The organism is Methylobacterium sp. C33D, assembly GCF_053345825.1.
This window is the reverse complement of sequence record NZ_JBKFAV010000046.1, coordinates 1-47,824: the sequence shown is the minus strand read 5'-3', so window position 1 is coordinate 47,824 and position 47,824 is coordinate 1. Positions and strand designations below refer to the sequence as shown.

The 47,824-nt window shown below is 70.9% G+C and carries 50 protein-coding genes, 1 tRNA gene and 1 pseudogene; 20 read left to right on the top strand and 32 right to left on the bottom strand.

Annotated features, from left to right (window positions below; all coding sequences use genetic code 11):
* Positions 1 to 160 (bottom strand): annotated as a pseudogene (locus tag ACLBXO_RS27245) (flagellin); the annotation flags it as partial.
* 357 nt (positions 161 to 517) lie between these two features.
* Here ACLBXO_RS27245 and ACLBXO_RS27240 point away from each other — a divergent pair.
* Positions 518 to 1,087, top strand: coding sequence for a glycosyltransferase family 2 protein (locus tag ACLBXO_RS27240; RefSeq protein WP_331317733.1), 570 nt, complete (start codon positions 518 to 520; stop codon positions 1,085 to 1,087).
* 49 nt (positions 1,088 to 1,136) lie between these two features.
* Entirely contained in the window at positions 1,137 to 1,934 is a 798-nt protein-coding gene (locus tag ACLBXO_RS27235; protein ID WP_447687358.1) for a glycosyltransferase family 2 protein, read from the top strand.
* 54 nt (positions 1,935 to 1,988) lie between these two features.
* On the opposite strand, the gene ACLBXO_RS27230 is transcribed toward ACLBXO_RS27235, so the two are convergent.
* The 3 genes from ACLBXO_RS27230 to ACLBXO_RS27220 all read right to left on the bottom strand — a co-directional run bounded on the left by ACLBXO_RS27230 (position 1,989) and on the right by ACLBXO_RS27220 (position 5,980).
* Positions 1,989 to 3,200: a hypothetical protein gene (locus tag ACLBXO_RS27230; protein ID WP_331317735.1), complete on the bottom strand. Its 1,212-nt coding sequence runs from the start codon at positions 3,198 to 3,200 to the stop codon at positions 1,989 to 1,991.
* A 148-nt stretch (positions 3,201 to 3,348) separates the two neighbouring features.
* Positions 3,349 to 5,667, bottom strand: coding sequence for a Tex family protein (locus tag ACLBXO_RS27225; RefSeq protein ID WP_447687357.1), 2,319 nt, complete (start codon positions 5,665 to 5,667; stop codon positions 3,349 to 3,351).
* A gap of 76 nt (positions 5,668 to 5,743) precedes the next feature.
* Complete coding sequence (locus tag ACLBXO_RS27220; protein ID WP_331317739.1) at positions 5,744 to 5,980, bottom strand: hypothetical protein; 237 nt, start codon at positions 5,978 to 5,980, stop codon at positions 5,744 to 5,746.
* Positions 5,981 to 6,419: 439 nt separating this feature from the next.
* Between ACLBXO_RS27220 and ACLBXO_RS27215 the strand changes: the two genes are divergently transcribed.
* Complete coding sequence (locus tag ACLBXO_RS27215) at positions 6,420 to 6,620, top strand: hypothetical protein (protein ID WP_331317740.1); 201 nt, start codon at positions 6,420 to 6,422, stop codon at positions 6,618 to 6,620.
* Between the two features lie 23 nt (positions 6,621 to 6,643).
* On the opposite strand, the gene ACLBXO_RS27210 is transcribed toward ACLBXO_RS27215, so the two are convergent.
* The 3 genes from ACLBXO_RS27210 to ACLBXO_RS27200 form a co-directional block, all read right to left on the bottom strand.
* Positions 6,644 to 6,811: a hypothetical protein gene (locus ACLBXO_RS27210; RefSeq protein ID WP_012319939.1), complete on the bottom strand. Its 168-nt coding sequence runs from the start codon at positions 6,809 to 6,811 to the stop codon at positions 6,644 to 6,646.
* 186 nt (positions 6,812 to 6,997) lie between these two features.
* Positions 6,998 to 9,157, bottom strand: coding sequence for a glucans biosynthesis glucosyltransferase MdoH (gene mdoH, locus ACLBXO_RS27205; RefSeq protein ID WP_447687356.1), 2,160 nt, complete (start codon positions 9,155 to 9,157; stop codon positions 6,998 to 7,000).
* A gap of 52 nt (positions 9,158 to 9,209) precedes the next feature.
* A complete protein-coding gene (locus ACLBXO_RS27200) occupies positions 9,210 to 10,778 on the bottom strand; it encodes a glucan biosynthesis protein D (protein WP_447687355.1) in 1,569 nt (522 codons plus the stop codon).
* Between the two features lie 167 nt (positions 10,779 to 10,945).
* Here ACLBXO_RS27200 and ACLBXO_RS27195 point away from each other — a divergent pair, with 167 nt between their 5' ends.
* The 3 genes from ACLBXO_RS27195 to ACLBXO_RS27185 all read left to right on the top strand — a co-directional run bounded on the left by ACLBXO_RS27195 (position 10,946) and on the right by ACLBXO_RS27185 (position 12,483).
* The gene (locus tag ACLBXO_RS27195) at positions 10,946 to 11,542 is read left to right on the top strand and encodes a ribosome hibernation promotion factor (protein WP_331317743.1); all 597 of its coding nucleotides are present in this window, start codon (positions 10,946 to 10,948) and stop codon (positions 11,540 to 11,542) included.
* Positions 11,543 to 11,686: 144 nt separating this feature from the next.
* Entirely contained in the window at positions 11,687 to 12,154 is a 468-nt protein-coding gene (gene ptsN, locus ACLBXO_RS27190; protein WP_331317744.1) for a PTS IIA-like nitrogen regulatory protein PtsN, read from the top strand.
* Positions 12,154 to 12,483, top strand: coding sequence for a hypothetical protein (locus ACLBXO_RS27185; RefSeq protein ID WP_331317747.1), 330 nt, complete (start codon positions 12,154 to 12,156; stop codon positions 12,481 to 12,483). Before ptsN ends, ACLBXO_RS27185 begins: the two co-directional genes overlap by 1 nt.
* A gap of 40 nt (positions 12,484 to 12,523) precedes the next feature.
* On the opposite strand, the gene ACLBXO_RS27180 is transcribed toward ACLBXO_RS27185, so the two are convergent.
* The 3 genes from ACLBXO_RS27180 to ftsE all read right to left on the bottom strand — a co-directional run bounded on the left by ACLBXO_RS27180 (position 12,524) and on the right by ftsE (position 15,110).
* A complete protein-coding gene (locus tag ACLBXO_RS27180; protein ID WP_447687354.1) occupies positions 12,524 to 13,300 on the bottom strand; it encodes a YdcF family protein in 777 nt (258 codons plus the stop codon).
* Positions 13,301 to 13,452: 152 nt separating this feature from the next.
* Positions 13,453 to 14,421 carry a cell division protein FtsX gene (locus ACLBXO_RS27175; protein ID WP_331317750.1) on the bottom strand — a complete coding sequence of 323 codons (969 nt, stop codon included), beginning with the start codon at positions 14,419 to 14,421 and terminating at the stop codon, positions 13,453 to 13,455.
* Positions 14,418 to 15,110 carry a cell division ATP-binding protein FtsE gene (gene ftsE, locus ACLBXO_RS27170; protein WP_331317752.1) on the bottom strand — a complete coding sequence of 231 codons (693 nt, stop codon included), beginning with the start codon at positions 15,108 to 15,110 and terminating at the stop codon, positions 14,418 to 14,420. Before ftsE ends, ACLBXO_RS27175 begins: the two co-directional genes overlap by 4 nt.
* Before the next feature lie 181 nt (positions 15,111 to 15,291).
* Between ftsE and ACLBXO_RS27165 the strand changes: the two genes are divergently transcribed.
* Positions 15,292 to 16,083, top strand: coding sequence for a zinc-ribbon domain-containing protein (locus tag ACLBXO_RS27165; RefSeq protein WP_447687359.1), 792 nt, complete (start codon positions 15,292 to 15,294; stop codon positions 16,081 to 16,083).
* A 122-nt stretch (positions 16,084 to 16,205) separates the two neighbouring features.
* A complete protein-coding gene (locus ACLBXO_RS27160; protein WP_447687353.1) occupies positions 16,206 to 17,147 on the top strand; it encodes a helix-turn-helix domain-containing protein in 942 nt (313 codons plus the stop codon).
* Between the two features lie 3 nt (positions 17,148 to 17,150).
* On the opposite strand, the gene ACLBXO_RS27155 is transcribed toward ACLBXO_RS27160, so the two are convergent.
* The 3 genes from ACLBXO_RS27155 to ACLBXO_RS27145 form a co-directional block, all read right to left on the bottom strand.
* On the bottom strand, positions 17,151 to 18,332 hold the full coding sequence (locus tag ACLBXO_RS27155) for a glycosyltransferase (protein WP_447687352.1): 1,182 nt from the start codon (positions 18,330 to 18,332) through the stop codon (positions 17,151 to 17,153).
* A 94-nt stretch (positions 18,333 to 18,426) separates the two neighbouring features.
* Entirely contained in the window at positions 18,427 to 18,834 is a 408-nt protein-coding gene (locus tag ACLBXO_RS27150; RefSeq protein WP_331317755.1) for a thioredoxin family protein, read from the bottom strand.
* A gap of 125 nt (positions 18,835 to 18,959) precedes the next feature.
* A complete protein-coding gene (locus ACLBXO_RS27145; RefSeq protein ID WP_447687351.1) occupies positions 18,960 to 19,274 on the bottom strand; it encodes a hypothetical protein in 315 nt (104 codons plus the stop codon).
* 222 nt (positions 19,275 to 19,496) lie between these two features.
* On the opposite strand from ACLBXO_RS27145, the gene ACLBXO_RS27140 reads away from it, so the two are divergent.
* Positions 19,497 to 20,165, top strand: coding sequence for a TetR/AcrR family transcriptional regulator (locus ACLBXO_RS27140; RefSeq protein ID WP_447687350.1), 669 nt, complete (start codon positions 19,497 to 19,499; stop codon positions 20,163 to 20,165).
* 57 nt (positions 20,166 to 20,222) lie between these two features.
* Complete coding sequence (locus ACLBXO_RS27135; protein WP_331317759.1) at positions 20,223 to 20,684, top strand: DUF2852 domain-containing protein; 462 nt, start codon at positions 20,223 to 20,225, stop codon at positions 20,682 to 20,684.
* Positions 20,685 to 20,738: 54 nt separating this feature from the next.
* Here ACLBXO_RS27135 and ACLBXO_RS27130 read toward each other — a convergent pair whose 3' ends face one another.
* The gene (locus ACLBXO_RS27130; protein ID WP_447687349.1) at positions 20,739 to 22,430 is read right to left on the bottom strand and encodes a methyl-accepting chemotaxis protein; all 1,692 of its coding nucleotides are present in this window, start codon (positions 22,428 to 22,430) and stop codon (positions 20,739 to 20,741) included.
* A 473-nt stretch (positions 22,431 to 22,903) separates the two neighbouring features.
* Between ACLBXO_RS27130 and upp the strand changes: the two genes are divergently transcribed.
* Positions 22,904 to 23,539 (top strand): uracil phosphoribosyltransferase, encoded by a 636-nt coding sequence (gene upp / locus ACLBXO_RS27125; RefSeq protein ID WP_331317761.1) that lies wholly within the window; start codon positions 22,904 to 22,906, stop codon positions 23,537 to 23,539.
* A 9-nt stretch (positions 23,540 to 23,548) separates the two neighbouring features.
* On the opposite strand, the gene ACLBXO_RS27120 is transcribed toward upp, so the two are convergent.
* From ACLBXO_RS27120 to kaiC, 4 genes are read right to left on the bottom strand one after another with little or no spacing between them, the layout of a single operon-like run.
* Complete coding sequence (locus ACLBXO_RS27120; RefSeq protein ID WP_447687348.1) at positions 23,549 to 25,306, bottom strand: ATP-binding protein; 1,758 nt, start codon at positions 25,304 to 25,306, stop codon at positions 23,549 to 23,551.
* Complete coding sequence (locus tag ACLBXO_RS27115) at positions 25,306 to 25,578, bottom strand: circadian clock KaiB family protein (RefSeq protein WP_447687347.1); 273 nt, start codon at positions 25,576 to 25,578, stop codon at positions 25,306 to 25,308. The genes ACLBXO_RS27120 and ACLBXO_RS27115 overlap by 1 nt, the downstream gene beginning before the upstream one ends.
* Positions 25,579 to 25,619: 41 nt before the next feature.
* Positions 25,620 to 25,961, bottom strand: a complete 342-nt coding sequence (locus ACLBXO_RS27110) for a circadian clock KaiB family protein (protein WP_331317765.1) — start codon at positions 25,959 to 25,961, stop codon at positions 25,620 to 25,622.
* Positions 25,958 to 27,646, bottom strand: coding sequence for a circadian clock protein KaiC (gene kaiC, locus ACLBXO_RS27105; protein ID WP_447687346.1), 1,689 nt, complete (start codon positions 27,644 to 27,646; stop codon positions 25,958 to 25,960). Before kaiC ends, ACLBXO_RS27110 begins: the two co-directional genes overlap by 4 nt.
* Before the next feature lie 242 nt (positions 27,647 to 27,888).
* Here kaiC and ACLBXO_RS27100 point away from each other — a divergent pair, with 242 nt between their 5' ends.
* From ACLBXO_RS27100 to ACLBXO_RS27085, 4 genes are all read left to right on the top strand, one after another.
* Complete coding sequence (locus ACLBXO_RS27100; RefSeq protein WP_447687345.1) at positions 27,889 to 28,527, top strand: DUF938 domain-containing protein; 639 nt, start codon at positions 27,889 to 27,891, stop codon at positions 28,525 to 28,527.
* Between the two features lie 119 nt (positions 28,528 to 28,646).
* Entirely contained in the window at positions 28,647 to 29,888 is a 1,242-nt protein-coding gene (locus tag ACLBXO_RS27095; RefSeq protein WP_447687344.1) for an ABC transporter substrate-binding protein, read from the top strand.
* 123 nt (positions 29,889 to 30,011) lie between these two features.
* Positions 30,012 to 31,025: an NAD(P)H-quinone oxidoreductase gene (locus ACLBXO_RS27090; protein ID WP_447687343.1), complete on the top strand. Its 1,014-nt coding sequence runs from the start codon at positions 30,012 to 30,014 to the stop codon at positions 31,023 to 31,025.
* 115 nt (positions 31,026 to 31,140) lie between these two features.
* Positions 31,141 to 31,443, top strand: coding sequence for a hypothetical protein (locus tag ACLBXO_RS27085; RefSeq protein WP_331317771.1), 303 nt, complete (start codon positions 31,141 to 31,143; stop codon positions 31,441 to 31,443).
* Positions 31,444 to 31,500: 57 nt separating this feature from the next.
* Here ACLBXO_RS27085 and ACLBXO_RS27080 read toward each other — a convergent pair whose 3' ends face one another.
* From ACLBXO_RS27080 to ACLBXO_RS27035, 10 genes are all read right to left on the bottom strand, one after another.
* Entirely contained in the window at positions 31,501 to 32,382 is an 882-nt protein-coding gene (locus ACLBXO_RS27080; protein ID WP_026604743.1) for a 3-hydroxybutyryl-CoA dehydrogenase, read from the bottom strand.
* 183 nt (positions 32,383 to 32,565) lie between these two features.
* Complete coding sequence (locus tag ACLBXO_RS27075; RefSeq protein WP_447687342.1) at positions 32,566 to 33,519, bottom strand: electron transfer flavoprotein subunit alpha/FixB family protein; 954 nt, start codon at positions 33,517 to 33,519, stop codon at positions 32,566 to 32,568.
* 65 nt (positions 33,520 to 33,584) lie between these two features.
* Positions 33,585 to 34,334 (bottom strand): electron transfer flavoprotein subunit beta/FixA family protein, encoded by a 750-nt coding sequence (locus ACLBXO_RS27070; protein ID WP_056528346.1) that lies wholly within the window; start codon positions 34,332 to 34,334, stop codon positions 33,585 to 33,587.
* A gap of 168 nt (positions 34,335 to 34,502) precedes the next feature.
* Positions 34,503 to 35,075, bottom strand: coding sequence for a cob(I)yrinic acid a,c-diamide adenosyltransferase (locus tag ACLBXO_RS27065; RefSeq protein ID WP_447687341.1), 573 nt, complete (start codon positions 35,073 to 35,075; stop codon positions 34,503 to 34,505).
* Positions 35,076 to 35,088: 13 nt separating this feature from the next.
* Positions 35,089 to 35,718 carry an acyloxyacyl hydrolase gene (locus tag ACLBXO_RS27060; protein WP_331317777.1) on the bottom strand — a complete coding sequence of 210 codons (630 nt, stop codon included), beginning with the start codon at positions 35,716 to 35,718 and terminating at the stop codon, positions 35,089 to 35,091.
* A gap of 137 nt (positions 35,719 to 35,855) precedes the next feature.
* Positions 35,856 to 36,041: a twin transmembrane helix small protein gene (locus ACLBXO_RS27055; protein ID WP_012319908.1), complete on the bottom strand. Its 186-nt coding sequence runs from the start codon at positions 36,039 to 36,041 to the stop codon at positions 35,856 to 35,858.
* 68 nt (positions 36,042 to 36,109) lie between these two features.
* A complete protein-coding gene (locus ACLBXO_RS27050; RefSeq protein ID WP_447687340.1) occupies positions 36,110 to 38,734 on the bottom strand; it encodes a TIGR02302 family protein in 2,625 nt (874 codons plus the stop codon).
* Between the two features lie 136 nt (positions 38,735 to 38,870).
* The gene (locus ACLBXO_RS27045) at positions 38,871 to 40,079 is read right to left on the bottom strand and encodes a polyhydroxyalkanoate depolymerase (RefSeq protein WP_447687339.1); all 1,209 of its coding nucleotides are present in this window, start codon (positions 40,077 to 40,079) and stop codon (positions 38,871 to 38,873) included.
* A gap of 235 nt (positions 40,080 to 40,314) precedes the next feature.
* A complete protein-coding gene (locus tag ACLBXO_RS27040; protein WP_447687338.1) occupies positions 40,315 to 40,560 on the bottom strand; it encodes a hypothetical protein in 246 nt (81 codons plus the stop codon).
* A gap of 173 nt (positions 40,561 to 40,733) precedes the next feature.
* The gene (locus ACLBXO_RS27035; RefSeq protein WP_331317786.1) at positions 40,734 to 40,943 is read right to left on the bottom strand and encodes a hypothetical protein; all 210 of its coding nucleotides are present in this window, start codon (positions 40,941 to 40,943) and stop codon (positions 40,734 to 40,736) included.
* Between the two features lie 376 nt (positions 40,944 to 41,319).
* Between ACLBXO_RS27035 and ACLBXO_RS27030 the strand changes: the two genes are divergently transcribed.
* The 3 genes from ACLBXO_RS27030 (at position 41,320) to ACLBXO_RS27020 (ending at position 42,334) form a co-directional block, all read left to right on the top strand.
* Complete coding sequence (locus ACLBXO_RS27030; protein WP_331317788.1) at positions 41,320 to 41,973, top strand: Maf-like protein; 654 nt, start codon at positions 41,320 to 41,322, stop codon at positions 41,971 to 41,973.
* Positions 41,970 to 42,155: a DNA gyrase inhibitor YacG gene (locus tag ACLBXO_RS27025; protein WP_331317790.1), complete on the top strand. Its 186-nt coding sequence runs from the start codon at positions 41,970 to 41,972 to the stop codon at positions 42,153 to 42,155. Before ACLBXO_RS27030 ends, ACLBXO_RS27025 begins: the two co-directional genes overlap by 4 nt.
* 103 nt (positions 42,156 to 42,258) lie before the next feature.
* A tRNA-Phe gene (locus tag ACLBXO_RS27020) sits at positions 42,259 to 42,334 on the top strand.
* A gap of 80 nt (positions 42,335 to 42,414) precedes the next feature.
* Here ACLBXO_RS27020 and ACLBXO_RS27015 read toward each other — a convergent pair.
* A complete protein-coding gene (locus tag ACLBXO_RS27015) occupies positions 42,415 to 43,167 on the bottom strand; it encodes a Crp/Fnr family transcriptional regulator (protein WP_331317791.1) in 753 nt (250 codons plus the stop codon).
* Positions 43,168 to 43,379: 212 nt separating this feature from the next.
* Between ACLBXO_RS27015 and ACLBXO_RS27010 the strand changes: the two genes are divergently transcribed.
* On the top strand, positions 43,380 to 44,357 hold the full coding sequence (locus tag ACLBXO_RS27010; RefSeq protein ID WP_331317792.1) for a phosphoribosylaminoimidazolesuccinocarboxamide synthase: 978 nt from the start codon (positions 43,380 to 43,382) through the stop codon (positions 44,355 to 44,357).
* Positions 44,358 to 44,410: 53 nt separating this feature from the next.
* Here ACLBXO_RS27010 and ACLBXO_RS27005 read toward each other — a convergent pair whose 3' ends face one another.
* The 3 genes from ACLBXO_RS27005 to ACLBXO_RS26995 all read right to left on the bottom strand — a co-directional run bounded on the left by ACLBXO_RS27005 (position 44,411) and on the right by ACLBXO_RS26995 (position 47,404).
* Positions 44,411 to 44,698 carry a DUF2312 domain-containing protein gene (locus ACLBXO_RS27005; protein WP_447687337.1) on the bottom strand — a complete coding sequence of 96 codons (288 nt, stop codon included), beginning with the start codon at positions 44,696 to 44,698 and terminating at the stop codon, positions 44,411 to 44,413.
* Between the two features lie 55 nt (positions 44,699 to 44,753).
* The gene (locus ACLBXO_RS27000; protein ID WP_447687336.1) at positions 44,754 to 45,956 is read right to left on the bottom strand and encodes an alpha/beta hydrolase; all 1,203 of its coding nucleotides are present in this window, start codon (positions 45,954 to 45,956) and stop codon (positions 44,754 to 44,756) included.
* Between the two features lie 83 nt (positions 45,957 to 46,039).
* On the bottom strand, positions 46,040 to 47,404 hold the full coding sequence (locus tag ACLBXO_RS26995; RefSeq protein ID WP_447687335.1) for an MFS family transporter: 1,365 nt from the start codon (positions 47,402 to 47,404) through the stop codon (positions 46,040 to 46,042).
* 238 nt (positions 47,405 to 47,642) lie between these two features.
* Between ACLBXO_RS26995 and ACLBXO_RS26990 the strand changes: the two genes are divergently transcribed.
* On the top strand, positions 47,643 to 47,824 hold a 182-nt coding region (locus ACLBXO_RS26990), incomplete at its 3' end, for a hypothetical protein (protein WP_447687334.1).

Here is a 47,824-nt window from a genome sequence, read left to right as displayed (position 1 = left end):
CGAGGGCCTGGGAGGTGAAGAAGTTGGTCGGGTTGTCGAGGGCGGAATTGACCGTCTTGCCGGTCGCGAGCCGGTTCTGGGTGGTCGCCATCAGCTGGGCGGTATCCTGCAGCGAGAGCAGGTTCTGACGCGTGGCGGCCGACAGGGTGATGGAGGACATGGGTCAGATCTTTCTGATTTGATGCACCCGTTTCTCGGGTGCGCCAGTAATCGTCCCCCAGGTCTTTCGTAGAGGTTAAATCGATCGCGGACTCCGCCCGCGCTCGCAAAGAGCATTAATGAACCGTCTGCCAAATGCGATAAGTATTTATAGATCGACGGGGGCGTTCAAGGTCCATTAACCATCCGCGGCCATACCTTGCGGCGCAGGCCAATTCTGTCACGCCTGTCCGCGGGGAGCCGATGCGGCCGGCACGGAGAGGACGGGGCGCACCTTGCAGGGAGCTCAGCTGTGATCGCTCAAGCGTCTGGTGATGTCGGCGACGCCGCGCCTTCCGCGGCGACGAAATTTCCCCACGTGGCCATCGCGATCCCCTGCGGGACCATGGTCCACGCGGACTTCGCCGTCAGCCTCGGATCGATGATGCACTCGCTCGGCGAGATGCCGATGTCGATCGTCGTCGGGAAATCGTCGATCGTCGCCGATGCCCGCAACCTGGGCCTCGAATTCGCCCAGAAGTACGGGGCGGAGTACGTCCTGTTCATCGACAGCGACATGACCTTCCCGAAGGAGGCCCTCCTCAAGCTCCTCGTGCGGCAGGTCGACATCATCGGCGCGACCTATTCTCGGCGGACTGCCCCGTTCCACTTCCTCGGCGACATCCTGCCGGAGCAGCCGGCCGACGCGCCGAAGGGCCTGCTGGAGATGGCGCGGATCCCGACCGGCTTCCTGCTGATCAAGTCGACGGTCTTCGACAAGCTGAAGAAGCCCTATTTCCGCTTCCGCGTCGACGAGGAGGCCGGCGTGAACATCGGTGAGGACTTCGACTTCAGCGACCGCGTCCGCGCCGCCGGCTTCCGCATCTGGTGCGACCCGTATCTCAGCAAGGAGCTCGGCCATATCGGCGAGCAGTCCTTCAAGCTCTGACTGCGTCCCGCGCCCCGGCGCGCGACGCCCGACACGGTGAGGCGTGGGAATGAGGATCGCGATCATCACGCCATCGAGGCTCAAGCCCTCGACCCTGGCCGGCAAGGACGGCCAGTACTTCCTGGAACACGCGATCGAGAGCGCAAACGCTCAGGAACTGGACCGGCCGGCGACGATCCACTTCTTCGTCGGGATCGATCCCGGGATCGAGGTCCCGGCGCGGCTCCTCGCGCACCCGCAGGTCACCTTCGCGCGCGGCGAGCACCGCGGCCAGATCCCCGCACTGAATGCGGCGATCCGCGCCGTCGACGACAGCTGGGACCTCGTCGGCTTCCTCGAGGACGACGATCACTGGCTGCCGCCCTATCTGGGCTTCGCGCTCCGGGCGCTCGAGAGCTACGATTTCGTCTCCTCGACCCAGCTCGAGACCGACGAGGCCGGCGAGGTTGTGCGGATCAACGACTTCGCGACGCCGTCGGGCTGGCTCATGCGGCGTACAACCTTCGCGCAGGTCGGCGCGATCAGCCCGGCCTCGAAGTGGCACTACGACAACGAGTGGCTCGGCCGCCTCGCCGAGACCGGCCTGCGCCGCGCCCACCTCGTCGAGGCAACCGCGCCCGTCACGCTGCAGGACGCGGTCCAGGTCCGCCCGTGGCTCGCCAACGTCCTGCGCAACGGCGGCCCCAACGTGCAGCTCGTTCGGCACGGCTACGTCCTGCCGCTGGTGTGCCGCCTCGTGCATCCGGGCTCCGGGACCTCGGATGTCGGCCAGGGCGGCACCTCCAAGGCCGAGAGCAACGCCGAGTACCAGCGGCTGGTCGACCGCTTCGGCCGCATTCCCTGGTGAGGGGCCGGGTGCAGCACCCGGCGCCCGCAGGCGGATGGTGTGGGGGCGGGCGCCTCAGGCGGAAGGCCCCTGAGCCCGCCCGCGCAGGGCCTCCTGGAACGCCGCGAAGACCCGGCGCATCTGCGGCGCCTTGTAGGGAAACAGGTCCACCGGATCCATGTCGTGGACGACCATCCCGGTATCGGCCTCGAAGATCAGCAGCCGGCCGTCCGCGCTCTCGGCGCAGTCGATGATCAGGTAATCGAGGCCGATCCTGCGGTGGATCTCGGCGAAGGCGGCGCGGTGGCGCTCGGCGAAGTCGGTGTCGAACGTGGCCATCGCGGTGGCCTCCACCTGCCGCTTCACCGGATCCTCCAGCATGCCGGCATTGAGGTAGTGGATCATCCAGTGGTCGCGGATGGCCATGTGGCACAGGAACGGCACGCCGTCGATCAGGACGACGCGGAGCTTCCGGAACAGGCCGTCGGGACCGCGGTAGTCACAGTACTGCGTGACGTAGAACGCCTCGGCGGCCGTGTGCGCGAGGTAGAGCTGCAGATCTTCCGCCCGATCGATCTTCTGCAGATCGTTGCCGGCATGCGTGTCCAGGGGCCGGACGAGGAGCGGGTAGGTCGGGCCCTCCGTCTGGCGGGACACCGCCGCGATCAGGACGGACCGGCTCACGCGGACCACGTCGGGCGCCAGGATCCCCCCCGCGCCGCGGAGCGCGTCCGCGATCCCGTGGCGGGAGGTCTTGAGGACGTGGCGCGGGTGATTGACGATCGGCCGCGTCCAGTGGTCCGCCGCCGCCGCGAGGGCTTCCAGGAGCGGCTCGGCGGTCCGCGAATAGGCGATGCCCGTGACGATCACGTCGTGCGCCGGCAGATCGCGCGGCAGCGGCTCTCCGGGCCGGAGGTAGAGGTAGGTGAGGCCGAAATCGCCGTCGTTCAGCAGGAAGTCGATCGGCGTGTTGGCCATCAGATCGCCGGCCGTGACCAGGACGAGGACGCGGATTCGCGCCGGATCCGGGTTCGAGCGCAGCGAGAAGAGGCGCTGCCCGTCCAGGACCTCGTTCTGGAGTGCGAGGCCTTCCGTGAAGCGGTGCTTCAGCAGCAGGATCGTCGCCATATCGAGCGCCGTCCCCGCGTCGAGAGCGCTGTCGCCGCCCTCCGCGAGGATCTCGGCGGCCAGGGCGGCCATGTCGGCGCCCTCGAAGGCCGCCCGGATGAGGCGTGCCGGGCCGATCATCGGGTTCGGGTTGTCGATCCCCGCAACGTGCGCTTGCATCAGAGCCTCCGAGCCGTGGGACCGCCCCGGCGATCCCGGCAGCGCGATCAGGTGTTTGGAATCGCGCTCCGCGGCACGACACCCGCATTCAAACCCCACGGAGGTTTACGAAGCGCTAACCATGTTGGCGGGCGCGGCGACGCGATGCTCAACCGCGCCGGGGCGCGGCGCCCGCACGCCGGAGCGCCTCGGCCAGGGCCCCGCCCGCCGCGGGTTCCGGGCTCGGAGTCGGACGGCTCCGCGGCGCATCCTGCCGCGGCTCGTTCGTCCGACGGACCGGCTGCGCGGGCTCGACGGGATCGTCGAGGCGCATCGACAGGGCGATGCGCTTGCGCGGGACGTCGACGTTGAGGACCAGCACCCGGACGACCTCACCGAGCCGCACCACCTCGGTGGGCGACGCGATCCGCCGCCGGGCCATCGCCGAGATGTGGACGAGTCCGTCCTGATGGACGCCGATGTCCACGAAGGCCCCGAAGGCGGCGACGTTGGTGACCACGCCCTCCAGCTGCATGCCGGGCTTGAGGTCCCCGATCGTCTCGACGCCCTCCTTGAAGTGCGCGGTCTTGAATCCCGGCCGCGGGTCGCGCCCCGGCTTCTCGAGCTCCGCGATGATGTCGCGCACGGTCGGCAGGCCGAAGCGCGCGTCGACGAACGGCTCCGGCGCGAGGCGGCCGAGGAGCGCGCCGTTGCCGAGAAGGACGTGGATGTCGCTCTTCGTCGCCTGGAGGATGCGGCGGACCACCGGGTAGGCTTCCGGGTGGACGCCCGACCCGTCGAGCGGGTCGTCGCCGCCCTGGATACGGAGGAAGCCGGCGGCCAGCTCGAAGGTCTTCGGGCCCAGACCCGGAACCTTCTTGAGCGCCGCGCGCGTCCGGAACGGACCCTGTGCGTCGCGATGGGCCACGATCCGCGCCGCCATCGCGCCGCCGAGGCCGGAGACCTGCGCCAGCAGGGCCGGGGAGGCCGTGTTGACGTCCACTCCGACGGCGTTGACCGCGTCCTCCACCACCGCCGAGAGCGACCGCGACAGCTTCGCCTCGCTCACGTCATGCTGGTACTGACCGACGCCGATCGACTTGGGATCGATCTTGACCAATTCCGCCAGGGGATCCTGGAGGCGGCGCGCGATCGACGCGGCGCCGCGATGGGACACGTCGAGGTCGGGCAATTCCTTGGCGGCGATCTCGGAGGCCGAGTAGACCGAGGCGCCGGCCTCGGAGACCATGACCTTCGCGAGAGGCAGGTCCGGGTTGGCCGCGATGATCTCCGCGGCGAGACGCTCGGTCTCGCGGGACGCGGTGCCGTTGCCGATGGCGAGAAGCTCGACGCCGTGCAGGCGGCACAGCCGGCCGAGCGTCGCGACGGCCTCGCGCCAGCGCCGCTGCGGCTCGTGCGGGTAGGTCGTCTCCACCGCGACGACCCGCCCGGTTCGATCCACCACCGCGACCTTCACGCCGTTCCGATAGCCCGGGTCCAGGCCCATCGTCGCCCGCCCGCCCGCCGGGGCGGCGAGCAGCAGATCCTTGAGGTTGCCGGCGAAGACCGTCACGGCCTCGTCCTCGGCGCGCTCGAAGAGTCGGCCGCGCAGATCCTGCTTGATCTCGGTCCGGATCTTCGTCCGCCAGGCCGCGCGGACCGTGTCGAGGAGCCACGCATCGCCGGCCCGCCCGCGCGCGGCGATCTCGAAGCGGCGGCAGATCGCCGTCTCGAAGGGCCCGGGGAGGCCGGGCGCCGACTCCTCGCCTTCCGCGGCGAAGGCGACGTCGAGCACCTCTTCCCGCTCGCCACGGAAGATCGCCAGGATCCGGTGCGAGGGCATGCGCTCCAGCCGCTCGGTCCAGTCGAAGTAGTCCGCGAACTTTGCCCCCTCGTTCGCCTTGCCCTTGCGAACCTGCGCGACGAGCTGGCCGGTCCGCCAGTAATCCGCCCTCAGGCGCCCGACGAGGTCGGCGTCCTCGGCGAAGCGCTCGATCAGGATGGCCCGGGCACCCTCCAGCGCCGCCTCGACGTCCGGCACGCCGCGCGCGCCCGACACGTGAGCGGCTGCGACCGACTCGGGCGCGCGGTCGGGTCGGGTCAGCAGGGCCTGAGCCAGCGGTTCGAGGCCGGCTTCGCGGGCGGTTTGCGCCTTCGAGCGCCGCTTGGGCCGGAAGGGCAGGTACAGGTCTTCCAGCCGCGCCTTCGTGTCGGCGGCGTCGAGGGCCGCCGCCAGGGACGGGGACATCTTTCCCTGCGCCGTGACGCTCGCGACGATCGCGGCGCGCCGCTCGCTGAGGTCGCGCAGGTAGGACAGTCGCTCCTCCAGCCTGCGCAGCTGCGTGTCGTCGAGGCCGCCCGTAGTCTCCTTCCGATAGCGCGCGATGAACGGCACGGTCGCGCCGCCGTCGAGGAGCGCGACCGCGGCGGCAACCTGCGCCTCCCCGACACCAAGTTCCTCGGCGATCAGAGCGTTCACGGCTTTCATGGCTTCTCCGACTGGGGTCGCGGCGACGGACAGGTCGCCGACGTGGAGCGCCAAGCCGTCGGAAACAAGGCGATGGTCAGGCGCCCGGTCGCGCCTCCGCCTCCGCCTTCGCGGCCCGGGCGCAGTCCAGGATGCGGTGCCGGGCGACCGGATCCTCGATCGCGAACCACAGGTTCAGCAATTCCTCGGTCATCGAGAGGTCATCGTGCTGGCCGGACTCGAAAAAAACGTCGACCGAACAACCGAGAGTCTCGGCCAGATCGCCGAGGATGCGGCGCGACCGCTCGTTCGGAACCCTGTTCTCGTTCACCATCGCGTCGATCCGCCTCGCAGCGCCTACAGGTGCTGCCGCAAGAATGCCCTCGCTCCCGCCCGCAACGGCCTAGAGCATCGAGATCCAGACAATCCAGTCAAGTCCGGGCGTCGCCGTGGCGATGGGGCGTCAGGCAACCGAGTGCGCATCCCAGTCTCGCGTGCCAGTCTCGCGCGGAGGTCGCAGTCACCGGGGATCGCGGGCTGGCCGCCGGCTTCGCCTGGCACGGATCTCGCACAACCGTCTGTGGATCAGATCGCGAAGGATAGCTGGCACGATACTGAACAACCGACCTTCCGGCGATCCGTCCGCGAGGACGAAAGTCTTCGCGCGGCGCGGCGAGCGAACAGCACGCCTCGACGACCGAAACGCGACGTCATCGGGATGTCACCCGCTCGTGGAATTCTTCCTCTCGCATGTCCCGGAAAGGGAGGCGCCTGTGCAGTTCGAGATCCGAGAGCGCAGCCGGTCGCTCTGGTCCTGGGTTCTCGTCAACGAGACAGACGAGCCCGTCATCGAATCGCGACGCTGCTTCCCGTCCCGAGCCCAGGCCACGGCTGCGGCCCTGGCCTTCTCGCAGCTCGTCGCCCGCGCCGGGCGGAGCTTGGGCGGTGGCCCGCGCCAGGTCGGCTTTCTCTGACGCCGCCGCCGGACGCGCGGAAGTCAGGTCGTCCGGATCCGGTGGCGCACGAGGCTGACGACGCTCGTCGCGGCGATGACGCAGCCCACCCCCATCGCGCCGAGGCAGCTGATGGTGCGTATCGGTTCGCCGCGGGCCAGGACGATGGCCACCGCGAGCGGCAGGAGCAGGAACACGAACAGCAGGGTCATGACCGGATCCGAGTGACGATGTTCGAGTCTAGGATCCGAATGGTTAATCACTTCTCACGGTTCGGTCCTGTCGGCCGACACGATGGCCCTTACGATCGTCGCGGACCGACACTTCTCTGCGAGCGGCACCGAGCGTTCCAGGCGCTCGCGCCGGCTGCGGACGCGCCGCGGGCTGCCGTACCGGGATCAGCGTCCGCTCTCGTCGAGGCGGACGAGCCTGTCCACCAGGGCCCGATCGTGCAGGAGCGCCATCCGCTCCTTCGGCGAGAGCCAAGCCTGGGCCTCCGCGACCGTCTCGGCCTCGCAGATCTTGGCGGTGGCGAGCGTCTGAGCGGGATCGATCGCGCCCCGGGGCCGCCGCTGTCCCACGGGAAGCATGCGGGTGTGGGCGCGCGCGAGTTCGGGATCGCCGTGAAGGGCCGCGAGGGAATCGGCGTCGTCGAACCCGAGCTGCGCGTTGCGGACCGCGAGGGAGGCGGCCCGGACCGCGATCTCCGGCGGCGCGGCCTCTTCCGGCGTGGCGAGGAGCAGGCGGCGCTTCAGCGCTAGGCCGAGCCCGAGCTGGCCGCTGGCCCAGGAGATCGGGATCGCCAGCACCAGGCCGAGGATCGTCGGGCTCATCCAGAGGAACAGCGAGGTCGCGATCGCGAAAGCGGCGACACCCGCCACCAGGCCCAGCAGCGTGTGCCAGCGATGGCGGGCGACGATGTCGCGCAGCGGGATCGAGCCGTCGTCGCGCCGCTGCGGGTTCCAGCCCGTGTCCCGTCCGAGCAGGATTCCCATCACGGAGCCCGACTGGATCACCATCGCCACCGGCGCCACGAGGGCGGACAGCAGGATCTCGACGAGGCTCGACAGGACGAGCCGCCCGGCCCCCCCGCAGGCGCGCCGCACCGGGCCGTCCAGCAGCGCCAGGATCAGGCCGAGAAACTTCGGCGCCAGCAGGACCGCCATGGTGAGGCCGAACAGCTGGAGCGCGCGGACCGGGTCGAAGCGCGGGAAGACTGGCGAGAAGCCGGCGCCGCCGAAATAGTCCGGCCGCTCCGTGGCCGTCTGGAGCACCAGCAGGATACCGACCACTAGCTGCAGCAGCCACAGCGGCGACGCGAGATAGCCGGCGATCCCGGTGGCGAAGTGCTGCCGGGTGGCGGGATGCAGCCCGGCTGCGCCGATCACCCGCGCGTGCTGGAGATTGCCCTGCGCCCAGCGCCGGTCGCGCACGGCCACGTCGATCAGCGAGGGCGGGCTCTCCTCGTAGGAACCCGGCAGGCGGTGGAGCATGTACACCGCCCAGCCCGCGCGGCGGATCAGGGCCGCCTCGACGAAGTCGTGGGACAGGATGTGCCCGCCGAAGGGCGGCTTCCCTCGCAGGTCCGGGAGGCCGCAGGAATCCGCGAAGGCGCGAGTCCGGATGATCGCGTTGTGGCCCCAGTAATTGCCGTCCCGCCCGGACCACGCGGCGAGGCCCGCGGCGATGACCGGGCCGTAGATCCGGGCGGCGAATTGCTGGAGCCGGGCGAACAGGGTGTTGCGGTTGATGATGAGCGGGAGCGTCTGGATGATGCCGGCGTCCGGATCCGCCTCCATGGCGGCCGCGAGCGCCACGACCGCGGATCCGCTCATCAGGCTGTCGGCGTCCAGCACGAGCATGTGGTCGTAGCGGCCGCCCCACCGGGTGACGAAGTCGCCGATGTTGCCGGCCTTGCGGTGATGATTCTTCGGGCGGTGCCGGTAGTAGAGCCGGGCCTCGGGGCCGAGCCGGCCGCGCAGGTCGAGATATGCCCGCTCCTCGGCGATCCAGGCGTCGGGCTGGGTCGAATCCGAGAGGACGAACCAGTCGAAATGAGCGCCGAGGCCGGTCGCCTCGACCGCCTCGCGCATCGCCTCGACGCCCGCGAAGGTGCGGGCCGTTGCCTCGTTGTAGACCGGCATCAGGATCGCGGTCCGCGTGCGCAGCGCCGTCGGGACCGGCCTCGGCCGGGGCCGGCGCAGCAGCGTCCCGAAGCCGAGCACCGCGCTGGTGAAGGCCAGGGCGATCCACGAGAAGGTCAGGCAGAACAGCACGACGAGCACGAGCTGGAGCGCGGTCGGGCTGCCGGAGACCGACACGGTCTCGACCATCTGCCAGCCGCCGAAGGCCGTCAGGGCCAGGGCGCCGCCGAACACCAGGACCCGCTCGGGCCAGGGCGTCCGGACCCGGCGCTCCGGCCGATGCCCGAGGCCCGGATCCCATCGGGCCAGATCCTGGACGGGCATGGACAGGGGCGCTTCGGGCGGGAGGTAGCGGCCGCCGTCGGTCGCGGTGTCGCGGCCGGACACGGAGTCCGTCGCTGGCGGCAAGGTCATGGTCTCGTCCAGTCGCACGGGGTTGGCCGGTCCTCGGCTGTCGGGTTGGAAGTCAGGGCGTCCAGCGGAACAGCCAAGTCTCGCTGGCCCGGGCCTGGCCGCGCCGGAGCGCGAGGCGCAGCTCGCTCGCGCGCTCGCTCCCCGGATCGAGCTCGAACAGGATCCGCAGGGTCCTACGATCGGGGTACCGAAACCGTTCCTGGCGCGTGATCGTCCCGGCCGAGGCGCCGAGGTCGACGTCGAGGTCGCCGGGCTGGAACAGCGCGTCGCCCTCGAAATCGACCGCGAAGAGCCGGCGATTGCCCGCGCTGCCGTGGCCGCAGCGGCTGTCGCGCACGCGGGCGATCTCGGGCGGCAGCGGGTCCGGCCAGCCCTTCGACCAGTGCTGCCGGCACTGGAAGCGCATCTCGGCGCCCTTCGCCAGCTTCGCCTTGGGACGCCAGTAGGCGAAGACGTTCTCGTTCAGCTCGGAATCGCTCGGGATCTCCAGCAGCGTCACCGCGCCCTCGTTCCAGTCGTCGAGGGGTTCCAGCCACAGGGACGGGCGCTGTTCCCAGTGCCGGTGGTCGTCCTGGAAGTCGTCGTAGGCGCGCGCGCGCTGCATGAGGCCGAAGCCCTTGGGCCCGCGATCCACGAAGGCCGAGACCTGCAGCGCCTCCGGGTTGTGCACGGGGCGCCAGATCGGCTCGCCGTAGCCGTTGTGGATCGCCAGGCCCTCGACCGAGAAGGCCGCGGCGCGCAGGTCGTCGACCCGTTTCCGGTCGAGGGCGCCGAACAGGAAGCTGCCCTGCATGCCGCCGAGGCCGATATGGTCGAGCTCGGCCCGGGCGAAGACCGTTCCGTCGATCTGCGCCGTGGAGACGTCGCGTCCCGGCGTCAAGGTGATCTTGAACGCCGCGGTCGCCGATTCCGACTCCGCCAGGGCGTGGACGATCACCGGCTGCCCCGCCTGCGGCGTCTCGACGAACAGCGCCCGGAACAGCGGGAACTCCTCGCCGCGGGAATCGGCCGGCCGCAGGGCGAGCGCCCGGGCGTTGATGCCGAAATCCTGGCCCTCGGCGACGAGGCGGAAGAACGAGGCGCCCTGGAACAGGGCGAAGTCCGACAGCCCGTCGGCGCCGTCGAACCGGGCGCGGAGGCGGAAGCCCGAGAACGCCGTATCGGCGGTCAGGTCGGGCAGCTCCAGGCCCGGGGCCGCGAAGGCGGCCCTCTCGTAGCCGACCGGTTGCACGAGGCCGTTCTGCACGACGTACAGCGACACCGGCGTCTCGAAGATCGAGCCGCGCAGGAGCGGCTCCAGGACGTAGCCGACGTTCCTGTCGGCCCAGGTCGCGCGGCCGTCGGCGGAGCGGATGGCCTCGTAGGCCTCGCGGGAGAGGTTCTTGAGAACGGCCGGCACGTCACCGGTCTTCGGCGCGGTGTAGGGGGCGGCGGCCCGGGCGCGGGCGAGGTCGGTCAGCGTGTTCGCCTCGAACGCCTCCCCGCTGCCCGGCAGGGCCGGGGCCTTCTCCGGGTCGGCCGCCCGCGCGGCCGCCGGGACCAGTCCGGCGGCCACACCGAGCGCGCCGCCCAGGACGGCGCGTCGTGTCGCGGTGGCGGGGAATCCGGGTGCGATCGTCATTCGGGCGGTCGTCTCGCGTCGCGGGGCACGGGGCGGGATGCCCCCTGTATACGGACAGGCCGGCTGAACCCAGGGTTAAGCAACCGCTTGAACCGCAAGGGGCTCCGTTGACTTAACCCGAGCCGGCTCTCTAATTCGGCCGACTGCATCGGAACGGGGGAGGCAGCATGGGATCGTTGCGAGTGACTGGCCACGGCGTGGATCTCGGCGAGAGTCTGCGCGGCCGCGTCGAGGAACGGATGTCGGCGATCCAGGCCAAGTATCTCGACTCGCACATGCACGATTCCTGCAACGGCCACGTCACGCTCCGGCGCGACGGCACCGCCTTCCGGACGGATTGCGTGCTGCACCTTGTCTCCGGCCTGACGATCGAGGCGAACGGTTTCGCCCACGACGCGCGGTCGAGCTTCGAGCAGACCGCCGAACGCCTGGAGACCCGGCTGCGCCGCTACAAGCACAAGCTCAAGCAGCACGCGACAGGCCCGGGCGACGCCGCGGCGGTCGAGGCCGCCTACGCGGTGTTCGCCGCCCCGGAGGAAGAGGAGGAGGACGTCGCCGCCGAGGGCGACGCCCACCCGCCGATCGTCGCCGAGAGCACCAAGACCCTCCAGCGCCGCACCATCGGCGAGGCGGTGACGGCTCTCGACATGACCGGATCCCCAGTGGTTGTGTTCGTCCACGCTGGCACCGGTCGCGTCAACGTCGTATACCGGCGGAGCGACGGAGCGATCGGCTGGGTGGACCCGCCGAGCGCCACCGAGTGACGCTGCGGGTCGGGAGTAACGGAGCCGGAACCGGCCGGTTTTCCCGCTGATTGAACCTAGCGGGGGCGCGGCCGGAAAGGTCGTCGACGCCCCTGCGACGAGGCCCGCTTCCTCGCGAACGGGCGACGGGGCAACGGTCGTTCGATGCCAGTTCTGGAATTCCTCGACCCCGAGTCGGTCGTGCCGGGCCTGCGCGCCCGCGCCAAGAAGCAGGTGCTGCAGGACCTCGCCGCGCAGGCGGCGCGGCGCCTGCCCGCCCTCGGCGAGCGCGCCGTCTTCGACACGCTCCTCCAGCGCGAGCGGCTCGGATCGACCGGCATCGGCGACGGCGTGGCGATCCCGCACGGCAAGCTGCCCGGCCTGGACCGCCTGTTCGGGCTGTTCGCGCGGTTCGACCGGCCGGTGGATTTCGAGGCCCTGGACGGCCAGCCGGTGGACATCGCCTTCCTGCTGCTCGCCCCCGAGGGCGCCGGCGCCGATCACCTGAAGGCCCTGGCGCAGGTCGCCCGCATCCTGCGCGAGCCGGGCATGCTCGCGCATATCCGCGCCGCCCGCGACGCCGGCGCGCTCTACGCCCTCCTGACGCGCTCGACGGCGCCGCAGGCCGCCTGATGATCCCGACCTTCCGTATCGCCGCCGCCCTGACCCTCGCGGCCGGGATCTCCGGCGCCGCCGTCGCCCAGGGCGAGACCACCTGCGCCCGCGACGTTCTGGTGGCGCAGTCGATGCAGCGCCAGGCCCTCGACCAGCTGGAGCAGGCCGACGGCGACGATGCCAAGAACTGCCGCGTCTGGCGGCGTCACGTGGAGACGATGCGGCGCGTGGCGAGCGTCTACGGCCGCTGCCTGTCGGGCTCGGAACGCAGCGAGCGCCTCGCCCAGGTCCAGGGGTCGGACCGCGAGTTCTCGGCGGCGATCAAGGCGCGCTGCAAGGGCCAGTAGGTCGGGCCGTCGATCGGGGGGTGGGCGGCGCGCCGCGCCCTCAATCGACGCCGCGCAGCATGAGAGGCTCGGCCACCATCTTCACCGGCTTGCCGCGCCCGATCAGGATCGCGGCGCGGGAGCGCTCGGGATCGGCCTCGAAGCGCGTGCGGACCCAGCTCACCAGGAACTTCACGTACTCGGACGCCAGGAGGCGCGCGGCCGGCGGGTTCTGCCACCAGCGGTCAGCATCGAAGGCCTCGGTCACGACCGGATGCGGCAGAACGCGGTCGCTGTCCTGCAGGGCGTGGTCGAGTTCGACAAGCGTCCGCGGCATGTGGTAGTTCGAGGTCACCACCGCGACGGTGCTGAAGCGGTGCGCGCGCATCCAGCGGCGCGTCTCGATGGCGTTGCCGATCGTGTTGCGCGCCCGGTAGTCGAGATCCACGCAGCAGGCGATCAGGTTCCGCTGGGTCGGGTTCAACCGGGCGATCTCGTCGCGGCTGGTCCGCTCGTTGACCCCGGTGATGAGCAGGCGCCGGCCGTAGCCGCCGGCGAGCAGGTCGATCGCGTCGCCGATCCGCTGGGCGCCGCCGGTCAGCGCGACGATCCCGTCGGCCCGGTCGGTCGGCATCCGCTCGTGGCGAGCGACAGCGCTGACGAAGATCAGGAATCCGGCGAAGAGGGCCAGCGTCCCGAGGCCGGCACCGAGGCTGCAGGTCCAGAGGGCGATCCGCCGCCGGCCGCGCGGGCGCACGTCGGCGCGGCGCGGGACAGCCCACTCGTGCCAGGCCCAGCCGACAGCGTCGGTCGAGGGCGGATCCGATGCGCGCAGCATACGCGTGGTCATCCTCTGGAGAATCGGCGCCGATTGCGGCGGCTCCGAGGCCGGCGCGATCGACTGTTTCCACACCGCAACGATAAAGTTTCCAGATGGTAAACGCGCCGGGACGACCCCCTATTTCCACGTCTCCGTGACGCAGCGGAGCGTCAAGCCAGGAAGCGCCGCACGGTCACGCGCGAGACGACGCCCGTGACGAGGGACGCGATGACGCCGATCAGGATGACGCTGGCGTAGCCGCGCGGGCCGATATGGAACGCGCCGAACAGCGCCTCGACCTCCTGACCGGCCGGCCCGGAGCGCGCGGCCCGGGCCAGCAGGCCGGCGATCACGAAGGCGACGAGGGCGAGACCCGCCCCGATCGCGCCGCCGCGCAGGCCGAGGCCGAAGAACCGCCGCTGGAAGGCCCGGGCGATGTAGTCGTCGTCGGCGCCGACGAAATGCAGCACCTCCACGACCTCGCGGTTGCTCGCCATGGCACCGCGGGTCGCGAAGGTCACCGCGAGACCGGTGGCGATCAGCACGAGCAGCACGAGCCCGATCCCGATCCCCACGAAGGCGTTGGCGGCCGTCGAGAGCCGCTGCAGCCAGAGGGCGTGGTCGTCGAGGCTGGCCACGCCCGGCAGCGCCTCGACGAGACGCGATCGCAGACGCTTCAGGTCGGCCGCCTGGCCGCTCGAGAGCTTGAGGGCGATGAGGCGCGGCACCGGGAGGTCGGAGAGGTCGAGCCCGGTCCCGAGCCACGGCTCGAGCAGACGCTCGGCCTCGGCCTTGCTGAACGCGCGCGTCTCGGCGATCCCCGGCTCGGCCTTGGCGATGGCGTCGGCGCGGGCGACGTCGGCGTCGACGTCGCGGCCGGGACCGGGCCGGACCTGGATCGTGACCTCGCGCGCCACGTCGCCCTGCCACTGGGCAGCGTTCGTCGCGACCATCTCGGCCGCGCCCGCGCAGAGGCCCGCGAGGAAGGTCAGGATCGCGATGACCGCCGCCAGGGAGCGGCCGGCCGCCGTGTCGGTGGGCACGAGCGGCGCGTTGCGGCGCAGGTTGGCCGGCATCGACGGGTCGGGCGGCACGGCCGATCCACCGGGCTTCGTCCGCGGCATCGCCTGAGTGCTCATTCCTCGATCCGCAGCCGGCCTTCGCCCAGGACCATCCGGCGGGCATCGACGGAGTCCATGATGCCGAAATCGTGGGTCGCGATGATGACCGACGTCCCGAGCTTGTTCAGTTCCAGGAACAGGCGCAGCAGACGCCGCCCGAGGCCCGGGTCGACGTTGCCGGTGGGCTCGTCCGCGAGCAGCAGGTCGGGCCGCGCGATCAGCGCCCGGGCGATGGCGGCGCGCTGCTTCTCACCGCCCGACAGCAGCGGCGGCAGGGCGTGCATGCGCTCGCCCAGCCCGACCCAGCGCAGCAGCTCGACCACCTCGGCCCGGTAGCTCGCCTCGGCACGGCCCTGGACGCGCAGGGGCAGGGCGACGTTCTCGTAGGTGGTCAGGTGGTCGAGGAGCCGGAAATCCTGGAACACCACGCCCATCCGGCGCCGGAGCCCGGTCAGCGCCTTCGCGGAGATGTCGCTCACCTCCTCGCCGAAGATCGAGACGAGCCCGCGGGTCGGGCGCACCGACAGCAGGATGAGGCGCAGCAGCGTGGTCTTCCCGGCGCCGGACGGACCGGTCAGGAACTGGAACGAGCGCGGCGCGATGCGGAAGCTCACGTCGGACAGCACCTCCGGCCCGAGGCCGTAGCGCATGCCGACGTTCTCGAACTGCACCACCGGCCGCTCCGCGCCGGGCAGCAGGCTCTTCATGCTCGCCTGTAGGTTCAAAGCCGTGCCGTATCTCGTCTGTCCCTCCCTCGGGAATCGCCGGAGCGCCGGGCGTTTTCAAGGCCTCGGGAGTTTCACGGCCCCTTAACCCTGTCCGGCGACACTTCTTCAAGCAATTCACTGTCCGGCCCGGTCGCGGCCGATCGATGCGAGTATGGCGCGGATGCTGATCGCCTGCCCGAGCTGCGCGAGCGAATATCGCATCGACGCCAGCAAGGTCGGCATGGAGGGCCGCTCGGTCCGCTGTGCCGCCTGCCGCGAGACGTGGTTCATCTCGCCGGCCGACGTCCTCGCCGGTCACGAGGCGGAGCTGGCCGCGCAGACCGAGACCGATCCCGTCGCGGACGCGGCCTGGGAGGAGGCGACCGCCTCGGTGCGGAGCGCGACCGACGTCCCGACTCCCGGAGACGGGCGGCCTGCCAAGCCCAGGAAGCCCGCCAGGAAAACCGCCAGGAAACCCGCCGGGGCGGCGCGCCGCGCCATCCCGGGCCTGACACCGTCGCTGGCGTTCGGCCTGACGCTCCTGGCGGCGATCCCGCTGGTCTGCCTCGCCCGCACGAGCGTGGTCCGCGCCGTCCCGCAGACCGCCTCCCTGTTCGCCCGCATCGGCCTGCCGGTGAACGTGCGCGGCATCGAGATCCGCGACGTCGTCGCCTTCAACAACCCGCCCGAGGACGACAGCCCTGCGGAGCTCGTCATCGAGGCCGACCTCGTCGGCGTCGCCCGCTCGGACGCGCCCGTGGCGCCGCTGAGCGTCGAGATCCGCGATGCCGGCGGCCGGACGATCAAGACGTTCTCGGTCCCGCCGCCGCGGACGGTCCTTGCCGCGACCGAGACCGCGCGGTTCCGCGCGAGCCTGCCGTCGCCGCCGGCCGCCGGGCGTGCGGTCGTGCTGCGTTTCGCCGACGCGTCCGCGACCGGCCCCGGCCCGCGGGTGGCAGCGGCGGACCGTTGAGGCAGGTCCGCGTCGGCACTGAGCTCAGGTTGTGCATGACGATCGGATCTGCAACCTTCTCGCAGGGGGTCCCGTTGCGGGCGTGAGCGTCGGCCGTCGCGGGCGCCCGAGGCCGTCGTGCTTTGAGCGTTCACCAAACCGTCCCCATCCTCGTCGAGACGACCGACTCGGTCGAGCAGAAGCGCGCCTTCGACTATTGGCGCAGCACGGTTCTCGCGCGCGTCGACGCGACGTTGCTGGCGCCCGACGTCCCGTTCGCGGCCGCCCGCCGCCTCGCGATCACCGGCCACGGCGCGGTCCTGCACACGCTGAGCAACCCGATCGCGGTCGAGCGCACGGCGCAGCACGTGCGCCGGGACGGGCACGACGACATCGCGATCGTGCTCCTCCTCCGAGGCAGCGGCTACGTCGAGCAGGGCAACGCGGGTGCCGTTCTGGATGCGGGGGACATCACCGTCCACGCGATGGATCAGCCCTTCGCGATCGGCAGCCGCGATCCCTACGAGGAGATCCGCCTCCAGGTGCCGCGCGCCGCGTTCCTGCGCCAAGTCGGCACCGTGAACGCCTTCGCCGGTCGCAGGCTCGGCGCGACGCCGCTCAGCAGCCTGTTCGCGACCTATCTCCGCTCGTTCTCCGAGACGATCGGCAGCCTGTCGGAGGCGGAGGCGGGCATCGCTCTGGAGGGCGTGCTGCACCTGCTCCGCGCCCTGGCGGACGGGCAAGCTGAGAAGACCGCCGAAGACCTGTCCGGCGACGCCGTGCGGTCCCTGGCCCTGGCCCACATCGAGCGCCGGCTCCACGATCCCGCCTTCGGGCCGGAATCTCTGCCGGCCGCCCTGCGGATCTCCAGGAGCCGCCTCTACGCGTCCTTCACGGGCGACGAGGGCGTGGCGGCGAAGATCCGCGACGCCCGGCTCGACCGGGCCTACCGGCGGCTCCGCGGTGGCACCCGCATCGGGCCAGTCATGACGAGCTGCGGCTTCACCGACGCGGCGACGTTCAGCCGCGCCTTCCGCCGCCGCTTCGGCGTGGCGCCGCGGGACGTGCTGGAACGCCGATCCTGACGCTCAGACGCGGCTGCCGCGCGGGTCGGCGGCCGTCCGCGCGGGTCCGGCCGCGCCCACGACCCGCCGCGCCCCGGCGGCGAGCCCGAGACCGAGGCGGATCGCGGCTACGCCGACCCGCGCGATCCGGATCTGCGCGGGCAGCTGGCGCGGACCGATCGGGCGATAGGCCAGGCGCGGGCTGGCGCGCTCCGCCTCCGCGATGGCCTGGCCGAGGGGCAGGGACGCGATGCGCCGTGCCTCGTCGGGAGCGATGCCGATCGCCCGGGCCCAGCCGTCGCTCCGCGCGAGCGCCCCGCGGCCGTGCATCTGTCGGAAGCGCCGGCGCCAGAGGTAGCGCCACACCGCGCGCGAGAAAATCTCCATCCGGGCGTCGCAGAGCGCGTCGGGCTCCTCGCAGCGGGAGCGGATCGTGTCGGCGACGCCGCCCGGAGCGCGCCCGGCGAGGCGCGCCGAGATGGTCACGCACACGTCGGTGGCGTGCCGGACCCGCAGCCCGTGCTCCAGCAGCCGCGCGATGAAGGCGCCGTCCTCCCCGAGCGGGATCTCGGGCATGCCGCCGACCGCCAGATAGGCGCGGCGTGTCACCGCGAGGGTCGCGCCGATCGCGGTCCGGTGACAGGGCCAGGGGTCGTTCGGATCGGGATCGATCCGCGCCTCGGCCTCGGTGATCAGGGCGTCGTACGTGTCCTCCAGCCGGCCGCGGGCGGGGAGCGAGGGCGGCAGCAGCGCCGCCTCGGCCGCGTCGAGCTCGACCCGGCCGGCGACCGCGTCGGCCCCGGCCGCGATCGCCGCGCGATTGCGCGCCACCCAGTCGGGCGGGACCCGGCTGTCGGCGTCGGTCGACAGGATGATCCCCGCATTCCCCGCATCACCCAGCCACGCGGCGGCGGCGTCCATGGCCCGGCGACGGGCCCATCCGGCATGGGCGCCGGAGAAGTTCTCGACGAACACCCGGACCGGGATCGACAGCGTCGGAACCAGCGCGGACACGAGCGTCTCCGTGTCGTCCGTGCAGTTGTTCAGGAACAGCACGAGCCCGACGCGCCCCGATCCGGCCCCCTCCTGGGCGTCGATCGCCCGCAGGCAGGCGGCGATACGCTCCTCCTCGTTGCGCACGGGCACGGCCACGATCGCGTCGGGACCGGGGACGTCTGACAAAGGGGGGCTCGGCACCGGTGACATTCTCCGCCGGACCCGTCGCGCGGGCCTCGTGCGGGCTTATGCCGGGGCTTCCCTGAACGGGACCGGACAGGTGGACCGGGCGACGCGCGCCGCGTCAGAGGGTCTTCTCGACGAGCCCCTCGATCCATTCCGGCTGGGTCTCGCCGACCGAGCGGCCGACCTCGGTCGCGCCCTTGTAGGCGATCAGCGTGCTCTGCATCCGCACGTTCAGGCGGCGCAGCAGGTCCTTCTGACTGTCGAAATCGATGTCGAAGATCTGGAGATCCTTGAAACGCGGTTCGGCCGCGAGCTTCCCGAGGATCGGCTTCTGCGTTCGGCAGATCGGGCACCAGGGGGCGCTGACCGCGATCAGCACCGGCTTCCCGTCCCTCTGGGCGGCCTCGAAGGCGGCGTCCGAGAACGGCCGGGTCTCGCCCGCCCGAGCCGGGCGCGGCCTACCGAGCAGGCCCGAGCCGGCGAGGGTGAGACCGACCAGCGCGAGGACGTGACGGCGAGTCTTCATGGCGTGCGATCCTCCCGCCACCCCGTCCGAGCGGAGGGCGCTGCTGTTGGCGGGATGCTACGTGGCGCGGCGGGGCCCGTCGCTGTGACCTGAGCGCCCCGAAGGCCGAAAGCCCGCGCGCCGGATCACATTGTCGAGACGTCGCCCGTCGGCGGCTCGGACGACCGGTCTTCCGCGACGAGCGCGGCGACGTCGTCGGAATTTACCGCGTCGATCGGGCGCCGGATCCGCAGGGCACGCGTGGGCGCGCCCGCCCGCATCACCAGCACGATCGTCTCCATGTCGGGGCAGCCCGGATCGGCGCAGGCGATCTCGTTGACCGCCAGCGCGTCGGCATCCGCGAGGCCGAGGGCCGTCCGCAACTCCTGCTTCAGGCGCGCCGCGATCGCCGCGCGCTCCGCCGAGCGGGCTCGCCACGCCTTGAGGCTCACGAAGGCCATGCGCGATGCTCGTCGTCCTGCGATGGAAGCCCCGATACCGATGATGTAATAATGTTGCGCGGGCTGGGAGCGGTCAAGCGTCGCCCCATGCGCCTGAAACAACCGTCGTGTTCACCGGTCTTGTAGACGCCAACCTCCGAAACCCGACGTCGTTGGTCTTCGGACTCGACAGCGGCTCAGAGGTCCGGTGTGGTGTCATCGGCGCGCGAAGGATGTGAGATCTTGCGACCCTGGCGGGACGGGCCGGATGACCGGCGCAGCTACCATCACGGCAATCTGAAGGAAGCCCTCTTGGAGGCCGCGCGCCGCTTCATCGCCGAGCGCGGGATCGGCGGCTTCACCCTGGTCGATGCCGCGCGCCTGGTCGGCGTGACGCCGGCCGCACTGTACCGCCATTTCCGGGGCCGCGAGGCGCTCCTCGAGGAACTCGCCGGCCGGGGCTTCGCGGAACTCGCCGCCCGTCTGGCGCGGGCCCTGACGTCGCGCGGGACGCCGCTGGAGCGGTTCACCCGGATGGGCGAGACCTATCTCGCCTTCGCCGAGGAGGAGCCGGCCTACTACGCGGCCATCTTCGAGACCCGCGGCGCACCCGCCGCCGGAATCGATTCCGACACAGCCGCAGGCGCGGAGGCCCGGCCGAGCCCCTTCGACCTCCTGGTGGAGGCCCTGCAGGCGACCTTCGCGGACGGGTTCGGGGGCGTGGCGCCGCGCTTCATCGCCCTGGAAGTCTGGGCGCTGGCCCACGGTCTCGCCACCCTCTCGGCCGCCGGCCACCTGCCGCGCGGCCCCGGTTTTCCCGACAAGTACGAGCTGCTGCGGGCCGGCGTCCTCGCGCTGGTGCACGGGGCGGGTCGCGCCGGCGCGCGCGAGGGCGGCCGCGAACGGCCTTGAAAGGCACCCGCCGGACCCGCATGTTAACCGCGTTCACATGAACAGCGGAGCACAGCCGTGACCTCTCAATCCTCCTCTCCCTGGGCGACCGGCAGGCTCTGCCGGTCCGGCCCGTTCCCGCGTCGGTCCCTGGAGATCGGCGCGATCGTGGTCGGCTTCATCTACTGGTGGCCGGTCGGCCTCGCGCTCGTCGCCTGGAAGCTCGCCGGTTACCCGGCCTTCGCCGAGATGCGCGACGCCGCGCGCCGGACGGTCTCCGAGTTCGAGGGCGGGCGTCCGGCGTCCCGCTTCGCCCGCGCCTTCGAGGCTGCGAACCGCCGCGGCGGCAGCGGGAACGCCGCGTTCGACGAGTACCGCCGGGCCGAGCTCGACCGTCTGGAGGCGCAGCGGCGCGCCCTGGAGGAAGAGAGCCGCGCCTTCTCGGAGTTCGTCGAGGAGCTGAAGCGCGCCCGCGATCGCGAGCAGTTCGACGCCTTCATGGCCAAGCGCCGGACCGAGGGCGGCGGTCGCGCGGTCTGAGCCCGCGATACGACAGCGTCCGGGCGCAGCGCCCGGACGCGCCCCGGCTCGACGTCAGGCTGCGCGGACCCGGTCGAGGAATCGCGCCACCTCCGCGTTCAGGTGCTCGGATTGCTCCGAGAGCCGCGACGCTTCGGCCAGGACGCGCGCGGCGGCCTCCCCGGTCTGCTCGGCGGCGCTGGCGACGCTGACGATGTTGCTGGTGACCTCGCCGGTGCCGGCAGCCGCCTGCCCGACGTTGCGGACGATCTCGTGGGTCGCCCCGCCCTGCTGCTCCACCGCCGCCGCGATCGACGTCGCCACGCCGTCGATGTCGCGGATCCGGGCCGTGATCGTCCCGATCGCCGCGACGGCCTGCCCGGTCGAGGCCTGCACCCGCCCGATCTGGCCGGCGATCTCCTCCGTGGCCCGGGCGGTCTGCTCGGCCAGCGCCTTCACCTCGGTGGCCACGACCGCGAAGCCGCGGCCGGCCGCGCCCGCCCGCGCGGCCTCGATCGTGGCGTTGAGCGCCAGCAGGTTGGTCTGGCCCGCGATGGTCGAGATCAGCCCGACCACGTCGCCGATCCGCGCCACGGCCTCGCTCAGGTCCTGCACCAGCGCGCCGGTCTGGTCGGCCTCGGCGACGGCCGCCCGCGCGAGGCTGGCCGAGCCGTCGACCTGCCGGCCGATCTCCTGGACGGACGTGCCGAGCTCCTCGGCCGCCGCCGCCACGGTGCCGACGTTGCTGGCCGCCTCCTCGGCCGCGGCCGCGACGGTGGTCGACTGGCCGGCGGTCCGCGCGGCGGTCTCGGTCATGCCGCGAGCGGTGGCCTGCAGGCCGGCGGCCGCGGTCGAGACCTGCGCGACGATCCCGCCGACGGCGTCGGCGAACCGGTCGGCGATCTGGCGCATGCCGAGGCTGCGCTGCCGCTCCGCATCCTGCCGGGCCGCGTCCGCCTCGCCCTCCAGCTGGCGGGTGCGGATCAGGTTGTCCTTGAACACCTGCACGGCCGCCGCCATGGCACCGATCTCGTCGCGACGATGCCGGAACGGGATCTCGGTCCCCGCTTCACCCCGCGCCAGGCGCGTCATCGCGCCGGTCATCGCGGAGATGGGCCGCGAAACGTAGAACAGGCCGAAGAATGCCGCGGCCAGCGCCGACACCAGCGCGAGGCCGATCCCCGTCACGGCCGCGACCGACGCTGTGTCGATCCGGGTCATCGCCCGGTCGGCGTCCTCCGCCGCCGCCTTCTCGTCGTGGGCCACCAGGCGGGCGAGCGCCGCCCGCGCGGCGTCGTAGAGCGCGACGACGTCCGGTTTGATCAGCAGCATGGTCGCCTGCGTCTGCTGGCCCGCTTCCATCAGGCGCCGTACGTCCCGATCCGCCTGCTCGAACCGGGTCCAGGCCGCGTCGAAGGCGTCGTACTGCGTCCGCTCGTCGACGGTGGTGATCAGCGGCTCGTAGGCACGCCGCGCGTCGCGCAGCTGCGCGTGCGTCCTCGCGAGGGCGGCCTCGTTGGTCGCCCGATGCTCCGGCGTATCCGACAGCAGGATGAGGCGATACTGCTTGATGCGCACTTCGGAGGCCGCCACTTCGATCGCGCCGACCTTCTCGAGGGAGGGTACCCAGTCCTTGGCCAGCGCCGTCGCCACCTCGCCGATCGCGGCCAATTGACGGAGCGACAGGCCGCCTTGCGCGGCCGAGATCAGCGCAAGTCCCGCGAAGAGGATTGCCAGGATCGCTTTCAGTGGAAGGGACAGGCGCATGTATGTGATCGGCCAGATCCGGAGATGGGACTGTCGCATCGCATGGGTCGATGCCGGCGACCGCATTTAGAGACTTCCGTCAGGCGCGCAAGTCGAGTGATCGGAAGCACGATTTTCGTTGTCTCTCGGATATATTTTCCGGAACATAGATCCGATCGCAGATGGAGCCGTCATCGACCTTTCGACGAAGCGCATGGGATCCCTACAGCGTCAGATATTTTGCATATCAAATTTTTTCTTCCCCGAACAAACCGTTCTCAAGAACCGGACAATTGATGCCTTCAACGAGCCCGCATGAACGGCTCGGACCGCGCGCGTCGTCGTCGACCCAGTGGGTCGCGGGAGCGGCCCCGGCGCGCGCGCCGGGCTTCTCGCGGTCCTGCCGGGCCGGCCTCCCGCACGGACGATCGGAACGAGTTGCGCCCCGGGCTCCCCTCCGGCATTGGTCCTCAACCGAGAGGGAGGGGTTGGGCATGTCGACGGGCCGGGTCACCGTGGTCGATCACCCGCTGGTGCAGCACAAGCTCACCTATTTGCGGGACAAGAACCGCTCGACCAAGGGATTCCGGCAGATCCTCAACGAGATCGGGATGCTCCTCGCCTACGAGGTGACCCGGGATCTGCCGCTGGAGCCGGTGACGATCGAGACGCCGCTGCAGCCGATGCAGGGGCAGCAGATCCAGGGCAAGAAGCTCGTCCTGGCGCCGATCCTCCGCGCCGGAGTCGGCTTTCTCGACGGCATGCTGTCGCTGGTCCCGTCGGCCCGCGTCGCGCATGTCGGGCTCTACCGGGACCCCGAGACGCTCGAAGCCGTCGAATATTATTTCAAGGCGCCCTCCGATCTGGCCGACCGGACGGTCCTGGTGCTGGATCCGATGCTGGCGACCGCCAACTCGGCCATCGCGGCCCTCGACCGCCTCAAGGCCCGCGGCGCGTCGGACCTGCGGTTCGTCTGCCTGCTGGCGGCGCCGGAGGGCCTCGCCAAGTTCCAGGCGGCCCATCCCGACGTCCCCGTCTGGACAGCGGCGATCGACAGCCACCTGAACGACCACGGCTACATCGTCCCGGGCCTCGGCGATGCCGGGGACCGGATGTACGGCACCCGCTAGGCGTCGAGCTCAGCGCCGGCCGCGTCGGGCACCGGCACGGCCCTTGCCGACGACCTTGCGGAGCGTGTGCGAGAGCTGGTCCACCGAGTAGGGTTTCTGGATCAGATCGAAGCCGTGGATGCCCTCCTGGGCCAGCACGTGGCTGTATCCGGAGGTGAGGACGACCGGCAGATCGGGCAGGCGCCGCTGCAGCTCGCGGGCGAGGGCGATGCCGCCCATCCCGGGCATCACCACGTCCGAGAAGACGGCGTCGAAGCGGAACGGGATCTTCTCGATCTCGACGAGCGCCTCCTCGGCGTTGGTCGCCCAGACCGTCTTGTGGCCGAGATCCTCCAGGATCTGCGTGGCGAAGCGGCCGACCTCGATATTATCCTCGACCACGAGCACGCACAGGCTGGTACCGTCGAGCCCGTTCTCCTCGCTCGGCGGCGCGGCGGACACGTCCGGCGCGTCCTCTGCCTGCGGCAGGTAGAGGGTGAAGGTCGTGCCGTGACCCGGGCTGCTGGAGACATCGACGTCGCCCCCCGACTGCTTCGCGAAGCCGAAGACCTGCGACAGCCCGAGTCCGGTGCCCTTGCCGATCTCCTTGGTGGTGAAGAACGGCTCGAAGATGCGCGGCAGCACGTCGGCCGGTATGCCGATTCCGGTGTCGGACAGCGACACCGCCGCGAAGGTGCTGCGCGACCCCGCGTGCCCGCGGATCGCCGGCATGGGCCGGTCGCCCGAGAGCGTCAGAGTCAGGATGCCCTCACCGCCCATCGCGTCGCGGGCGTTGACCGCCATGTTGATCAGCGCGGTCTCGAACTGGCTGAGATCGGCGCGGATGTAGCAGGGCGTTTCGGGAAGCGCGGCCACGACACTGATGCGCGCCCCGGTCACCGAATCGAGCATCTCGGCCACGGCCCGCAGCGACGCGCCGACCTCGAACACCTCGGGCTTCAGGGCCTGGCGGCGCGCGAAGGCCAGGAGCTGGCCGGTGAGCTTCGCGGCCCGATCGACCGTGTCGGAGATAGCCTCGACGTAGCGGCGGCGCCGCTCCTCCGGGAGCGCCGGGCGCTTCAGCAGGTCCGTCGAGGATTTGATCACCGTCAGGAGGTTGTTGAAGTCGTGGGCGACGCCGCCGGTCAGCTGCCCCACCGCCTCGAGCTTCTGCGACTGACGCAGCGCCTCCTCCACGCGCTCGCGCTCGGCGCTCTCGGACTGGAGACGGGCATGCGCCTCCGCGAGGGCCAGCATGTTGCGTCTCTGCTCGGTCAGGTCCGTCAAGACCCCGCAGAGGAGCGGCTGATCGCCCTGGCAGGCGAAGCGGCTCAGCGACAGGAAGGTGGCGCTCTCGGAGCCCGCCGTCGCGTGCAGCTCGATCTCCTCGCGCACCGGGCTGTCCATCGCCCGGCGGATCAGACGGCCGAGGTCGACATCCCGGTGCACGAAAGCCTGGAGGGTGCGGCCGGTCAGGCGCTCCTGGGGCTCTTCGAGCATCTCGGCCAGCCGCCGGTTGCAGTAGAGCAGCGTTCCGTCGAGTGCCAACGTGAACGCGCCCTCCTGCATCTGCTCGATCAGCGCCCGGTACGGCAGGTCCGCGTTCTCGAGCGTGTAGACGAGGCGCTCGTGGTTGGGGCCCTCCACGACGACGGCGTCGAAATCGCCCCGGCGAATGGCCGCGAGGGTCTCCTCGCTCTCCTCCAGCCGGGCCTCCAGTTCGCGGATATGGGCGCGATAGGCGTCGAGCCCGGGCTCGTCGCCGGGCAGCAGGGCGTCCACACCCATCAGAGCGGCTCCGCGGCGGACGCGATCGCGAGACCGCGCAGCACGCGGCCCTCGTCGAGGAGATCGCCCGAGAGGCGCCGTTCCGGCCCCGGCGCCACTCTCAGGAGAGTGGGAGCGGCGAGGATACCGTCGCGCTCGGCAAGGTCTGGCTGCTGATAGATGTCGACGATCTCCAAGTCGTAGCGGTTCGGGATGTGGGCCTCGCAGATGCGGCGCAGAGCTTCGACCGCGCGCAGCGAGCGCGGCGCGGTTCCGGCCACGAACAGCCGCAATCGGACGCGCTCCGTGTCCATCGGTGGGGGCGGGGCCGCGTTCAAGGCCGATCGGCCTTGGGACGGATATCCAGGCCGACCAGTACCTTCTCGGTGTTCGAGAGATCGCCGATGATCCGCTTCAGCGGCGACGGCAGCCGACGCACGAGGGTCGGGATCGCGAGGATCTGATCGCCGGCGGCGAGCTGGGGGTTCTTCATGAGGTCGATGACCTCGATGTCGTAGTGGCCGGCCAGATGCTCCTCGCAGAACCGCTTCAGGTTGGTCAGGGCGGCGAGGGACTTGGCCGTCTGTCCGGCAACGTAGAGGCGCAGGTGATAGTGGCCGGAATCGCGGTCCGGGTCCGTCTCGGGTGCTGGGTCGTCCGATGTCGCATCGCTCATTCCGCGGCACTCCGTCGTGCGATCAACGCCTGCTGCTCCGCCTCGCGCGTGGCGCCGCGCGCCGCGTCCTCGGCTCGGAGGCTCTCCTCCTCGTCCACAGCCGCCTCCAGACCGGCCTTGAGCTCCTCGATCTGGCGCTCCAGGGCGGAGCGCCGCCGCGCCATGTCGCGGAGCCGGCGCTCGGTCGCGTCCCGGTGCTGCTGCGCAGCGGCCCGCTCCTGCGCCTCCTGGACCAGGCGCGCGGTGCCGGTGAGGACACCTGATGGACCAATATAGGCATCAACCAACTGGATCCCGTCCGACGACATCAGAAATTCGCGGATCTGGTTGGAGTGGCTCATCCCCCGCGCCTTGATCACGTACAGGGTCCGCGTCCGCTCGCCGTTCGCCTCCATGTTCTGGAGCTTGATCCAGGCATCCATCAGCGAGGACACGCCGAGATCGTCGTCCTCCATCAGGGAGCCGTCGCCGCGGAGGGTGGTGAAGATCGCCGTGATGCCCCGGACCTTGATCAGGTCGATCATGCGCAGGAGCGTCGCCTGCAGCTCGCCCGACGGGCCGCGCAGGGCCGAGATCGGGTCGATCACTACCACGTCCGGCCGGAACTGGTCGAGGTCGCGGTGCATCCGCGCGAGATGCGTCTCCAGCCCGAACAGGCTCGGCCGCGCGGCCTCGAAGCGGAGGCGGCCGCTCGCCACGTGCGCGGCGAGGTCGAGCCCGATCGAGCGCGCGTTGCGGACGATCTGCGCGCCGCTCTCCTCGAACACGAAGGCCATGCAGCGCTCGCCGCGCCGGCAGGCCGCGTCGAGGATCGAGGCGGCCAGCATGCTCTTCCCGGTCCCGGCCTCGCCCGAGATCAGGATCCCGGATCCGCGATGGAAGCCTCGCGGCGCCAGCATCGCGTCGAGCCCCGCGATCCCCGTCGAGACGACGCCGTCGGGCACCGCGTAGTCGAGATCCGCCGAGGTCACCGGCAGCACGCTGATCCCGGCGTGATCGATCAGGAACGGGTACTCGTTGGTGCCGTGGGCGGAGCCGCGATACTTCACGACGCGCAGCCGCCGCGTGGTGATCTGGTCCTCGACGCGGTTGTCGAGCAGCACGACGCAGTCGGAGACGTACTCCTCCAGGCCCTGGCGGGTGAGCGGGCCGTCGCCGCGCTCACCCGTGATGATCGCGGTCAGGCCGCGATCCTTGATCCAGCCGAACAGGCGGCGCAGCTCGGCGCGGAGCAGGGTCGGATCGGTGAAGCCCGCGAACAGGGTCTCGATCGTGTCAAGGACGACGCGCTTGGCCCCGATCGAGTCCACCGCGAAGCCGAGGCGGATGAACAGGCCTTCGAGGTCGTACTCGCCGGTCTCCTCGATCTCGCTCCGCTCCACGCGCACGTGGTCGATGGCGAGCCGGCCCCCCGCGACGAGGCCGTCGAGGTCGTAACCGAGCGACGCGACGTTCGCCGCCAGGTCCTCGGCCCGCTCCTCGAAACTCATGAACACGCCGGGCTCGCCGTAGCGCGTCGCGCCGTTGACCAGGAAGGTCGTGGCGAACAGCGTCTTGCCGCAGCCCGCGGCGCCGCAGATCAGCGTCGGCCGCCCGGCCGGCAGGCCGCCATGGGTCAGATCGTCGAAACCGGTGATGCCCGTCGCGACCTTGGGCAGTGTCGGGGCGGCTTGCGGATCGGGCACGTTGGGCGAAATCCTGGACGGGGTAGGGTTGGTCCGGAAGTGCGGCGGCGCTCGCCCCCAGTGCCGGGCCGGTCGGCCCGCCTCGCAACGCGGAGACGTGGGGCCTGGCTCGGACAGCGCGTCGAAGGGGCGGAACACCGCTGGAATGCGGTATGGCAACGGGTCCGCCCACGCAATATGGGTGCGTGACGCGGCCGGCCGTCATCCCGCCGACCGAGTGCGCAGACCGATGGAGGGGATCCATGCTCGGCTGGGAGGTCGACGTCAACGACGCCTTGACGGCGCCGGCCGTCGCGCGGAACCGCGACGCGATCCTGGCCGTCCTCCGCGAGGTCCTGCCCGCCCGCGGCACCGTCCTGGAGATCGCCAGCGGGTCCGGCGAGCACGCGGTCCACGTCGCCGCGGCCCTGCCGGGCCTGGACTGGCTGCCGAGCGATCCCGAGCCCGCCGCCCGGCGCAGCATTGCCGCGCACGCGCTCCGCGCGGGCCTCGCCAACCTTCGGCCGCCGCTCGCGCTCGACGCCGCGTCCGCCGCCTGGCCCGTCGCGCGGGTCGACGCGCGGATCGACGCGATCGTGTGCATCAACATGATCCACATCGCGCCCTGGGAAGCCACGGAGGGGCTGATGGCCGGCGCCGGCCGCGTCCTGGGCGCGGGAGGTGTCCTGTTCCTGTACGGCCCGTTCCGCGAAGCCGACCGGCCCTTCGCGGCGAGCAACGCAGCCTTCGATGCCTCCCTGCGCGCCCGGAATCCGGCCTGGGGTGTGCGGGACCGCGACGCCGTCGCCGCGGAAGCGGGCCGGCACGGGCTGACCATGGTCCGGCGCGTGACCATGCCGGCCAACAATCTGAGCGTGATCTTCAGACGTTCGGACAGCTGAGCGGCCGTCTGTCACGGTTTTCCGTATCTGCACACTGTATTCAGACCGCCGCGTGATGCACACTCCGTCTCTGGTCCCGATGCGGCGGCAAAAGCCGCACGGGCCGCAGGAGGAAGCCCATGCCGATGGAACGCAGCGTTTCGAGCCGGGCCCTGGCCCTGCTCGCAGTGGCCGGATTGTTGGGATCGACCCAGGCGCGGGCCGCCGATCCGATCCGGATCGGGGTGATCGCCGAGGCGCAGTCCGTGGTCGGAGCCTCGATCCCGCAGGCGGTGCAGCTCGCCGCCGACGAGATCAACGCCAAGGGCGGGATCGACGGACGGCAGATCCAGGTCGTCACCTACGACGACAAGTCCTCCGCCTCCGACGCGGTCCGCGCCTTCCAGCGGGCGGTCAGCGAGGACAAGGTCAACCTCGTCATCGCCAGCTACATCTCGGAGGTGGTGCTGGCGCTGATGCCCTGGGCGGCCCGGCTGAAGACGCCGATGATCACGCCCGGCGCGGCCTCGAACGAGATCAGCCTCGCCGTGCACAAGGACTACGCGCGCAACAAGTACACCTTCCACGGCTACCTGACCTCGGCGGCCCTCGCCCAGTCGATCTGCGATTCCACCAAGGACATGCTGATTGACCTGATGAAGGTGAAGACCGCCGCGATCATGAGCGAGGACGCGGCCTGGACCCGGCCGCTCGACGTCGGCTACGAGAAGTGCCTGCCCGAGATCGGCGTGAAGGTCGTCGACCACATCCGCTTCTCGCCGGACACGGGCGACTTCACGCCGATCTACAACAAGATCGAGGCGGCCAAGCCCGACCTGATCGTCACCGGCATCTCGCATGTCGGCGTGCAGCCGACGGTGCAGTGGCAGAACCAGCAGGTGCCGCTCGCCATGACCGGCATGAATTCGCAGGCGACCTCCTCGACCTTCTGGTCGAACACCAACGGCGCCACGCAGGGCGTGATTTTCCAGAGCATCGCGGTGCCGGGCGCGGCGATCACCGACAAGTCGCTCGCCTTCAGCGCCGCGTTCAAGAAGCGCTTCGGCAGCGACCCGTCCTACGCCGGATACATGGCCTACGATCAGGTCTACTACACCGCCGACGCGGTGAAGCGGGCCGGCACCACGGAAGCCGACAAGCTCGTCGACGCGCTGGAGAAGACCGACTGGGTCGGCACCGTCGGTCGCACGCAGTTCTACGGCAAGGACGACCCGTTCACCCACTCCATCAAGTACGGCCCCGGCTTCGTCACCGGCCTGATGGCGCAGTGGCAGGACGGCAAGCAGGTCGCCGTCTGGCCGAAGAGCCTCGCGCAGGGCGCGATCGTGCTTCCGGCCGCCGTGAAGGCGGCGGCCCGCTAGGCGGACCTACGGACCGGCAGCGGGCGCACGCAGCTTGCCAAGCGCGCCCGTTGCCGCAAGTAGAGCCGGACCGCGCCCCCGTGAGCGCGGCCGAGACGACCTGCGCGCGGAGGACAATCGCTGATGGCCACCACCGACCTGCCCGGAACCATGCGCCAGATCCGCTACGCGGGCTCCGGTGGACCGGAGGTGATCAGCCTGGAGACTGCCCCCGTGCCGAGCCCGGGGCCCGGCCAGGTCCTGATCGCGGTGGTGGCCGCCGGCGTGAACCGGCCCGACGTGGCGCAGCGGTCCGGGGTCTACCCGCCGCCGCCCGGCGCCACCGACATCCCGGGCCTCGAAGTCGCCGGCCGCGTGGTCGCGCTCGGAAGCGGGGTCGACAACCTGTCGGTCGGTGACGAGGTCTGCGCCCTGGTGATCAGCGGAGGCTACGCCGAGTACGCCGTGGCCGAGGCGGCCCACTGCCTGCCGCGCCCGAAGGCCGTCTCGCTGGTCGACGCCGGCGGCCTGCCGGAGACCTTCTTCACGGTCTACTCCAACGTGGTCCAGCGCGGCCGCCTCGCGCGCGGCGAGAGCTTCCTCGTCCATGGCGGGTCGAGCGGCATCGGCGCCACGGCGATCCAGATCGCCAAGCATGTCGGCGCCCGGGTCTTCGCGACGGCGGGCTCCGCCGAGAAGTGCCGGTTCTGCGAGGAGCTCGGGGCGGACGCCGCGATCGACTACAAGCAGGCCGACTTCGCCGAGGAGGTGAAGCGCCTCACCGACGGGCGCGGCGTCGACGTCATCCTCGACATGATCGGCGCGAGCTACCTCGCCCGGAACCTGAAGTCGCTGGCGCCCGACGGGCGGCTCGTGATGATCGCCCTGATGGGCGGCTACAAGGTCGACGGGCTGAACATCACGCCGATCATGCGCAATCGCCTGACCTTCACCGGATCGACCCTGCGCCCGCGCGGCAAGGCCGACAAGGCCGCGATCGCCGACGGCCTGCGCCGGGACATCTGGCCCGAGCTCGACGCCGGGCGGATCCGGTCCGTCACCCACGCCACGTTCCCGCTGGAGCGGGCGCGGGAGGCGCACGAGCTGATGGAATCGAGCGCCCATCTCGGCAAGATCCTGCTGACGACCGGGCGCTAGCCCCGGCCCCGCCCAGGAACCTGCCTCGGCGGCCCCGCGTTGGCCGCCGGTAACGAGATCGTGTCGCACAGCGCCCGTTCCGGCGTGTGGCGTCCCGCCGAGGAAGGTTTTGCACATGGTTGAGAGACTGAACCCGAACGAGAGCCGTCAGGGCGAGCGCGGCAAGCCCGTGCTCTGGGTGCTGGTGGCGAGCCTCGTCCTGCTGGCGATCGCCACCGTGGGCCTGCTCACCTGGAACGGCGCCAACGCGCCGAAGGACTACGCCAGCCAGAGCCAGGACGCCTCGCGCAAGGAGGTGACGGGCTCGGTCAACGGCCAGTCCGGCGGCTCGTCGCCGTCGAACAGCGCCGCCGTTCCGGGCGGCAACCCGTCCTACCCGCAGCCGGCCCAGCCGGGCGCGAACGGCGCGCCGAAGTAGGAGCGATCGAGCCCGGGACGCTCGGGACGGCGTCCGGCCGTCCCGGGCCCCGCGGTCTCAGCGGGTCGGGATCGGCGTGGGACCGCGGTAATCGTAGAAGCCGCGCTTCGCCTTGCGGCCGAGCCAGCCGGCCTCCACGTACTTCACCAGGAGCGGGCAGGGCCGGTACTTGGAATCCGCGAGGCCCTCGTAGAGCACCTGCATGACCGAAAGGCAGGTATCGAGGCCGATGAAGTCCGCGAGCTGCAGCGGCCCCATCGGGTGGTTCGCGCCGAGCTTCATGGCGGTGTCGATCGACTCGACCGATCCGACACCCTCGTAGAGCGTGTAGATCGCCTCGTTGATCATCGGCAGGAGGATCCGGTTGACGATGAAGGCCGGGAAATCCTCCGACATCGTCGACGTCTTGCCGAGCTTCGCGATGAACGCCTTGGCCGACTCGTAGGTCGTGTCCTCGGTGGCGATGCCGCGGATCAGCTCGACGAGCTGCATCACCGGCACCGGGTTCATGAAGTGGATGCCGATGAACTTCTCCGGCCGGTCGGTCGCCGCCGCCAGCCGGGTGATCGAGATCGACGACGTGTTGGTCGCCACCAGGGTCTCCGGCCGCAGCGAACCGCACAGCGTGGTGAAGATCTCGCGCTTCGTCGCCTCGTTCTCGGTCGCCGCCTCGATGACCAGGTCGCACGGGCCGAGGGCGGCGAAATCGCGGGCGGGGACGATCCGCGAGCGGGCCTCGCCGCTGTCGCCCTCGGTGAGCGTGCCCTTCGAGACGAGGCGGGCGAGACTGCCCTCGATGACGGACAACCCGTTCTCGAGCCGGGCGGGATCGCGGTCGTTCAGCAGGACCTCGAAGCCGGCGGTGGCGCAGACCTGCGCGATGCCGCTGCCCATCTGGCCCGCGCCGACGATGCCGACCCGCTTGATCTCCATATGCATGTGCCGACCTGTGCCCCCAAGGCGGATGCCGTAGCGCTGCCGCCCAGCTCTCTGGACGGCGCGGACGCGACGGCACCGCGCGAAGTCTCGCCGCTGCTGCCTTCTAGACCAATCCTCGATCCGGAAGGAACCCGTGAAGCCGCGTTCTGCGACAATGCTCGCGGGTTGCCAGATCCGGTGCCGTTACTGGCCCTTGGCCTTACCGATCTCGGATTGCAGCTCGGGCACGACCTGGAACAGGTCGCCGACCAGTCCATAATCGGCCACCTGGAAGATCGGCGCGTCCTCATCCTTGTTGATGGCGACGATGACCTTCGAGTCCTTCATGCCGGCGAGGTGCTGGATCGCGCCCGAGATCCCCACCGCGACGTAGAGGTCCGGCGCCACGACCTTGCCGGTCTGCCCCACCTGCCAGTCGTTCGGCGCGTAGCCCGCATCCACGGCGGCGCGGGACGCGCCGACGGCGGCGCCGAGCGAGTCGGCCAGCGGCTCGATCAGTTCGTGGAACTTGTCCGAGGAGCCGAGCGAGCGGCCGCCGGACACGATGATCCGCGCCGAGGCCAGCTCGGGCCGGTCGGACTTGGCGATCTCCTCACCCTTGAAGCTCGAGCCGCCCGCCGCGGGTGCGGCCGCGGACACGGCCTCCACCGGCGCAGCGGCACCGCCCTCTTCGGCCGCCTTGAAGGCCGCCGTGCGCACCGTGATCACCTTCTTGCCGGCGGGCGCCTGAACGGTCTGGATGGCGTTCCCGGCGTAGATCGGCCGCTCGAACGTGTCGGGCGAGACGACCTTGATGATGTCGGAGACCTGCGCGACGTCGAGCAGGGCGGCCACGCGCGGCAGCACATTCTTGCCCGTGGTCGAGGCCGAGGCGATGATCGTGTCGTAGGGCTCGGCGACGGCGGCGATGAGCGCCGAGACCGGCTCGGCGAGGTCGTGGTCGTAGACGCCGTCCTCGGCGTTCAGGACCTTCTCGACGCCGTCGAGCCTGCCCGCGGCCTCGGCCACGGCCTTCGATCCTGTGCCCAGCACGAGGGCGTGGATCGGTGCGCCGATCTCCTTGGCGGCGGCGAGTGCCTTCAGGGTGCCGTCCTTGATCTGGCCGTTGCCGTGCTCGACGAAGAGGAGTGTCGTCATGGTCTGGGGTGCCCTCGAGGGTGGTGGCGCGGGGCTCGACCGTCGTCCGGGAGCCCCGCCTCGGATCAGATGACGCCGGCTTCGACCTTGAGCTTCTGGACGAGCTCGGCCGCGGAGGCGACCTTCACGCCGGCCGATCGGCCCGGCGGTTCGGCAGTCTTCAGCACCGTGAGCCGCGGGGTCACGTCGACACCCAGCGCATCGGGTGCCAGCTCCTCCAGGGGCTTCTTCTTGGCCTTCATGATGTTGGGCAGCGACGCGTAGCGCGGCTCGTTGAGGCGCAGGTCCGTCGTCACGATGGCCGGCAGCTTGAGGCTCACCGTCTGCAGGCCGCCGTCGACCTCGCGGGTGACGTCGAGGCTGCCCTCGCCGGGCTCGATCTTGTACGCGAAGGTGCCCTGAGGCCAGCCGAGCAGGGCGGCGAGCATCTGGCCGGTCTGGTTCGAGTCGTCGTCGATCGCCTGCTTGCCGAGGATGACGAGCTCCGGGCTCTCCTTCTCGACGACGGCCTTCAGGAGCTTCGCGACGGCCAGCGGCTCGCAGTTGACGTCGGTCTTCACCAGGATCGCGCGGTCGGCGCCCATGGCGAGCGCCGTGCGCAGCGTCTCCTGCGCCTGCTGCGGGCCGATCGACACGGCCACGATCTCGGTGACCTTGCCCTTCTCCTTCAGGCGGATCGCCTCCTCGACGGCGATCTCGTCGAAGGGGTTCATGGACATCTTGACGTTGGCGAGCTCGACGCCGGAGCCGTCGGCCTTCACGCGAATCTTGACGTTGTAGTCCACCACCCGCTTGACGGGCACCAGCACCTTCATGGCGGTCACGATCCTTCCCCGGAGGATTCTTGTCGTCGTGCAGGCCACTCCCACGGGCGCCCGAGGCGCAGCGTGGCGGGGGGCACGCAAGGCGCCGGACCGTAACGGCCACATTTCCGCCTTGTCAACGCGGCGCCGTGGCGGCTCCGCGAAAACCGCGATGCCGGCTCAGCGATTGGCGCCGGGCACCCAGAGCACGTCGTCGGCCCCGTCGGCGTTCGCCGCCCGGCTCGCCACGAACAGGAAGTCCGACAGGCGGTTGAGGTAGCGCAGCGCCTCCGGCGAGACCGTCTCGTCCTCCCGCGCCGCGAGACTCACCGCGAGCCGCTCGGCGCGCCGGCAGACGGTCCGGGCGAGGTGCAGGGCCGCGGCAGCCGGCGAGCCGCCGGGCAGGACGAAGGATTTCAGCGGCGGGATCGCGGCGTTCAACGCGTCGATGTCGCGCTCCAACCGGTCGACCTGGCTCGCCACGATGCGCAGCGGCTCGTAGGGGAGGGGTTCCGCGGTCGGCGGCGTCGCGAGGTCGGCGCCGAGGTCGAACAGGTCGTTCTGGATGGCCCCGAGCATCTGATCGAGCGGCCCCTGCGTGTGCAGGCGCGCCATGCCGATGCAGGCGTTGGTCTCGTCGACGGTGCCGTAGGTCTCGACCCGCAGGTCCGCCTTCGAGCGCCGCTGCCCGTCCGCCAGCGCGGTCGTCCCCTTGTCGCCGGTCCTCGTGTAGATGCGGTTGAGCTTGACCACGGGGTGGTGTGCCTCAGAACGTGTAGCCGACCTTGCCGCCGAAATTGGTCAGACCGCGGTTGTTAGCGCAGAGCCCGGCATTCGACATGTGCTCGATCGTGGCCATGATGCTCCAGTGCTCCGTCAGGCGGAAGCCCAGGGCGGCCGCCTCGCGGAACATCGGCGAGCAGCCGAGGGTGTTGAAGCCGTAGGGCGTCTCGGCCTTCGGGCCGGTCCAGCCGTTATGGGCCACGCCGCCGAAGAAACCGTCGAGGAAGACGCGGCGGTTGAAGGTCTCGGGGAAGACCTCGAGGGTCCAGGTGGCGCCGAGATAGGCGTAGCTGGTCCGGCCGCCGGTGTTGTAGCTGCCGCCGACGGTCGGGCGCGGCACGAAGGCCTGCCAGAACGGATCGTCGCTGATCCGCGGTTTGGCGAACAGGATCTCGCCGTTGACGTTCGCCTTGCTGAAGCCGGGGAGCTTGCCCTCGGCGCTTCCGGGATCCTGGACCGAGCCGCCGATCCGGATCTCCGACACGATGCTGAGCGGCTGGACCGGGGCCGCGTAGGCGGCGGGCGGCGGCGGCGCGAGATCCGCGGCCGCGGCCGGCAGGATCGCCCCCCCGGTCAGAAGGCCGAACAGACAGAGGCGGGAAGGGGCAGTCATGCGGGCTCGGCCGGTTAGGCGCAGCGATTTGCTTCTACCGAGCGTAGCAGAGCCCCGCCGGGCGCGGCGGGCAATTCATCCTTCACCCAATCGAAAGGTGTTCGGGTGCGGCGGCGCGGTCACACCCCTGGGCGTCCTCAGGCCGAGCGCCACCAGACCACGCCCATGATGATCACGATCGCCACGAACTGCAGGAGCACCCGCAGGCGCATCAGCTTCTGCGAGAGGTTGACGCTGCCGCCGCGCATCATGTTGGCGAGGCCCAGCACCAGGACCGCGGCGACGGCGAGGCAGGCGATCAGGACGAGGGTGTTGGACGACATGCGGTCGGGGATCCGGCTGGGGCGCGCGCCGCGATGCGGCATCGCGCGTCGTTAGAGGTGTCGGGCGCTCAGTTGCGGCGGAGCAGGCGCTCGAAATAGTCGAGTTCCTCGCGGGGGCGGCTCGGGTCTCCGAGCTTGCGCCGCAGCTCCTCCATGATGCGCCGGGCGCGCTGGACCGCGGACTCGTCGGCCGTGGGAACGCGGACGCGCCCGTCGCTCATGTCGCGGCCGCGGGTCGGGCGCCCGAGGGGATCGTCGTCGCGCGCCCCGGCCTGCCCCTGCTGGCCAGGCTGCTGGCCGCCCTCCTGCTGACCCTCGCCCTGGCCCTCGGCCATCTCCTGCATCTGCTGGGCCATGCCGTCGGCGCCGCGCTTGAGGCCGTCGAGGGCGCGGCCCTGCGCGTCGACGGCCCCGTCCGAATCGCCGTCCTTCAGGTTGTTCTCGGCCTCGCGCATGGCGTCCTCGGCGTCGGAGAGACCCTGCTCGCCGCGCATGCCGTTCTCCTTCATGCGCTTCTGAAGGTCCTCCAGCCGCTGCCGGAGCGCCTGCTGGCGCTCGCCGACGCCGCCCTGCTGGCCCTCGCCCTGCTGCCCCTGGCCTTGCTGACCCTGCTGGCCCTGCCCCTGCTGACCCTTCTGACCCTGCTGGCGCTGGCCCTGCTGACCCTGGCCCTGCTGCCCGCGCTGCCCCTGCTGCGGCTGACCGCGGTTCTGCGGGCGCTGGCCGCCGCGCTGCTCCTCGCCGTCCTTGAAGGTCTCGTCGCGCAGGCCCTGCTGCTCGCGCGACATGGCGTCGAGGTCGCGCATCTGCTTCTGCATCTCGCGGGACGCCTGGTCGGAGCGGCCGCCGCGCTCGGCGGTCTGGAGATTCTCCAGGATGTTGCGCAACTGCTCCATCAGGCGCTGCGCCTCGGCGGTGTCGCCGCGCTTCATAGCCTCCGCCATGTCCTGGATCATCTTGTCGAGATCCTCCGGGGTGACGGTCTTGGTCTGCCCGTTGGTCTGGCCGCGCTCGCTCTGCTCGCGGGGCTCGCGGCCCTGCTTCTGCGCCATCTCGGACAGGAACTTGTCCAGCGCCTGCTTCAGGTCCTGCGTCAGGCGCTTGATCTCGTCGTCGGGCGCGTTGCGCTCGATCGCCTCCTTCAGCCGGTCCTGCGCCTGGCGGAGCTGCTTCTCGGCGTCCGAGAGGTCGCCGTCCTCGATCTTGAGAGCCATCTCCCACAGGAGGTCGGCCACCGCGACGAGGTCCGAATCCGTCCGCGCGCGGCGCAGGCGTTCGGTCGCGGTCCGCAGGCCGAGGAAGATCGCGGGCTGCGGCGTGAACGTGTCGGGCGCGACCAGCAGCGCGTCCAGGGCCCCCTGGACCCAGCGGCGATCCGTATCGGGCGCCGTGACGAGCCGGCGGCGCTGCTCGGCGAGCGCCCGCGCCAGCGGCTCCCGGAACGGCCGCGCCGGCAGGACGATCTCGGTGTCGGGCGTGCGCCCTTCCTGGCCCGCCTCGTCCTTGACGACGATGTGGTAGCGGACCTTCGCGCCGGACCAGGGGCTGTCCGTGAGGTCCACGAGGGTCTTGGTGTCGGTATCGCCGCTCGCGTCGCCGGGGAGCGCGAGGTTGATCTGCGGTACCGGGACCAGCGTCCGGGCGGATTTCAGCGGTTCGATCACCGCCTCGGCCGCGCTGATCCCGTAATCGTCCTTCGCCCGGTAGGTCAGGTTGAAGGTGCCGCGGCCGTTCACCTCGGGACCGCCCACGGCGGTCACTTCCGGCGGCCGGTCGGGGATCGCGTCGACGGTCAGGCGCTGCTTGCCCGCGGGGGTCACGATCGTCAGCGCGGCGCCGCCGACGATGCGGTAGCGCTCCTCGCGCAGGTCGGGGCGCGCCTCCTGGCCCGGGACCGGCACCAGGCCGGCATTGGGCGTGAGGGTCGTCTCGGACGCGGCCTTGCCCTGGCCGGCGATCCGCACGATCAGCTGGGCGTTCACCGGCGCGCGCAGGTGCTGGTCGCTCCCGTCCATCGCGATCAGCAGCGGCGGAAGCCGCGTGTAGAGCGGCGGGTCGATCCAGCCGTCCACGCGGAAATTCGGGCCGGGTGCCGCCGGCTCCTGCCAGTCGAAGGCGGCGCCGATCCGCTGGCGCCACTCCGGTCCGGCCACGAACAGGCTGGCCACCGCCGCGACCATCAGGCCGGCGCGCAGCGCGAAGGGGTCGTGGCGAGTCATGCCCGGCCGCGGCAGGCCGACCCGCAGGGCCGAGATCGCCTGCGCGGCGCGGCGCTGGTGGAGGTCCCACAGCAGCCGGCTCCCCGGATCGGCGGCGCCCACGGCGAGGCTGTCCTGGGCCGCCGAGGCCGGCCCGTGCCGCAGCCTCGGATCGCGGGACGCCGCGTCCCGGTCGAGCCGCGCCAGGGCCACGCGCCGGTCCGGCCGGGCGATGTGGATCAGCGGCAGGAGCGCGGCGACCAGCAGGATGGCGAGGGCACCGAGGCCGATCTGGCGCCAGAGCGGCGTGAGGTCGAGCCACACGCCTGCCCAGGAGACGACCAGGAAGAGCAGACCGACGCCGATGCCGCGCCAGAGCACCGGCCACGCCTGCTCCCACAGGGAGGCCGCCCGCGCCTGCGCGACCAGCCGGTCGAGCCGCGTTGACGCCGCGTCGGCGCTGGTCTTGCTCTCGGTGCCGTTCCTGCCGATCACGCCGACCGTTCCGCCTCACGCCGAAGGAGTGGCCCACGGAGCCGCGCCCGGCGGGCCCCGTCACACGTGCCTAGCATGGTGGGCCGCGCAGGTCGGCGGGTCAAATCGGCGCGACGCCGAGCCGACCGGGGCGCGGTCAGTTGTGCGCCTGGATGAAGTTCCGCACCTGCGGGTAGATCTGCGACTCCCAGCGCCGGCCGGCGAAGACGCCGTAATGGCCGACGCCGGCCTGGAGGTGATGGGTCCGCATGTACGGAGCGAGGTCCGAGCACAGGTCGTGGGCCGCCATGGTCTGGCCGACGGCGCAGATGTCGTCCCGCTCGCCCTCGACCGTCATCAGCGCCGTGCGGCGGATCGCGCGCAGGTCGATCGGCTCGCCCCGATACGACACCGCGTTCCGGGCCAGGGCGTGGTCCTGGAACACGGTCTTGACCGTCTCCAGGTAGAAATCGGCCGCGAGGTCAAGCACGGCGAAGTACTCGTCGTAGAAGGTCTCGATCGCCTCGGCCTTGTCGTGCTCGCCGTTGGCCATGTGCCAGAACAGGTCGGCGTGGCCCTGGATGTGGCGCTTGGCGTTCATCGCCATGAAGGCCGAGACCTGCACGAAGCCCGGGTAGACCTTGCGGCCGGCGCCCTTGTGGCGCGCCGGCACCGTCGCGATCAGGTTCTTCTCGAACCACTCGATCGGCTTCGAGGTCGCGAGCTCGTTCACGCCGGTCGGATTGATCCGGCAATCGACCGGACCGGCCATCAGGGTCATGCTGCGCGGGGCGGCGGGATCCTTCGCCTGCGCCATCGCGGCCGCGGCCACGAGGGCCTGCACGGCGGGCTGGCAGACCGCCACCATGTGGGCGCCTTCGCCCATCGTCCGCAGGAACTGGATGAGGTGGCTGACGTAGTCGTCGAAGCCGAACGTCCCGTCGGAGAGCGGCACGTCCCGGGCGTTGTGCCAGTCGGTGATGTAGACGTCGTGGTCGGGCAGCATGGTACGCACGGTGGCGCGGAGCAGCGTGGCGAAGTGGCCCGACATCGGCGCCACCATCAGCACCTTGGGCTGCTCGGTGTGGATGTCCTTCTTGAAGTGGAGCAGCGTCGCGAAGGGCGTGACCTCGACCGCCTCCTCGGAGACCGGGACGCTCCGGTTGCCGACATTCACCGACTCGATGCCGTAGGGCGGCCGCGCGAAGGTCAGGCCGGCGCGCATCATCATCCGGGCGCCGGCGGACATCCATGTCGCCGGCTCGCCCCACCCGATCCACGGCGACCAGATGTCGTTCAGCAGCCGGCCCCACGCCCGGGTCTGAGCGGCGATGTCGGTCTGCAGGTCGAACGCGTCGTACAGCATCGGGCAGGCACTCGCTTGAGCCCTGCCCGGCACGCGGGCCATCGGGGCGGCAACGTTGGCGGATGCCGAAGTGAGGGTTGCATCAGCGTGGCCGTGAAGGATGGGTCCCGTTCCCGGGGGCGGCAACTGTCCGATAGGTGGATGCGAACAAGAATTCTCGTGACGTGACTTTGATGCACCAGACGATCCGCCGGCCACGCTGGTCTGCGCCGAATCGCCCGGCGCGCACCCGGCCTCACGAGGCGCGGCGGATCACGGGACGCGTTTCGGCCTCGCTCCGGCGATGCTCGCAGGCGACCTTGAGGTACCGGTCGCTGCCCCCCGGCAACCCGGCCTGGGCGGCCATCGTCTGAGCGTGCATGAGGCATTCCATCGGCGTGTGCGCCGGCGCGATGATGACGTCGAGGGCAGTGTCGCGGGAGCAGTCCTGAGCCAGCAGCGTGCCGGCACAGACGAGGGCAACGGAGAGCAATTCCGACATGACGGACCTCGGCTTCGAGTGATCGAAAGGTCCGCGGGGTGCTCCGGCGTGCGAGCCACCGCGTTGTCGTTGCCTGTGCGCTTCCTCCGGTCTCTTGAACTCTCAAAGCACGTCACGTGCCAGCTTGGCCCGGGCCGGCGCGCCGCTCGGCACGGGCGCGGTGCGGGCCACGCTCAGTCGCGGGCGGCGAGCCAGTGCGTCTCCGGTTCGTCCGCCGGAAGGAGTGCCGCGACGGCGTCGAGATCGACGACGTACTGTTCGGTGAGCCGCTGCCAGATCTCGACCGGCGAGGCGACCTGCGGCCGTAGCCCGTCGAGGGCGCGGGCGAGCAGGGCGGCGTTGACGAGCTTCGGGCGCTGCACGAGCGGATCAGCGTTCAGCATCGATGACGATCCCATTCGAAGGGCGCCATCCTCGGTCGATCGTGGTTAACGGCGGGTTACGATGACCGTCGAGGACTTGAGCAGGTCTTTCGCGTAGCCCGCACCCGGCCTGTGATTTCGGTCCCGCTGCGAGCCGGCCGCTCTGGAACGTCCTCGAAGCTGCCGAATGCTGGTGTCGGGCGCCGCGGTCGGTGCGGGACCGCGCGCTCGAGACGCCGCGGATTCGCGCCGGCGGCCCGTCCCGCCCGAGTTCACAAGGCGGCACCCTTCGCTTATCAGGCAGGCGCATCGAGCCTGTCCCGGCCGACGAGGTGCCGCCGCGCAGGGCGCGCGGCTCCGGTCGCGCGGCTCCGGTCGAGTGTGCGAACGGGACACCATGGACGCCAAACCTGAAGCGATAGGCGCGACGCAGGGTCCGACAGCGCGGCTCGTGCTCGCCTCCGCGTCGCCCCGCCGCTTGGCGCTGCTCCAGCAGATCGGCATCGAGCCGGCGGCTCTCCTGCCGGCCGAGATCGACGAGACGCCGCGCAAGGCCGAACCGCCGCGCGAGCTGGCGCGCCGCCTCGCGCGGACGAAGCTCGCCACCGCCGAGGCGGCGCTGCACCTGGAGGACACCGCGACCCCCACCTGGCTCCTGTCGGCCGACACGGTGGTCGCGGTGGGGCGGCGCGTGCTGCCGAAGGCCGAGATCCCCGACGAGGCCGCGGATTGCCTGCGCCTGCTCTCGGGGCGGCAGCACCGGGTCTACACGGCGGTCTGCGTGCTCTCGCCCCGCGGGCGCCGCGAGCGGATCGTCGAGAGCCGCGTCCGGTTCAAGCGGCTCTCGGGCCGCGACATCCAGGGCTACGTGGCCTCGGGCGAGTGGCGCGGCAAAGCCGGTGGCTACGCGATCCAGGGGCTGGCCGGGGCCTTCGTGGTGAAACTGGTCGGCTCGTACAGCGGCGTCGTCGGCCTGCCGCTCTACGAGACTCTGAGCCTTCTCGACGGGGAGGGGTATCCGATCCGGGCCGGGTGGGGCGCACTCGCATGATCCGCGAACGCCGGACGCCGCCGTGTCCGATCTGCCGGCAACCGTCCACGCCGGAATTCCGGCCGTTCTGCTGCCAGCGCTGCGCCGACGTCGATCTCGGGCGCTGGCTCAACGAGCGCTACGCGATCCCCGAGGAACTGGATCCCGACGCGCCGCCGCCCCCGCCGGATCCGGAGCGCTGAAATTTTCGGCCTTCCGGTCACGTCGGCGTCACGCGAGGCTGGACACGCCGCGAAGCACTCACTATACCCCGCGACGTCCGAGGCCGACACCGGCGCGGACGACGCCCAGGTAGCTCAGTTGGTAGAGCATGCGACTGAAAATCGCAGTGTCGGCGGTTCGACTCCGTCCCTGGGCACCATCTTCTCGCTGAGCGCCGGATCCGCGGATCTTCGAGCCGGCGACTGAGACCCACCCAATATCGACGATCCATGGCCTTCCTCAGCGCGTCTCCGCGTCGCGCAGGTGCAGGTAGGTCGGATCGAATTCCGCCGCTTCCCGCAGCCCGGCCCAGTCGTGGACCGTGAGGCGGCGACCCTGCAGCGTGATCAGGCCGGCGGACTTGAGTTCGCGAATCGTCCGGTTGACGTGGATCGACGTGATCCCGAGGGCGTCGGCGAGTTCGGGCTGCGTCATCGGCAGGTCGCAGGTCCGATCCGGTGCCAGCCCGACGGCGCCGAGGCGGGTCACCAGCTCACAGAACAGGTGAGCCATCCGGGCATACGCTTCCCGGCGGCCGGTGTTGAGCATCCACTCCCGGACCAGGGCGGCGTCGATCAGCGTCGCGCGCCAGAACACCTCGCTGAGGCGCGGGTGCGCCCGCAGCATCGCCCGGACCGCGTCGTGCTGGACGAAGCCGAGGCGGCAGGGGCTCACCGTCGCGATGTTGATGTCGAGCACCTCCAGGAACAGGCTCTGGAAATCCGGCACGTCCCCGGGGACGTGGTAGCTCATCACCTGCCGCTTGCCCGCGCGCGTCGACTTGTAGGTGCAGGCGATGCCGCTGAGCATCGCGAAACTCCGGGACGGGCGGTCGCCTTCCCGGATGATGTCCTGGTTGGCCTCGAACGGGGCGACCTGCATCGGGAGCGCCACGAGCGCGGCGCGCTCCGCCTCGGTCAGCCGGAACAGGGCCACGGTCTCGATCCGGCGCAGGAACGGGTCTCTGCCCAACGGTTGGGGTGTCTCGATCATCGCGCCTCGGCCGTCCGGCAGGAGCGTTCGGCGCCGCGCGGCCGGTCGTCCACCGTCGTTGATCCCCGCCCAAGTGTAGGGTTCCGGCCAGGTCCGACCAGGGCGGATCCGGACGCCGCGCGCCCTTCCGCAGGCCGGGACTGGAATTTCCCGGCCCGTCCGCGCACAGAAGTTCGGCGGCGCGGTCGCCGTTCAGCCTGACGGAAAGCCCGATGAACACGGCAGATCTCGCCCCGCACGCGCATCAGGTCCTGCGCGACGCGACCCTGCCCGAGCTGCCCTGCCACTACCGCGGCAAGGTCCGGGACAATTACGACCTCCCCGACGGCCGGCGGATCCTGATCACCTCGGACCGGATCAGCGCCTTCGACCGGGCGCTCGCGGCGATCCCGTTCAAGGGCCAGGTCCTCACCCAGACCGCCCGCTACTGGTTCGAGAAGACCGCCGACCTCTGCCCCAACCACGTCATCGCCTATCCCGATCCCAACGTGGTGGTCGGCCGGCGCCTGGAGATCCTGCCCGTGGAGGTGGTGGTGCGCGGCTACCTCGCGGGCACCACGTCGACCTCGATCCTGACGCGCTACCGTGCGGGCGAGCGGAACATGTACGGCCACCACTTCCCCGACGGGATGCGGCCGAACCAGCGCCTGCCGGAGGCGATCATCACGCCGACCACCAAGGCGTTCGACGGCGGCCACGACGAGCCGCTCACCGAGGCGGAGATCCTCGAGCGCGGTCTGCTAACGCGGGCGCAGTGGCGGACCGTGTCGGAGGCGGCCCTGGCACTGTTCGCGCGCGGGGCCGCTCTGGCGGCGGAGCGCGGCCTCATCCTGGCCGACACGAAGTACGAGTTCGGCACCGATCCCGAGGGCCGGATCGTCCTCGCCGACGAGATTCACACGCCGGACAGCAGCCGGTACTGGTTCGCGCAGAGCTATCCCGAGCGCTTCGCCGCGGGTTCGGCCCCGGAGAGCTTCGACAAGGACTTCGTGCGCAACTGGGTCGTGGCCCGCTGCGACCCCTACGAGGACCCGATCCCGGAGATCCCCGCCGAGGTCGTGCTCGAGACCGCCGCGGTCTACATCCGCGCCTACGAGACGATCACCGGCGCGCGGTTCGTCCTGCCCGACCCGGCGGAGGAGCCCCTGGAGCGGATCCGGCGCAACATCGCCGCCTATCTCGCGGCCTAGGCATCGTCACGGCGGAGAGGTGCGGCGCCCGGCGCCGCACCCGGTCGAGCGGATCACGCCGCCGCGGCGATCGGCGCCGGCGACGGCGCCGGCGCGTCCATGGCGCGCAGGTAGACGTCGAGGAGCGTCTCCTGCTCGTCGCGCTCGTCCTTGTCCTGCTTGCGGATCTTCAGGATCTCCTTGAGCACCTTGACGTCGAGACCCTCGCCCTTGGCCTCGGCGAAGACCTCCTTCTTGGCCTCCATCAGGTCCTTGATCTCCTCCTCCAGCCGTTCCACGCGCTCGATGATCGAGCGGATGCGGTCGCCCGCGACGCCCACGGTGTCGGTCATGTCGGTCATGCAGTCCCTCGTCGGATGACGGCGGCACCCTCGCCGCGACACGGTAAGCGGCGGGTTAAGGCCGGGCCGGCGCCCCGACTTGGCCCTGGACTTGCCCCTGGACCCGGCCCCGGATCCAGCCGACGATCGCGTCCGCCACGGCATCGCTGTTCGATTCCAGCATCATCATGTGGCCGTTGCCGCGGATGCCGTGCTCGGCGAGCGCCAGCCGATCCGGCTTCGCGCCCGCCTGGGCCAGGAAGGCCGCCGTGCAATCGTCCATGGTGGCCCGGAACGAGGCCTCGGCGGTCACGATCACCGCCGGCACCCGGGCGAGGTTCGGCAAGCGGCGCGCGGGCTCGGCCTGGAGCCAGCAGCGGATCCTGTCGGGCGCGGCGGCTGTCTCGGCCCGCACGACCGTCAGGTCGGCCGGGCCGCTCACCGGCGGCTCGAAGTGCAGCGGCACCCGGGTGATGCCGTAGGGCCGCGCCCGGGCCTCGCCGACGCGCTCGTACCAGTCGACGCCGCCCTTGAAGCGGATATCGTAGAAGGTCGGCCCGTTCGGCTCGACGGCGACGTGCGCCTTCACGAGGTCGGGCCGCTGGTCGGAGACCGCCCAGCCGAAGACGCCCGCCTGCGAGTGCGTCAGGAGGATCGCGGGGCCGATGTTCTCCAGGAGGGCGATCAGCGCGGGGTCGACCAGCTCCTCGCTCCTCAGGGCGCTCGCGATGTAGGGCACCTGTGAGAGGTAGAACTGGTCGAAGGCGGCGTTGCCGCGGATCCCCGGTCCGCCCGGCCACTGCGTGTGGAGCTTCGCCTGCGGGTAGAGCGCGGAGCGCTCCTGCCCGCTGAACACCGTCTCCAGATCCTCGACGGGCAGGCGGGCGTAGGGACCGTAGGTGTCCGGGTCGCCGCCCGAGCGGCCGCGACCGACCTGGTCGACGACGTAGACCGCGAAGCCCTGCGCGGCGAAGCGGTCGGCCCAGCCCGGGCGCCCGTCGGGCGTGCCGAGGAAGTTGGTCCCGGTCTGCGCGGTGCCGTGCACCAGGACGATCGGGTAGGGCTGCGTCACCCGCTCCGGAACGCGGTACTCGACGAACATCTGGCCGGACGCTGTCGTCTTGCCGGCGGCGGTGGCGTAACGACCGCCGACGAAGAGGTAGCCCGCGGGCTGCGTCGGCCTGAACGGCGCGTCGGCGGGAGCCGGTTCGGCCGCCCCGGACGGCGATGCGGTCGCGAGACAGAGCAGGGCCAGCACCCTGGCGGCGTTCCTGAACATGGCGTCCTCCCGCGGGCGTCTGGCGCGCCCGGCGGGGGTCATATCAGCGTGAAAGTCCCGCCCGGTCCAGCCGGGCGGGTCGATCAGGCGTGGGCGAGGCGCGGCTTCTTCCCCAGCGCCTCCTCGACGGTGCCGGCGCCGTCGAGATAGCCGTGGACCTTGGGGTTCGGCATGATCAGCGAGGCCACGAAGGCGATCGCCATCAGGACGGTCACGTACCAGAAGAACGTGCTCTCCATGCCGTTGTCCTTGAACCACAGGGCGACGAACTCGGCGGTGCCGCCGAAGGTGGCGTTGGCGACCGCGTAGGACAGGCCGACACCGAGGGCGCGGACGTTGGTGGGGAACAGCTCCGCTTTCACGATGCCGCTGATGCCCGTGTAGAACGACACCACCGCGAGCCCGAGGGTGATCAGCGCGAAGGCGAGGTAGGGGTCCTTGTTGGTGCCGAGCGCCGTCATTAGCGGCACCACCATGAGCGTGCCGAGGCCGCTGTAGAGCAGCATGTTGGCCTTGCGGCCGATCCTGTCGGAGAGCGCGCCGAAGATCGGCTGGATGATCATGTAGACGAACAGCACCACCGTCATCGTCTGCGACGCCGAGGTCTTCGGCATGCCGGCGGTGTTGACCAGGTACTTCTGCATGTACGTCGTGAAGGTGTAGAAGCTCAGCGAGCCGCCGGCCGTGTAGGCGACGACCACCAGGAACGCCCGCCAGTGCTTGGCCAGCGCCGAGAAGGTGCCGGCGGATTCCTTGTCGCTGCTGCCCTTCGTCTCGGCCAGCGAGCGCCGGAGATAGAGCGCGACGACCGCCAGCGCGGCGCCGATGAAGAACGGGATGCGCCAGCCCCAGGCGGTGAGTTCCGGACCGGTCATAACCGTCTGCAGCAGCACCAGGACCAGCGAGGCGAGGAGCTGGCCGCCGATCAGCGTCACGTACTGGAACGACGCGAAGAAGCCGCGCTTCCCCTTGATCGCCACCTCGCTCATGTAGGTCGCCGAGGTGCCGTACTCGCCGCCGACGGACAGGCCCTGGAGCATGCGGGCGAGGAGCAGGAGCACGGGGGCCAGCGTGCCGACATGCTCGTAGGTCGGCAGGATGCCGATCAGCAGCGAGCCGAAGCACATCATCAGCACCGAGATGACCATCGAGGTCCGGCGGCCGACCCGGTCGGCGATGCGCCCGAACAGCCAGCCGCCGATCGGCCGCATGAAGAAGCCCACCGCGAAGATGCCGGCGGTCTGCAGGAGCTGGCTGGTGGAATCGCCCTTCGGGAAGAAGGCCGGCGCGAAGTAGAGCGCAAAGAACGCGTAGCAGTAGAAGTCGTACCACTCGACGAGATTGCCCGAGGACGATCCGACGATCGCCCAGATCCGGCGCTTCCGGTCCGCGGCATCGTCGAGGGCGCTCGGTGCGATACCGATCGTATCGTCTCGAGAGGCGGACATGGCGTCTCCGTGTATCAATCTCGATGCCGGCCGCAACCGGTCTCTTCTTGGTGCGGCGCGACGTTACAGGTGACGCGCCCGATCGCAAGACCGTGATCCGACTTAGCCGAGGACAGCGCGGGCGGGTGTCATCGGCCGCGAGTGCACAGTGCCGCGGGCGGGAACGGTTCACCCCGAGGCCCCGTTGCGGGCCGGCGTGGGCGTCGGCGGCGCGCCGACGACGGCTGGAGGAGAAGCCATGAAGCGGATTCTGAGAGACACGGTCGCGGCGGCCATCGTCGTGGCCGGAGCGGCAACGGCGTTCGCGCAGGGCGGACCGGGCGGCGGAGGCGCCGGACCCGGTGGTGGCGGCGCCGGCGGTCCCGGCGGAGAGGCCGGAGCGGGCGCCGGTCCAGCGGGTGGCGCGGGCGATGGGATGCG

Coding starts and splice junctions, on each gene's coding strand:
- ACLBXO_RS27235 (WP_447687358.1), top strand. CDS start 1,137: ATGAGGATCGCGATCATCACGCCATCGAGGCTCAAGCCCTCGACCCTG.
- ACLBXO_RS27230 (WP_331317735.1), bottom strand. CDS start 3,200: ATGCAAGCGCACGTTGCGGGGATCGACAACCCGAACCCGATGATCGGC.
- ACLBXO_RS27225 (WP_447687357.1), bottom strand. CDS start 5,667: ATGAAAGCCGTGAACGCTCTGATCGCCGAGGAACTTGGTGTCGGGGAG.
- ACLBXO_RS27220 (WP_331317739.1), bottom strand. CDS start 5,980: ATGGTGAACGAGAACAGGGTTCCGAACGAGCGGTCGCGCCGCATCCTC.
- ACLBXO_RS27210 (WP_012319939.1), bottom strand. CDS start 6,811: ATGACCCTGCTGTTCGTGTTCCTGCTCCTGCCGCTCGCGGTGGCCATC.
- mdoH (WP_447687356.1), bottom strand. CDS start 9,157: ATGACCTTGCCGCCAGCGACGGACTCCGTGTCCGGCCGCGACACCGCG.
- ACLBXO_RS27200 (WP_447687355.1), bottom strand. CDS start 10,778: ATGACGATCGCACCCGGATTCCCCGCCACCGCGACACGACGCGCCGTC.
- ACLBXO_RS27195 (WP_331317743.1), top strand. CDS start 10,946: ATGGGATCGTTGCGAGTGACTGGCCACGGCGTGGATCTCGGCGAGAGT.
- ptsN (WP_331317744.1), top strand. CDS start 11,687: ATGCCAGTTCTGGAATTCCTCGACCCCGAGTCGGTCGTGCCGGGCCTG.
- ACLBXO_RS27185 (WP_331317747.1), top strand. CDS start 12,154: ATGATCCCGACCTTCCGTATCGCCGCCGCCCTGACCCTCGCGGCCGGG.
- ACLBXO_RS27180 (WP_447687354.1), bottom strand. CDS start 13,300: ATGCTGCGCGCATCGGATCCGCCCTCGACCGACGCTGTCGGCTGGGCC.
- ACLBXO_RS27175 (WP_331317750.1), bottom strand. CDS start 14,421: ATGAGCACTCAGGCGATGCCGCGGACGAAGCCCGGTGGATCGGCCGTG.
- ftsE (WP_331317752.1), bottom strand. CDS start 15,110: ATGAAGAGCCTGCTGCCCGGCGCGGAGCGGCCGGTGGTGCAGTTCGAG.
- ACLBXO_RS27165 (WP_447687359.1), top strand. CDS start 15,292: ATGCTGATCGCCTGCCCGAGCTGCGCGAGCGAATATCGCATCGACGCC.
- ACLBXO_RS27155 (WP_447687352.1), bottom strand. CDS start 18,332: ATGTCACCGGTGCCGAGCCCCCCTTTGTCAGACGTCCCCGGTCCCGAC.
- ACLBXO_RS27150 (WP_331317755.1), bottom strand. CDS start 18,834: ATGAAGACTCGCCGTCACGTCCTCGCGCTGGTCGGTCTCACCCTCGCC.
- ACLBXO_RS27145 (WP_447687351.1), bottom strand. CDS start 19,274: ATGGCCTTCGTGAGCCTCAAGGCGTGGCGAGCCCGCTCGGCGGAGCGC.
- ACLBXO_RS27130 (WP_447687349.1), bottom strand. CDS start 22,430: ATGCGCCTGTCCCTTCCACTGAAAGCGATCCTGGCAATCCTCTTCGCG.
- upp (WP_331317761.1), top strand. CDS start 22,904: ATGTCGACGGGCCGGGTCACCGTGGTCGATCACCCGCTGGTGCAGCAC.
- ACLBXO_RS27120 (WP_447687348.1), bottom strand. CDS start 25,306: ATGGGTGTGGACGCCCTGCTGCCCGGCGACGAGCCCGGGCTCGACGCC.
- ACLBXO_RS27110 (WP_331317765.1), bottom strand. CDS start 25,961: ATGAGCGATGCGACATCGGACGACCCAGCACCCGAGACGGACCCGGAC.
- ACLBXO_RS27100 (WP_447687345.1), top strand. CDS start 27,889: ATGCTCGGCTGGGAGGTCGACGTCAACGACGCCTTGACGGCGCCGGCC.
- ACLBXO_RS27095 (WP_447687344.1), top strand. CDS start 28,647: ATGCCGATGGAACGCAGCGTTTCGAGCCGGGCCCTGGCCCTGCTCGCA.
- ACLBXO_RS27090 (WP_447687343.1), top strand. CDS start 30,012: ATGGCCACCACCGACCTGCCCGGAACCATGCGCCAGATCCGCTACGCG.
- ACLBXO_RS27085 (WP_331317771.1), top strand. CDS start 31,141: ATGGTTGAGAGACTGAACCCGAACGAGAGCCGTCAGGGCGAGCGCGGC.
- ACLBXO_RS27080 (WP_026604743.1), bottom strand. CDS start 32,382: ATGCATATGGAGATCAAGCGGGTCGGCATCGTCGGCGCGGGCCAGATG.
- ACLBXO_RS27075 (WP_447687342.1), bottom strand. CDS start 33,519: ATGACGACACTCCTCTTCGTCGAGCACGGCAACGGCCAGATCAAGGAC.
- ACLBXO_RS27070 (WP_056528346.1), bottom strand. CDS start 34,334: ATGAAGGTGCTGGTGCCCGTCAAGCGGGTGGTGGACTACAACGTCAAG.
- ACLBXO_RS27060 (WP_331317777.1), bottom strand. CDS start 35,718: ATGACTGCCCCTTCCCGCCTCTGTCTGTTCGGCCTTCTGACCGGGGGG.
- ACLBXO_RS27055 (WP_012319908.1), bottom strand. CDS start 36,041: ATGTCGTCCAACACCCTCGTCCTGATCGCCTGCCTCGCCGTCGCCGCG.
- ACLBXO_RS27045 (WP_447687339.1), bottom strand. CDS start 40,079: ATGCTGTACGACGCGTTCGACCTGCAGACCGACATCGCCGCTCAGACC.
- ACLBXO_RS27040 (WP_447687338.1), bottom strand. CDS start 40,560: ATGTCGGAATTGCTCTCCGTTGCCCTCGTCTGTGCCGGCACGCTGCTG.
- ACLBXO_RS27035 (WP_331317786.1), bottom strand. CDS start 40,943: ATGCTGAACGCTGATCCGCTCGTGCAGCGCCCGAAGCTCGTCAACGCC.
- ACLBXO_RS27030 (WP_331317788.1), top strand. CDS start 41,320: ATGGACGCCAAACCTGAAGCGATAGGCGCGACGCAGGGTCCGACAGCG.
- ACLBXO_RS27025 (WP_331317790.1), top strand. CDS start 41,970: ATGATCCGCGAACGCCGGACGCCGCCGTGTCCGATCTGCCGGCAACCG.
- ACLBXO_RS27015 (WP_331317791.1), bottom strand. CDS start 43,167: ATGATCGAGACACCCCAACCGTTGGGCAGAGACCCGTTCCTGCGCCGG.
- ACLBXO_RS27010 (WP_331317792.1), top strand. CDS start 43,380: ATGAACACGGCAGATCTCGCCCCGCACGCGCATCAGGTCCTGCGCGAC.
- ACLBXO_RS27005 (WP_447687337.1), bottom strand. CDS start 44,698: ATGACCGACATGACCGACACCGTGGGCGTCGCGGGCGACCGCATCCGC.
- ACLBXO_RS27000 (WP_447687336.1), bottom strand. CDS start 45,956: ATGTTCAGGAACGCCGCCAGGGTGCTGGCCCTGCTCTGTCTCGCGACC.
- ACLBXO_RS26995 (WP_447687335.1), bottom strand. CDS start 47,404: ATGTCCGCCTCTCGAGACGATACGATCGGTATCGCACCGAGCGCCCTC.